Here is a 57,671-nt window from a genome sequence, read left to right on the forward strand (position 1 = left end):
TTTTGGTGTAATTATCGATTACTCGATGATTTTAGATACAACACCAGCACCTACTGTACGACCACCTTCACGGATTGCGAAGCGCAGACCTTCTTCCATAGCGATTGGCGCAATCAGTTCTACTTCGAACTTCAGGTTGTCGCCAGGCATTACCATTTCAACGCCTTCTGGCAGTTGAACGGCACCGGTTACGTCAGTTGTACGGAAGTAGAACTGTGGACGGTAACCTTTGAAGAATGGAGTGTGACGACCGCCTTCATCTTTAGACAGTACGTATACTTCCGCTTCAAACTTGGTGTGTGGAGTGATTGAACCAGGCTTAGCCAGTACTTGTCCACGCTCTACGTCGTCACGCTTAGTACCACGTAACAGAACACCAACGTTCTCACCTGCTCGACCTTCGTCAAGCAGCTTACGGAACATTTCAACACCAGTACAAGTAGTCTTGGTAGTATCTTTGATACCAACGATTTCTACTTCTTCACCTACTTTAACGATACCTTGCTCAACACGACCTGTTACAACAGTACCACGGCCTGAGATTGAGAATACGTCTTCGATTGGCAGAATGAACGGCTTATCGATGTCACGCTCTGGCTCTGGGATGTATGAATCCAGTGCTTCGCCCAGCTCGATAATTTTCTTTTCCCACTCTGCGTCGCCTTCAAGGGCTTTCAGTGCAGAACCCTGGATTACTGGCAGGTCATCACCTGGGAAATCGTACTCTGATAACAGTTCACGAACTTCCATTTCTACCAGCTCAAGCAGCTCTTCATCATCAACCATGTCACATTTGTTCATGAATACGATGATGTAAGGGATACCAACCTGACGACCAAGAAGGATGTGCTCACGAGTCTGAGGCATAGGACCATCAGTCGCAGCAACTACCAGAATACCACCGTCCATCTGTGCAGCACCGGTGATCATGTTTTTAACATAGTCAGCGTGTCCTGGGCAGTCTACGTGTGCGTAGTGACGAGTAGGAGTGTCATACTCTACGTGTGAAGTAGAGATGGTGATACCACGTGCTTTTTCTTCCGGAGCGTTATCGATTTGGTCGAACGCTTGAGCAGAACCACCGTAAGTCTTAGACAATACGGTAGTGATTGCTGCAGTCAGAGTGGTTTTACCGTGGTCAACGTGGCCGATAGTACCCACGTTTACATGGGGTTTCGAACGTTCAAACTTTTCTTTTGCCATTTTTCTAATATCCCAGCAAAGTACAATGTTAGGTGAATTTACGTATTATTACATGAGCTGGGGAGAAATGGTGCTGATAGGCAGATTTGAACTGCCGACCTCACCCTTACCAAGGGTGCGCTCTACCAACTGAGCTATATCAGCACGGGACTTGGAGCGGGCAGCGGGAATCGAACCCGCATCATCAGCTTGGAAGGCTGAGGTAATAGCCATTATACGATGCCCGCATTCCTAATTCTCTTGCCACACTCATAGAAAGTGGTGGAGGGGGCAGGATTCGAACCTGCGAAGGCTGAGCCGGCAGATTTACAGTCTGCTCCCGTTGACCGCTTGGGTACCCCTCCAGAGATTGATGAATGGTGCCGACTGCCGGAATCGAACTGGCGACCTACTGATTACAAGTCAGTTGCTCTACCAACTGAGCTAAGTCGGCTCCTCATCAAGTGGGTGCGAATTCTAGAGTAATGAATCACTCAGTGCAATAGGCTTTTGCGAAAAAATTTCTTTTTTTTGACTGAGTGGTCATTAATTTACCACCCTGTCGTTTAATTGAACAAAATCAACCAAAAGAAGCTTTTTCAGCATAGCGGGCAAGGCCGTCTATCACCAAATTCGCGGCGCTGAGACTATCACCGTCGCAAGCACTTGTCAGCAGTTTTTTGTCGCCACCGGTAAAAATAATGACATTTTCTTTAAATTGATTATTTAATCGACGCTTAGCTGACCAAAAAACGCCCTGCAATGCTGCTAAGCATCCCATTGCCACACATTCTTCGGTGTCACTGGCAGCCATTAATTGTTCCGGCACGGTCTCGTTTTCGAAAACCCGGGTGGTATTCGACAGTAATGCTTTTTTCATTGTATGAAAGCCTGGCGCTATCCAACCGCCTAAATGTTGACCATTTGCGACAAAATCTACCGTTACTGCCGTACCGGCATCAATAACAGCAAAAGGTTTATCGGTTAATTTTGCCGCACCTAAAATGGCCAGCCAGCGATCCACGCCCATTTTTTGTGGATTCTGGTAACTGTTAGTTATACCAAATGCGTCACTTTGTGTTTTGACCGCACAAAATATAATCTGCTGCTCGTTACATAATTGTGCCAGCGCTTCTTCAACCGCTGGCTTACCCACATTAGCGATATATAAATGAGTAAGCGGTGCGGCCTCTATATAGGTAATCAATGCCGACAGGTCGTCAACTGTTGTGACGTTATCGGCATCGTCATTTAATAAACGGTACTTAATTCGGGTGTTACCAATATCCACCAGCAATACGCTGTTAGTTTGCACGTAAACTTACCTCTCCTCCGTGGAACCGGGTTATGCCGTCTGCTGTTTCCAGCAACAGTGCGCCACTGGCGTCGATACCCCGGTTAATGCCACTGATTCGTTTGTCGCCTGTTTTTACTACCACGGTGCGATCGGCAAACCAGTCTAGGTGTTGCCATTCTTCTATATAGGGTTCAAACCCGCGTTGGGTAAAATCAGGCAGTAGTGTCCAGAGTTGTTCGATGATACGGGCCGCAACCTCATTCCGATCGACATCCGGGCCGAGAACCTGGCTTAAATCGGTGTGCGGCTGGCCTACATCGTACTCGTGAGCCGGCACCATAACATTTAACCCGATGCCGATAATACAATCGGCGGGTGCGCCAATCTGGCCTTCCACTTCAATTAATACCCCGGCCAGTTTTTTACCATACAGATACACATCGTTTGGCCACTTAAGGCGTGCCTCTTCCACACCGCAGTCTCTAAGTGCCCGGCATATGGCTACGCCAACTAATAAAGACAGGCCGGCCATGCCCTGATAGCCATCATTAAAACGCCAGTACATGGAAAACGTTAAGCTGCCGCCCACCGGCGCCAGCCACTGGCGACCATGGCGGCCGCGACCAGCGGTTTGGATCTCAGCCAGCACCGTATCGCCATTCGCCCGCACCCGGTCGGTGTTTTTCAGTTCAGTATTGGTCGATTCGATTACCTGCAGCACACTAATGTCCGCATAGGACTTATTGCTGAATGCACCGGTAATGGTTTCAGCATCGAGCAGCTTAAGCGGGCGATTTAATTTATAGCCCTTGCCTTTTACCTTGAATACGTCCAGACCCCAGTCAATCAGCTGGTTGATATGCCCGGCAATAGCTGTGCGGGATAAGTTTAATGTCTGGGCCAGGGTTTCACCGGAGTGAAAGTCGCCGTCCGCCAGCAAGCAAAGCAGCTGTTGCCTTACCTCGCGGGATTTATGTTTCATAGTTCTATACGTCCTTGTTTACCCAGTAGTCTCACCTCGGGCGTCAGAGTGACAGAAAATAACTGTGAGACCTTTTGCTGAATCGCCCGGGCCAACGCAAGCAGTGCATCGCCCGTAGCATGATGTTGATTGACCAGCACCAATGGCTGGCGATGATAACAACAAACGCCGTCTATGCACTGGCCTTTAAACCCGGCGTTATCAATTAGCCAGGCCGCCGGTACTTTTACCTGTTGGTCATTCACCACAAAGCCAGGAATAGTCGGATGCGACTTTTTCAAAGCTTCATACTCAGTGGTAGTGATAGTCGGGTTTTTGAAAAAACTGCCGGCGTTACCCAGCACCGCAGGATCCGGTAGTTTCTGCTGGCGCACCTCTATCACCTTATTGAAAATCTCAACAGGGGTTGGGTTATCCAGCGCTGCAAGCTCTGCGTAGGCCGTTACCGGTGTAATATCGGTGGCCAGCCAGAAATGCACATGGGTGACTACCCAGTGCTTTGCTTCGGCACGTTTGAATCGGCTGTCCCGGTAACCAAACTGGCATTCGTCCCGGGTTAATGTGAATGTCTGGCCGGTGATAACATCTACCACCTCTACCAGACTGATGCGTTCGCCGACTTCCAGGCCGTATGCACCTATATTCTGAATGGGTGCCGCCCCCACAGAACCAGGGATCAACGCAAGATTTTCCAGGCCTCCCCAACCTTGCTCTATGGTATAGGCCACCAGTGTATGCCAGTTTTCACCAGCGCCCACCCGCAGCCTCACCCCACTGGGCTCATGACAAGCTTCAACGCCGGTGATTTTGTTCACCAGCACCTGACCATCATAGTCTTCGGTAAAAATCGTATTACTTCCCTCTCCCATGATGTAACAAGGGGTTTCGCGGGGGTATAAATCGAGAAGTTGCTGCACCGAGCAAAACTCGTGAAGTACGCGGCAACGGCTGGCGATACCAAAAGTATGGCGTTGGGATAAATCAGGCATAGACACAGACAGTAATCTTCGAGGTCGTTAAGTATGCCTTAAAAGACCTGAGTTTGGCTATGTTGACACAGGTAACGGATAGCAAATTGGGCCTTCACGGCCCAATTTAATGTAGTAAGAATCGTTTTTAACAACGCAGGATTGTTAAGCGATTACCGCTTAGTCGAGTACTATAATAACGCCAGCTTCATTAAAAAAACCTTTATCATTAAGCTCAATAATACGCTCGGCATATTCACTGGCCAGCACAATTTCGGTACGCGTATCACCATAGGTACGCAGCGCCTTAACTAACAGCGGCCGATTACCTACAACAGGGTGCTGCACGGCAAAGTCCACATCGCGGGCGAACAAAGACACCAGTTGACCACGCTCCAGCAAGCGCTCATTACTAGCCCCCTGATCCGGGTACACAACTGCGCCGCGTAACTGGCGAATCTTCGGGCTCAGTGACGGGATAAAATTACTGCCTCTGGCATCCACTACCAGCCCGGTGGGTTGCACGTCGGCGGCCGGCGCAGGCTGAGCTTCCTCGCGACGGTTCTCAACCAGTTTTTGCTCGATGACCGACAAACGGCGGTTGAGCTTTTCCATTTCCTGTAGCCATACCGGATGCTCCAGTTCCACATCATCCTGAGCATAGGCTTTACTGATCACTGCACCGCCTAACCAGTCGAGGGTTGAGCGGTAAAAACTTTGCAGGCCGGTTTCCTGATAGACTTCCTGATAAATGGTTTTAGAAGCCTTACCGCCCAGGTTGATCACCATTTCAATTTTGCAGCTACCATCACTGGCAGGGGTGCGGCTAATAATGCGGGCATTACGAATAATCCCCTCCACTTCACTTTTCACCTCATCGTTACTCAACATGTAATTGTCGATAACCGTGGTCGCCGTTACTCTAACCCCCTGGGTTGCCTCCAGCAGATTACGCTGCGCGTCTACCACTGCCGCGCGGCACGCCAGTAATGGCCCGGCTTTACCGCCCACATTGCCCGGCGGCAAACCATAACCTTCGGCAGACACTTGCGCCGTGGTCCAGTTAATTTTACCGCCGGCTGCTGTCCATTCTTCATAATGAGCGTCCGCGGCAATGCTACTACTGCTTACCAGCGCCAGGGCGAATAAAAGCTTTCTCATTATTTAGTCCTTACTTTACCTAAAATTGACGTCTCAGATGGCGCAGGTTGCCACTTGTTGCCTTCTGCTATGACCTCATAACTGGACGCGTTTTGAATATGAAACGGAAAATTATTCTGCAGTGTGCAGTCTGTCATATTGAGCTTGGCATAATCGCTCACCACAATACCGGCCGTATTACTGCCATCAATTACACAGGAGCGTAAGGTCACATTGGATTCACCTTCAATACTCAGGGCGGTAAAACGGCTGCCGGTTATCTCAATGGCTTCCAGCAGTGGCTGACCGGATTTAACAAGAATGCCGATGCCGGCACCGGAAATTTTTAGCCCCGAGATTTGTGTTGGCTTGGTATTGTTCACAATCAGATAAGGCTCCCGACGCGCCTGTTCGCCGCTGGCACGAATGCGGATATCCTGTTTCAGCCCCCAGAAATACGCTTCACCGTTAATTTCGATAGTGGCACCTGGTTCAAACTCCAGCTCGACACCCGGCTCGATATACAACTCACTGTCTTCTTCAAACACCACCTCACCTTTTACCTGATAAGGACTAAAGGTTTCGGTTAGCGACAAAATACCGGTATAACCACCCTGCAGCGGGCCGCTCACAAAGGTTTGTTTACCCACTTCCTTTATATAGGTAGTCAGTGTCAGCGCTTTAGGCTCACTGGCATTGCCGGCCTCATCGATGGCAACCACCTCATAGGTACTCTTACTGAATGCTTCCGAATCAATGTCGAGGTTCACGAAGGAGTCACTGCTCTGCTGTATGACTTTACTACCGCTGTTATCGGTACGCGTTACTTTATAAGCTGCAGCAACTTCGGCATCCTGCCAGGCCAGCTTAAGGGTGGTTTCAGTCTGACTGCCTACCAGATTAGTGACCGGCGGTGGCGCTTCGTTGTCAAAATTCACCAGCCCGGTAATACTCAGCAGGGTATTGGTGCTGCCATCGGTGTCTTGCAGGATACCGGTAACCGGCACCCGCTGTTCGTTCCAATCGGGTTGTACCGGGATCTCACTGATATAAACCCCTGGCTCCACTTCTTTCAGTTCGGTACGTAGCTGATTGCCCAGCTCCACAAATGCCTGTAAACCTGCCTCGCCTTTCACGCCGACTTCGATTACGTCGCCGTAGCGTAACCATTTGCCCGCTTTGTCGTGAATAACTGATTCAATAAGAGGTCCGGCACTGCCTTTATAAAAGCGCGGTTGAGGAAACTCAAAGGCCACTTTGCGACCCAGTTCGTCGGCGGCGGCCAGCAGGTTTTCATCATCCAGATTCATGGCGGCAATGGCGGCATTGAGTAATAAGCCCCAGGCAGTAGTCGACACACCACCGGCACGCTGAGTGACCTCATGCTCGCCCGTCCATACCACGTCGCCCTTAGTGTTATACAGTGACAGTTTGATGCCCAGGCGGATCTCTGAGTAGATCCCGGCAAAAAACCGTTCGAAGTCGACCACTTCACCAACCAGCACCCCTTCAACGCCAAGATAAGACGCCATTTGAGTATGATCCAGCGGACCCGACGGTAGCCGTTTATCCACTTCGCCCGGATGCATTACCGAGAAATTGCGGCCGGAAAGCTGGCTGTTAATAACCTGTCGAAGTAGCGGTCCGGCGACTTTTTCCTCGGTGACATTACTGAAAGGCAAAATGGCAATGCTCGAGGGGATTGCCTGCTGATCACCGCTTACCCCGGTGTTGTTCTCAACTTCGCTGCTGGTTGAACGTTGCGGTGGACCCACCAGCACCGTGTCTTTTGTACTTACCGTACAACCAGCCAACACCAGACACACCGCACCTAACCACAGGCGCACAGACAGCTTATTCATGACTTGGGTTCTCCTTCCACAGGCGGTGGTACCGCAGGGTCGTATAGGGATTCATCAGGCGGGAACAAACCATTATTTTCCGGCCCCTTGCCTGGCACCGGCGCGGGCTCCCCGCCCTGTAATAACCAATGTTGACGTAACTGGCGAGTGAGACCATTTACCTCAAACAATAAATTGTTAAGCAATGCCTGGGTTTCTGGCATTTCTGCCACGGTGGGTTCCATATTCACCGCGATAGCATTAATACTTTCCATTAACTGTGCCGACTGCTCGGCCACCCCGGCAAAGGTAGCCATATTATCGTTAACCGTTTGCGAGCCTTCCTGAAGGGTGGTTTCCATTACCTGCATGGTGCGCTGCATCTGATTAAGCACGTCAGGCAACTGCTGACTGGCATCGGTCATACTGGAAGTCAGCGCGGCGACGTTTTCCAGACTTTTGGTCAGTGAATCCTGATTATCACTCACATTGGTCACTATTTTGTCGAGGTTCACCAGAATATCGGCTACTTTTTGTGACAGCGCCTGGATATCCCATTCCTGCATAAGATCCTGTATTGAGCGTGGCTCTTCGGCTTCCAGTAAGGCTCCGTTTTGCAATTGCCCCGCCGGACCAGGAATAAAAGCAATGGCCGCGCCCGACAACACGTTATCAATGGCCAGAGTAGAATCTATCTTAAGCCGGCTTCCCGCCCGGTACAGTGACTGGTATTCCCGCTGCATCACTAAGTCCAGCGCCACCTGCCCCTGTTCACTGAGGCGGATGTGATCAATCCGGCCCACGCTGACGCCGTTAATTTTCACCGGCGACCCCACGCTCAACCCGAACGACGAAGAAAGGTTAGCGCGAAAACGCAGTTGATCGGCGTGTTGCTCCTGTAAATCCTCAAACAGTAACCAGCCAGCCAGTAGTATTGCCACAATCACAAACAAACCAAGCAGCGTATCCTGCGCACGGGAAGACAGCGACTGTGATGGCGCAAAGCTCATTGTACTTCCTCCAGTTGGTGGTTATGGATTGCCAGTACCCGATCGGCAAAGTCGGTACGATCGCCTGCAGTGACAGTCATCACTACCGCATACTGATGTTCCTGCTGTTCCCTGAGCAACACATTTAGCATATTTTCACGCATTTCGTGTGACATCCCGCTTTGCACTTCATCCAGTAATATCAGTTTAGGTCGAAACACCATTGCCCGTAACAGATTCATCATACGGGTTTGCACATCATTCAGCTGATGCGGTTCCAGCGCCAGTAAGTCGGCCATTGCCAGCGCCTCTGCCAGAGGCTGTATCTGATCGGCAATTTCTTGCTCCGACATCCGCGTATGGTACAACATCGGAAAGGCAATGTTATTGTAGTTAGTGAATATACTCAGTAACCCACCGTCTTCAAAAGCCATACAGGTAGCTTTAAAACGCGCCTGTTCGGTCATATCCCTGAGCGATAAACCTTCGATGATGATGTTGCCGTCATCCGGCTCGCATAACCCGGCAGCCAGCTTTAATAAACTGGAACCACCATCCAGCACGCCAGTTTCCACACACACAATTTCACCGCTGTTAACGCGCAGGTTGAGCTGCCGGAACACCACATTGTTGTTGAACCGCAAATCAACATTATCAATCTGTAAGCAGGTCATAGGTACACCAGGTAGGACAGGCCCACGTTCAGCACAAAAAACGCAAACAGTTGAAAGGTATTTGAATTAGAAATTGCCCGCGACACATCGGTAAAACGGTCTTGCACATTGTAACCAAAAAACAGACTCGCCAGACCAATCAGACAGCCGCCCACCAGCGCCTTGGTCATACTCACCAGCACTTCGGTGAAAGTGAGCTGTTCTAGCAGGGCTCGGATAAATGCCATCAGCGTAATGCCGCCCTCATGATATAACTCGATTACCGCATAGGAGGTAAACACGCATATCAGATTAAAATAGAAAAACATCAGCAGCAACGACAGCGGAAACGCAAAGAATACCGGCAACAGAAAAACCAGCGCCGGGCTCATATTGACCGCAGACAAAGCATCAAACTGCCGATATAACTGCATTTGCCCCACTTCTGCGGTTACCGCCGAGGCAGAGCGGGCAATCAAAATGATACCGGATATTAAAGGGCCGATTTCCCGATTCACCACGATATTAAAAAACTGCGCGTAGTAATCGATAAACTGCATGTTATTGGGAATAACCGAATAGGCCTTGGACATCACGAACACGCCAAGTAATACCGCAATAATGGTGTTAATCGATGCCGCTCTGAGGCCTGAGTTATACAACTGGCGCTTGAACAGCAACCAGAATATACGACGCCGCTGTGGCTTTAGGAGTTGCGGGCAGGTATTTATTGCCAGCCCGAGCAGAACGGTGATCCCTACCAGCACACTGGCATAACGCCGGGTTCTTATTCCCAGGCTACTGAGCATGAACCGTATTCCTTCGCCAGGTTCTGACCTGCTCTGCCCGGGCGGCCTCGCCCAGCTGACTAAGCAGCAGCGCTGCTCGCGACGCATAATCGGCGGCCGCGTCTGGCTGACCCTGCTGGTGCTTTAACTGTGCCAGTAAATAATAGCTGTCTGCCATGTTATGACGGGCATCAAACTGTTCAAATAACACCAGGGCTTTCTGTAAAGCCGGTTCATTAAGCGCCGCTTTTCCAGAGAGATAACACTGCAGGGCTAACCACTCGGTTGTTTGTGTACTGTTGAGGCAGTTATCCACACTCATATCGAAGATGGCCCGGTAAGAAGCGTCGTTGGCTGGCAGTGCTGCCATGGCCCGCGCATAATCATCCCGGTTGCCGGTAATAAAGTACTGCGCCAGATGGGCTCTTGCCTGAGCTAACTCATCACCCTGAATGATTGCCACATCGAGCAGTGCCGCACAATCATCGGTAACGCCCGTTGAGGCAACCCCTCGCTGGCATAGTTTCCACAGTGCCTTCGCCATAAGCGGCAGGTCGTTGTTCTGGTAGGCCTGATTGGCAATATTACGCATGGCGTACACCGAAAAACCGGCATCCCGGGCAAGCTGTTGATACTGTGCAGACAGGCTGGGCGGCGGAGGCGTGCTACCACACCCCCCCAACAATGCAGCGCAGCAAAAGCTAAGTGTTCGGAGTATCGCCGTGTTCATAACTTAGCCTTACCATACGGGTGAGTGTATGGAGATTATCTTCCGTGTTTACGTAGCGGTTAAGCAACGTCATGATTTCATCCTGCGACATTTGTTCCTGCATGAAGTGAATACTGCGGCGCAGGGGTTTTAGCTCGTTAGTCGAAAGCTGAATTTCCAACAAATCAACAAAGTCATCGTAATCGCCTTTTAAGAACAGTTTGCGACTGCGACGCATAAAATTCCAGTCAGAGAATTTACGCAGATATTTCGACATCACCGTACCCAGGGCAAATGCCATCGCCATAGCGATGAGGTCGAAAAGTTTATCAAGGGTGAGTTCTTCTAACTGCTGAGCCTGCTCACTCACCGATGCATCGTAAATAGACCGTATTACTTCTATCCGGCGCGCCGCCAGGGCATTCAGCGGGTTAATTTCCAGTGCCCGGCGAAAGGCAACCTCGGCCTCGGCTATCTGTTTATTCTCATACAGTGCATCACCATATAGCGACAGCAGCATATCGTTGCCCGGGTACTGCACTGTGGCATTCTCCAGATAGCGAATTGCTTCTTCGTATTCGCCGCTTTCAATCAGGATTTGCGCTTCAACAATCGCTACTTTGGGTGACGCATGGGCAACCGGCTGGCAAAACACCACCAGCAGCAGGCATACCAATAACCCTCGATAGCAGGTGGCGCTCATCATCTGGCAATCACTATCATCACTTCCGCGTTACCCAGCGCTTTTTGCAGGGTTTGCTGGGATTTCAGTAACGCAACGGCAGCGTCGCTGATGACTAAATCTGACTTACGCGATTTATAGGTGCCTTCAGCAGGAATGATAAAAGGTTTAACCGCAATGCGCGCGTTACGTACCGCATCATTCACATCAAAGTCGTAAGACACCGGGCGGCTGCTGATACGGCCCTGGGTTAAATCGTCTGCGGTAGGGTAAATAATGTCACCCTTCTGATTTCTGATGCGCGGAATAGTCGCCAGCTCAAAGTTCCCAATCTGGCTGGCATCAATTAATACGCCGGTAAAGTTACTGTTACTTTCGTAGAATTCAATTTGTTGTTCTAACTGAGCGATAACCTGGGGCTGGCTGTGGGCTTTCAGTAACCGGGTAATTTCTTTAACCAGTTCTAATTGATTAGGGTTGTCGATAACCAAATGGCTCTGGGTTGTTTCTGCCGCCGCCGCAGTGGGGAACAGGGTAAGCGAAGGCCATTCAATCTGGTTAGTGCGTGCCAATACCCATTGCACCGGTTTATCGTACCAGTTTGCTGCAGTCATGCCGCCTTTTGCTACTTCGGGCGCAATCATCTGAATAAAACGACCGTCCAGTGACATGGTCATGGTAACCGTTGCAACGTCGTTCTGGTAATGATCGGCGGTCATCGCTGCGCCTTTAATCATGGCTTCCAGGCTGGTTTTCACCGTATCGCTCTGGGCCACCATTTGTTCGACGACCGTTTCAGACGATACCCGCACGCCTTTGATCATCTCCGCCAGGTTCCGGTAGGCATCCAATTGCGCTGCGCGGCGAGCCAGCAATCGTTGTTTTACGAGCGGCACATCATCAGGCGCTACGCCATAGCCGTAGGCTGAAATCACCCCGGAAGACCAGTTAATTAAGCCACCCGGCTTTTGCTCAACGACTTCTTCTGCATTAGCGAGGCCGGTAAGGAACGCACACACCAATGTTATATATCGCATTGTCTTCATTGTTGCTCTCACTTTAAACGGGTTATGCATCAAATTGCTTATATTTGGCCATTCGGGTTACCACCTTTTTCAGGTAGTTTTTGGTTTCCTGGGCTGGCAGGTTTTCCATCAGGAAATCATAAACTGCCTCGGGCGACATCCCATTGATGGTGTCTACCGCAGCGGTAATGCTCTTTCTGCCGGTAAAGGTTCTGGCTACATTGCCCACCCCGGTGTTGTAACTGGCAACCGCACAGTAAAAGCGCGCTTGCGGGTCGGTGATTTTGCGTAGGTAACGATGGGTCAGCAGGTGGAAATAGGCTGAGCCAAGCTTGAGGTTGTTATCCTCATTAAATAAGTAGTCAGCACTTACTATCTTTTTCTCGCCGTGTACAAAAAGGTGGGCGTCGAGGCCGGCGGTTTTAGGCACCAGTTGCATTAAACCAAACGCGGGAACTGGAGATACTGCTCTGGGGTTATAACTCGATTCTGTTTCGATAATGGCCATAATCACTGATACCGGCACATCATATTGCTCTGCATAACCTTTAATATCATCAAAATACTGCTTAACCAGTTTTTCCTGATAACCGTTCACAAACTCAATTTTTAACTGCAGACGGGTTTGCCCGTCTTCTTCCACTACGCTCAGCACCGGCATGGGAGCGGGAACCGGGAAAGGTTTGGCCGGTTCAGCCGGTTTTGTGGTTGCCGCTATCTGAGCTTCCGCTTTGGGTTGTTGCTCTGTAGTTGGTTGCTCGACTGCAACGTGTGTTTTTTCTGCAGGTACTTCAGCGATTTGCGGTATTTCTGCCGGCTCGTCATTTACCTTTTGCTGTGGCCTTGGCTTACCCGCATCGGCTTTGGTCAGTTGTTGCTGTTGCGCCACCTTACTTACCACCGCACTAATATCAACTGACTCGGATTCAATCTGTAACTCCGGCACTGCAGATAAGTCCTGCTGTAAGGCATTGGCCAAACCCTCGAGCTGACCACCAATGGTATCAGGTAGTACACCGGACAGTGATGAATCAGTAGAGGAGGTTATTTCTATCGGCTCTTCGGTAACTTCAGCCACCTCTTTGGTGACTTCCTGAAGCAGTACATCCTGCTCATCCAGCTCGGCGGGTGTGGCAGTGGCAATGGAAGATGACATTTCCATCAGTTCAGCAACCCGTTCCTGCAGATCTTCACCGGGCTCTACCAGGGTTTCGATGATCAACTCACCCGATTCAAAGTCGGCAATTGCCCGGCTGCTCATTGTTTTGTTATAGGTGATCCAGCGATGCCTTTCAGGCAGCGCGCCATCTGGCCATTTAACTTCAATACGTTTGGTCAGGCCTCGGAAGGCGCGGTCGATGGCTTCATCCACAGCCTGATAAATATCGTCGATACGCTTTGTCTGGTTTTCAAACTCAGCATCCATCCGCGCACTGATTTCATCGAAGTCGTCTACCGACTGTGCAGCACTGAACGGACTGAATGCCAGCGACGCGGCCAGCAGGCTAGTACTGAGAATTTGCCGCATTACTGATCGCCTCTAAACTTTCCCGTTCTTTGCAAATATCAGCTTCGTTTGTCAGGCAGATACCCAGTACCACTTCGGCAATCCAGGTACCTTCCTGCTCATATACCTTCTCGTCTACCACAACCGTACCCTGTAACCAGGTTTTTACGCGGGTAGCAATGATATCGCTTTTTACTTCATATTCTTCTACGGTAGAACCGGCACGTAATTCGATACCCTTTACCTGCTCAGATAACTGACGCTGAGCATCAAGCTGGGCGGCACGTTTCGCCAGCATGCGAGCCTGGGCGTTGGTTTTTGCCATCGCCGGATCCACAGTACCAAACCCCTGCGCCGTCACTACGCCGGGTAAATCCTGAGCCTGAGCAACGCCGATAAAACCGGCCAGCAGTAACAGTAAAAACTTTACTTTCATGGTTTAATCCCTTTTTGCTTAAGTACCTCAGCGTAGACGTGATTAACCAGGTCAATCTCTACCCCTTCCCGCACTGAATCCATTAACTGATCAACAACTTCCACTTTAAATGCACCGGAGAGCAAAAACTGACGCACGCTCAGCAGCTCACGCTTACAGGCAATGGGAGCATGAGCGATAGCAGAGTTCACATCGTTGACTTTTAAATATAGCGTGCCTTTGGCTAATACACACTCGCGATACTTGTCGCGCAGGCCTTCCAGCTCTTTCGACTCGCTGACTTTCTTAATCGCAGAATACTCGTTGGCCACTGCCATATTGAGACCGGAAAAAACTGTTACGGCCGAGCACAGCAATAACAGCCTGGATAATTTGATCATGTTAGTTCCCTTCTGCACGCGGTGCAGTGGTGATTTCAGCAGAAGCCGAGACGCTTCCTTCTAATTCGTCTTTATCTACCGCGGATACCCGGTAGCAGTAACTGCGATCGCCCGACACATCAGTATCAACGTAGTTGGCGGCACTGACAGCTGCCAGCTTTCTTACATTGCCACAACTGGAGCCGCGGTATACCTGATAAAAATCAATATCGCTTTCTGGTGCCGGTTGCCACTGCAAGACCACGTTGGGGGCTGACTCCATAGCGCTGAGCCCTTCAATGCGGGCCGGTAGCGGTTTAGTTCTGGCTTCAACCACCGACGAGGCAACGCCGTTGGCATCATAAAGATTATACGCAAGAATTTTGTACCGATAGGTTTGACCATCATCCAGTTTGCTGAAGAAGCTGCCTTCGTCAACATAACGACCGGCAGTTCGGCTACTCAGGGTTTCCAGCAGATCAAATTTACCTTTATCTTCGCGATAGATCTTATAGCCTTTAATGTCAGCATCATTAGCCGGCTGCCAGGTGAGTGTTACCTTTTTCACCTGATTACTCGCCGCCGCAAAGTTCTGAGGTGCTGCCGGTACCGCTTTGGTAGTAGCCGTTACGATATTCGACTTCTGGGTTTCCTTGTCACCATCCACCGCGCTAATCGCATATTCATAGCTTACGCCATCGGCCAGATTCCGGCGGTCATTATCTGAATACTGAGTAATGCTCGGGGTAGTGATGGCAGTCACCAGCTCCCAGCGGGTCACACCCTGTACCCGGCGGTACAGTTTATAACCATCAATATTTTTATGTGCAGTCCAGCTTAAATCCGTACGCCGCAACATGCCCTGAGCAGCCACACTTAGTGTTACTTCATCCGGACTAACAATACTGGCAAACGCAGACGGGTCGCTGCGCAGACCGTCTTTATCCTCGGCCACCACATAATAAGAAGTTTGCGCATAGGGTTTAAGATTGGCATCGGTAAATGCCGACTGATTGGCGGGCACCACTGCAATTTCCTGCCAGCCCTGGTTATTCCAGCGGCGGTATAAGCGGTACTGTTTGATGTCTACCTCGCCCGATGGCGGCCAGCTGACACGAATTGTATTATTGTCTGCCGATAGCGCAGGGCTCTGCGCCTGATCCGGGCGTGGCTTGGTTTGCGCGCTGCGCGTTTCTGATACGAAACCAACGCCTTTGAATTTATTCAGTGCCACCACGAGATAATGATAGGTAGTGCCATCCTTTAAAGGCTGACCGTTATCCACGCCATCAATAAACTGAGTCTTATCGGCGCCGCTCACGTCGGCCAGTTCATCGAGCAGGGTATCCTGTTTCAGCTCTCCTTCGGTACGGAAGATTCGGTAACCCACTACATCGTCGTCTTTTACCGCCTGCCAGTACAAGTGCGCCGACTTAACCCCACCAGACACACTGAACTCTGCCGGTGCTGCCAGTTTTTTCGTTTCCTTGCGGGTAATATTGGATGGCGCCGAGGCAGACAATTGATCGAACAGGCGAACCTGATACTCATAAACCAGGCCATCTTCCAGCCCTTGTTTGTCTGTGTATGTACCGTTGTGACCCGGATTAATTTCGCCAACCGTTTGCCAGTCATTGGTACCGGCACCACGACGCTCGATGCGCACGCTGTATTCAGAGGCGGCCGGCTGCCATTGCAGGGTGACTTCACGGGTTTTAATCTCACTATCCGCATTAAGCAGGATGATCGGTGCACTGGTTACCATCACCGGTGGTGATTTCGCACTTTCCTTACCACTGTTGGTTACCGTAGTTACCGCAAACTCATAGCTCTTATCCGCTTCCATCAGGTTAACAGCAGAAACGGAGTAATTAATCTTACCTGTGTCCTCAATTTTTACCGCAGGCGCCCACACGCCGCCAACTTCACGATAATATACCTGATAGGCCGCGGTTTTTTCCTGATTAGCAATCGAAGGAACAAAGTCGAGTTTTACGCCGTTAACGTAAACCTGATGCTGCAAAATAGACGGGGCTGCCACATCGGCGCTGGCCTGGGCTTTAGCGATAGTGACTTTGCTGACCAGGCCACCATCCATTTCATCACCGGTTTCCAGGATAATATCCAGACGGTAATAAAAGGTGCCACTCTGGGGAATTCGGGTATCGACATACTGGCTTTCAGTGGTGCTCTCGACAAACTCGAAAGGCCCCGACTCTGATTCGCCCCGATACAGGTTGTAATAAAAGACCGCACCAATATCTGCCGTTTCCCAGTTCAGCACAACCTGTTCACCCTGTGCTTTGCTGGTAAATGCCGTCAGGGCGGCACTGGCCTGGGCGATATCCGGCTGCACCGACAGAGCCCGACGGATGCGGCGCTCCAGTGACTCAACAATTTCTGGCGCCCGGGTAACCAACTCACCCTGAGTTTGAAAACTCTCTTGCCAAATGGCCGCTTCCCGGCTGTTGGACACGTCAATCAGCTTAAAGTCCACAATGATAGTGGCGCGTTTAATATCGATGGAACCAGACAAAATAAAGTTAACGCCCAGTCCGTTGCCGTACTGAATAATTTTTTGGGTATCAGCTACCTGGGCACCACCAATACGGTACAGGCCTTCTTCCATCTGGCGTCTGGAAAGTAGCTGATAGGTTTGGGAACGCTCCAGCTCTTTACGCATAGAAAAGAGCAGGTCACCGTCCAGACCAATGGCATCAATACTGGCCGGTGACAGGTTGAATAAAGCGAGGCTGGTTTTTGCAAATGTAGTGGTTGGTAACAACAACATTACCAACACTACTACCCTAAAGATTACTGCTTGCATATCCCTCGCCTGCTAACTAGTTTTTAAATTGATAGGTTTCGATGATTTGCTTCATGTACCCGTCAATTTTGGCGGAGATTGGAGAGTTAACGTTTGATTTAACACGCTCGTCAAACTTAGCATCAACAAACCGCTCCAGTGCTTCCAGCGACTCTTTACGCTTCAGCAGTAACTCTTCACCGGCTTCGAAGTAATCTACTTCGCGGTTACGCAGTGGTTGTAATACTTTACGGGATAAGTCTTCCACCACCTGATCGGCCATCATCTGCAGCATTTCAGTGTCGGTGGCGATTTCCAGAGGGTCGTAAGCGATGTCGGCGTCTTTCACCCCGTCGTTACCCACGTCTTCTTTCACCAGACGCGAACGGATGGTATCCACACTCACGTTTTGCCCGGTTGAAACGTCAACGATACGGTAAGAAATCTCGATAAAACCCACCTTTTTAGCTTTGTTTACGGTGTATTCTTTTTCGGCATAAACCGGCACCATAATTTTTGCCTGAGGCGCTTCTTTCAGATCGTTTTTATCCGGGTTCGGGTTCAGCGCTTTCCAGTTAAGGAAGTCAATGTTGTCCTGGATTTCCTGGCCAACCTGATAACGAACGGTTTCGGCACTTTCAGATTTGGTTTCGTCTACTTTAAACAGTAGTACCGAGCCCATAATTGCCACGTCGATACCATACAGACGGCCCATTTCTTTGGCGGTATCTTCAGATACCACACCGATTTGGCCCAGCTTCATTTCTTCCAGAATGGATTTGAGGTTCTCACGCTCAAGGATGTTGATATCCTTGGTGGCGTTGTTGAACAGGTTTGAAATCAACTTACCGGCAATCAGGCCACCCGCGTCCATGTTGTAAGACGGGCTCTTAAAGTCGAATACCGCGATGGATTTGATGACACGCTCGCGAATTTTATCCTGCACATCACGTGACTTCTCGAACAGGCCTTCCATTAACGGATCAAGCTTGCCGATTAACTCGTACATATACCAGGCAACACCCCAGTACCGATTGTCCATATACTCAATGGCGATATCTTCGGCGCGTGATACCACTGCATTACGCAGAGCGACGGCACGCGGAGGCAGCGCACCACCGGTATTGTCATCGATTTCAATCGCCAGATTGATTGCCCGGGCGATATAACCCTGTTGCAGTAAACGGGTTGCTTCGACAATTTTCTCGTCGACCTGCTTTTCCAGCGCAGTGGCTTTCCATGCAATACAGTCCTGGTCGTTAGGGCTGAACGAAAGCACTTTTTCACAGGCAAACTCAGTCTGACTCCAGTTTTGCGTATCTAACGACTGGGCAGCCAGGTTTTTAAAGAAGGTGGCGTTGTTTTTCTGGTCAGCATCGGCGGCCATTTTCTTGGCGATGGCGTTGTTTGGATCCAGCATGGTGGCTTTGCGAGCTGCCAGCTTGGCATCTTCAAACTCATACTCAACGAAAGCCTTTTTAGCTTGCAGCAGATAGTCCCGGGTACCTTCGGTTTTAATCCGCGAAGCTAAGGGTACTGATGCTTCAAAGTTTGGATACAGCTTTTGTACCTGCTGTAGAGTGAGGTTCGCACGCACCCAGTCCTGACGATCAATCAGAGCCAGCGCTTCAGAATAGCGTTCTTTTACTTCATCAATGAGTTCACTGCGCGAGTTATCAATCTGACTTTCCAGCGGGGCAATGGCCGGCAGGTTCGGCGTGAACTGCTTAGCTTCCGCTACCAGAGACTCAGCTTTCTCAATATCATTAATGCTGACACTGGCTGCATTCAGCAGCCCCTGAGCCTGACTGATAAGTGTCTGTGAGGCTTTCAGGCGTAAGCTGCTAAGCTGAGCCGAATACTGTTGGTTATCCGGCTCCTTGGCAATTGCCTGCTTAAGGTAAGCAATGGCCTCAGCATAATTCCCGGCTGCAGCGAGCTGCTGAGATACATCAAACTCTTTTTTTCCCTTGCCCGTTGATTGACAGCCTGCCAGGGCTGACAATACCAGAGCGGCCAATACGTACCGTCTCATTGGTTGATCCTCAAACTTTGGTTGCGGTGATTTTGTTACCTGTGACGCCAACGATCTGTATTTTATGTCGTTGCGCTATGTTACTGGCCAGCAGTTCTTCATATAACTGTTCTGTCCAGCCTTTATAGCTAATGACAAGGTGTGCCACACCATTGGCGATATTAGAAATTTCGATTTGCTGAATGGCCGGCATGGCCTCCTGAATAACCGCTTTCATCTGATTTGCGACATCCAGTGACTCAACGCCTTCAATATCAAGAAACACATTTCTGGCTTTTACCTGCTCCTGATGCCAGAAGCGGATCAGTTGCTTGCGCAACTGAGGCCATTCCTTGCGAATGATATCGGCTGATAGCTTTGCAAAAATACTGTTCGATTTAACGCCCGGCTTGCTCGCGCTCTTGCTGCCTGCAGCCAGCACCTGATTATCACCTACCCGCGTGACCTGCATGCCAAGGGTCAGCTCGTTGGCATTAATCTTCATGCCCTGAAATTCTTCCGGCTTTATTTGGGAATCCACGGTCAGATTAACGGCAAAGCCGGCATAAATGGGTTCGTCTTCGTCAAACACCTGAAAACCATCCCGTAACAAACGTTCGGTCATTTCGTTGCGGGCATGCTGAGCAATAATAGGGTTGGTGGAGTTTTCGTCCAGCACTACGGTAACACGAGGCATTTTGGTCCAGCCCATGGAAGCCTGGATCTGGGCGACTCTGTCGACCAGTAAATCAACCCGCACATCCGCCTGAATAACCACTTCGTAGATGTCTTCGCTATCACCCACGCCGTCATACATAATTTTATATTCGTCGATTTGCCCGGCCGTGCTGGAAAATATCTGATCTTTGCCGAGCAGGTAATTGTTCACGTCGGTACGGGAGCGCACAAAAGTGCCAACCACTTGTTCTACCGCAGCCCGTTTTGCATTTTCCAGGGCCACTTTACGGGCTTCAACAATGTTGTTGTCTGCCACCGCGCTGATGCCTTTGGCTTCAACCAGCTTTGCAGACGCTGATGAACTCACAACGCTCAGAAAAGCAACAAAAAATGCGGCAACCACGAAAGAATATTGTTTGATGCTTCCACTGCACACTGCCATAGTGTCTCCAAATACCCACTATTACTACCAATAGTAGTTCAATATAATCCAATACCCCGTAATTTGCACTATTACCTGGGGTGCTTTACCCGAATATCGTAAAAAGAAGTCAGCTTATCGAATTTTGGTGAACTTAATTTGGCTATTCTATGGGTTTTATTTGGTCATTTATAGGACAACAGTTGACAAATAAGCCCCACAAATCCGATGTGTTGCTAAATAGCGACTTTTTACAGCCGTAAATAAAAAAAAGCTTTATAAAGTCGGCATTGGCGTATAGCTTTAATAGTATGCACAGGCCTAATCCAGCGCGATTAAGGTGTCTGGCTACTTTTATCCTTCCCTCCCGGCTTTATTTTTGAAGGAAAGCGCAATGCAAAGTGACTCAACCGGAATCTGGTATTTTGAATGTGACGTCTCTGATATTGAAGCGCACCTGCTGAACCTGCAAAGTCGTTCTGTTATCTACCCAGATGAATGCGAATACCTGATTAAAAACCTGCATAAACTGCATGCTACGTCTGAGCAGAATACCCATGGTGTGGTCCCTTTGTGCCACCGCTGTGTCACGCTCATTGCTAAAGATGACAAAGTGGAAATTGTTATAAACCGGGAACAGGAAAAAATTGACCACGTCACCCAATTGCCATTACGTGTTTCTCTTTTGCGTCAGTTGGGTATCTGGTACGAACAGGATCCAGAGGCGATAACCGGTATCTGTCTGGTCGAGCTCGACGATTTCAGTGATATTAACGACACCATTGGCCATGCAGCCGGCGACCTGATTCTGTTTGAAATCGCCCGTCGCCTGGAGCGTTACCATGGCTCCCGGTTTAAGCTGGTCAGGCTGCATGGTGACGAATTTGCCCTGGCGGTCACCCAACTAGACGATGCCGAGGATATCTGGCAGGTCTCAAAATGGATTTGCGAACAGTTCGAGCCGCCGTTTATGACCCAGAAAGGCGCCGTCTTCCTGACCCCGTCAATTGGCCTGTCGCTGAATATCAATACCGGTGAAGAACCCGTTACCCTGCTGGAGAGTGCGTACATTGCCCTCAACCATGCTAAAGACGATCCGCTAACCAAAGAGAAATTGTACAATCCTCAGCAAGAACATACCCTTACCCGCCAGGTATTGCTCGAAGCGCAACTCAATCAGGCGCTTACCGAAGAAAACAGTTTACTGGTGTGGTACCAGCCTAAACAGGATTTGCATAACCGGCAGATTAACGGTCTGGAGGCACTGATACGCTGGAACCATATTACCGAAGGACTGATTTCCCCCGGCGAGTTTATCCCTCTTGCAGAACGCACCGGTTTAATCTGCAGCATCACCGACTTTGTTGTGCGTCAGGTCGCCAAAGATATCCCGAAACTGCGCATGCACGGATTTACCGGCAAAGTGTCTATCAATATCTCAGCCAACGACTTTATGCGAGCTAACCTGGTCGATAGTCTGCTGGCGCTGCTCAAGCCTTATAACATTGATACCAGTGATATCGAGTTAGAAATCACCGAGGGCGCTTTTATCAGCGACTTTGATCACTGTATCTTACTCCTCACCGCCCTGCGTGACGCCGGGTTTGCCTTATCCATCGACGACTTTGGCACAGGCTACAGTTCTCTGAGCTACCTGACCCGGTTACCGGTGGATACCATAAAAATTGATATGAGCTTCGTCAGGGAACTGGCTCGCTGTGAGCAGGCCCGGCAAATTTACAAGGGGATGATTGATATCTGTAAAGCTATGCATTTCGACGTGCTCGCCGAAGGCGTGGATGATGATGCCCAGCGTGAGGCGCTGGCAGCTATCGGCTGCGATCGCATCCAGGGTTATCTGCTGAGTAAACCCTTACCGGTTGATAAACTGGTGGATTTTCTGAATAAATAATCCGCGCGCTCAGAAAAAGGGAAGCGTCTCGATAAACGGAATGCTCATCAGTTAGTCAACTTACCCCGCCAGCACAGTCATATTAGGATTCAGGCCACGAAGCACTGGCCATACAAGTCGTTAAATTTACAAAAAACACACATATTAAAAATAAATAAGCAACACCACGTAAAGCTTCCATACCAGAAATGTCTCTATTCTGGTCCCGGGTGGAAGGCGCAGGCTACTCTGATGCAGTAATGCACGTATAATAGGCGCTTAATTTTTCGTCAACCTATAAAACTAACAGACGAATTAACTTCATTCAGAACGACAGAAATCCAGTTTATTATTATGAAAAATGCATCACACAGTGTTTTTGAAGATGTTTTTGCTCTGCTATGCGCCGGTTTGTTTGTGGCGTTTGGTATTTTCCTGTTTCAGTCTCAGGAGCTCATGGTGGGTGGCGCTGCGGGTCTGGCCCTGCTGGCGACTTATGTAACACCGCTTGAGTTTGGCTTGTTATTCTTCCTGATCAATTTACCGTTTTATTATCTGGCGTGGCGACATATCAGCAAGCGCTTTATGATCAATACGTTTATTTCAGTTACTACCGTGTCGCTGTTTTCGGAGTGGGTCCCCCATTTTGTTGATATTTCACGGGTCGATCCTTTTTTCGCGGCAGTTTTCGGCGGCATATTAATTGGCGTGGGCATGCTAATCATGTTTCGTCACAGCTCCAGCCTTGGCGGACTTGGGATCCTGGCTTATTATCTGCAAAGCCGGTTTGATATTCGCGCCGGCTCATTCCAGCTGGTTGCCGATACTTGCATTCTGAGTTTGTCGTTTGTGTTTATCGACGCGCACCTGGTGCTAATCTCCATTCTGGCGGCGTTTTGTCTGAACATGGTGATTTCACTGAATCACCGACCGGAGCGTTACACGCTGCCCGCCGTAAAAAAGTCTCAGGCAGATGATGAAGTGGAGCATCTGCACCCGCAAAACGGCTAAAAGCTTGTATCCACTGAAGTAAGCTGTTGCTGAGCCAGATAAACTGCGCCCCATTCCGGCCCTCGCTGAGCAGGTTTGATGCGCTCAGCAACAGACTCTGCCAGATAAGGCCGCCATGCGGTAGCCAGACCACCGCTGAACACCAGATTCATGCTGCTGTTTACGAGTGCCCGTTTAGCCAGCTCATTTAAATATTCAGCGCCTTCTCTAATAATCGCCGCTGCCGCTGCATCGTCTTCAGCCAGTTCAAACAACCGGGGCGCAAAGCGGGCAAATTCACCAGGCAAAGCGCTATTAAGTCGTTCAACTAATCCGGACGGGGTTGAACAATTATAGAAGCGGCTCACTTCCTGCCATAACAGACTGTCATGGCCAAGCTTGTCGGCCACCAGCAACGCTTGTCTGGCTGCCATCTGGCCGAGCCAGGCACCGCTGGCCTGATCGCCAAGCTGAAATCCATAGCCGCCGTACTGGGTTACTTTGCCATTTTGCAGCACCGCAGCACAGGAGCCGGTACCGGTAATAATCACCACACCATCCTCGCCACCATGGGCACCGAGTAAAGCAGTATGCAAATCGGAAGAGAAAACCAGTTCAGCAAAAGGATGTTGCCACTGTTCCAGCAGCGCAGTGGAGGATTCCAGGTAGGCACCGGCCAGGCCCGCACTGACTACCAGCTCACTGCTGATCTCACTAAACTTCAGCCCGGCATCCGCCACGGCATCCTTTACCGCAGTCAGTATCGACGACAACGCCAGTTGCCCATGTCTGGCAATATTGGCAGGCCCGCCAACTCCCTGTCCTAACGACTCACCGAGTTCGTTAAACAGCTCAGCCCGGCACTTAGTGCCGCCGCCGTCTACGCCTACCCAGTATTCGCCGTATTTCAGGTTTTGTGTCATTTCCATCACCCCAGTAAAACATCCAACAACATCATTACCACAAAGCCAATAAGCAGGCTGAACGTGGCTATGTTCTGATTACCATTCTGGTGGGTCTCCGGAATGATTTCATCAGAAATGATAAACAACATGGCGCCGGCAGCAAATGCCAGCGCCCATGGCATAAACGCTTCAGCGCCGGATACAGCAACAGCGCCTACAAGCCCGCCAAGAGGCTCAACCAGGCCACTGCCAATACCTATCAGTGACGCTCTGGCCGGAGTAAATCCCACCGATAATAAGGCTACTGATACCGCGAGGCCCTCGGGGATATTTTGCAGGCCAATGCCCAGTGCCAGCGACAGGCCATTTGCCATTTCACCACCAGCAAAGCCAACGCCAACGGCAAGCCCCTCTGGAAAATTGTGCAGGGTGATGGCCAGCACAAACAGCCAAATCCTGGCTAATTTGGTTTTCGACGCCCCTTCACGCCCGGTAACAAAATGCTCATGGGGCACTGTCTGGTGAATAAAAAACAGTAAAAACGCGCCGGTCAGCAGGCCCGTTGCTGCCACCATACCGCCTGCCATCTCGCCACCGTACAAGGTACTGCCATATTCCAGCGACGGCAGTAACAACGAAAAGAAGGTGGCGGCCAGCATAATTCCGGCGGCCAGGCTCAGCAGGGCATCTTCCAGCCGGCGTGACAACTGCCTGATTAAAAAGACCCCGAGGCTGCCAGCAGCGGTTCCCAGACTGGCACAACCACTGGCGATCACACCCGCCCAAACTATTTGTGAACTATCCAATTACCCATTTCCCATTTTAACCAGTTACTCTTGGTACTCTGGCCGAGACACGGGTGATCAATTCATAACTAATGGTGCCGGCCCAGTCGGCCACCTCATCCACCGGTAATTGCGCGCCCCACAATTCCACTTCGTCACCCAAAGCCACTTCCCCGATATGGGTAACATCAATGGTAATCATATCCATGGACACCCTGCCTACCAATTGCCCGCGCTGACCACGCACAACAACCGGCGTGCCATTCGGGCAATGGCGTGGGTACCCGTCAGCATAGCCGATTCCCACCGTAGCGATGACACTGTCTTGTGGCGCAGTCCAGGTCTGGCTGTAGCCCACGGCCTCGCCTTGTTTTACTTTATGCAGTGCAATGATTTGCGCTTTCAGCGTCATAGCCGGAGTTAGGCCGTATTCCGCGGCAGCATGACCTGTCACCGGGCTGGCACCGTACAGGCCAATTCCCAACCGACACCAGTCGGCCTGACTCGCAGGATTACATAAGGTCGCCGCAGAATTCGCCATACAACCCGGCAGAGCCAGTGACCCGGTCAGCGCTAAAAATTGTTGCAGTTGGGCGGCATTATTCGGGTTGTCCGGATCATCAGCACAGGCAAAATGAGAAACCAGTACCGGCTGCTGTTGTTTAAGCCAGTCGTAACTGCTCAGTACCTTAGCAATATCGTCGGCGTTAAAGCCTAACCGGTGCATACCGGTATCGACCTTGAGCCAGACTTCGGGCCGTTGTGACTGTTCAAGTTCGTCCAGCCAGGCTAACTGTTGCTGGTTATGTACCAACAGGATGAGATTACCGGCTTTGGCGGCGCGGCAATCATCCGCATCATGAGGCCCTTCTAGCACCAACAAAGGCTGGCTAATTCCCGCCTCTCTGAGTGCCGCCGCTTCATCGCAAATAGCAATGGCGAAACATTCACACTGCTCAGCAAGCGCTTTAGCTACCGTTACCGCACCGTGCCCATACGCGTCTGCTTTAATCACCGCAATAGCCGTACAACCCCGTCCAGGACTCATCTGGCGAAAATTATTGCGAATAGCATCCGGGTTAATGATGGCGCGTGTTGATCTGCTCAAACGACTGACTCTCAGGTTGCGGATTTCATTGGGTATATCCTGTACGATACACCTTGCTCATAAATTAATAAATTCTTAATTTGAAAATGGCGCAGAATAATATATTCTAAATTCACACCAACTCTGACAAACTGGTGTCGATATCGATGGTTATTGGTTACACAGCTCCATGATAACCCAGCTTTCAAACGGTGAGAACGAGAATAAATGCTAGCCAATTACACCCTGCCAGACTTATTGCTGTTTGCCTTTTACGGGCTGCTGCTGTTGGTATCTGGCTGGTACTTTAATCGCCGTGCGCAAAACACCAGTGACTACTTTTTAGGTGGTCAGGCAATGCCGGTGTGGATGGTTGCCATGTCGGTACTGGCAACATCTCAGTCTGCCGCCACGTTTTTAGGCGGCCCGGATCAGGGGTATCGCGGTAACCTGACCTATCTGGCAACCAACCTCGGCGCTTTTATTGCCGCTTTTTTTGTAGCCAGAGTGCTCATCCCACGCTTTTACCAGCTAAAAGTGTTTACCGTTTACGAATTACTGGAAACCCGCTTTGGTGCCGGCGCCAAACAACAGGCCGGACTGATGTACCTGTTTGGTCGCATCTTTGCCAGTGGGGCAAGACTCTACATGGCCGCACTCGCTGTCGCAATGATCCTGTATGGCAACATTGCTGCCAGTAGCGTAATCACCGCCACACTGCTGATCAGTGTTATCGGGCTGATATACAGTATATACGGCGGAATCCGTACGGTTATCTACAGTGATGTTATGCAGGCTTTTACCTACATCGGCGCCGCCGTGGCGGTGATAATAGCACTGCTGATTGCTATCCCTGCGGATGTACCGGCAATCCTCGACGTGTTACAAAACCCCGGTGCCGGTGAGCCATCCAAACTCACCCTGTTCGACAGTCGCATCGATTTTTCGCCTTCCGGCGTGTTTACCCTGACTTCTGTATTTACCGGCTTTGTATTACTGAATATCGCCGCCTTTGGTCTGGATCAGGATATGACTCAGCGGGTGCTTACCTGCCGCAACGCGCAGGAGGGGGCCAAAGCGATGCTGTGGTCGGTGGTTATGGTAATCCCGGTAATGTTACTGTTTATCGTGATTGGCCTGTTGCTGTATATCTACTATCAGCAACCGGATTTAATGGCCAGCAACGCTGGTGCGCCGGTGCCGCAGTTTGCCGGCGAGCCGGTAACAATATTTATGTATTATGTACTCACCGACTTACCCGCTGGTTTAAAAGGGCTGGTAACCATAGGTATCCTCGCTGCCGCGCTATCCACACTGAACTCCGGGTTAAATTCCATGTCGAGTGTACTCATTCAGGACTTATACCGCCCCTGGCAACGCAAACGGGGTCAGCAGCGCAGTGAACATCATTTTGTCAACGCCGGCCGGGTTGCGATGGCGGTAGTAGCATTGGCGTTAGCGTCCATGGCGTGTTTATGCTATTACTGGCAACAGTATTCAGATACGCCATTATTACAGTTTGCACTGGGCGTGATGGTTTTTTCCTACAGTGGCTTACTTGGCGTATACTTTATTACACTATTTACTCAGCGAGGCAGCCCTGCCTCTGTCACTGCAGCATTATTGTGTGGTTTTATTATCCCCTTGCTGCTACAACCTTATGTGATGAGCTGGTATTTACCTGAAGCCTGGCAACTGAGTCTGGGTTTCACCTGGCAACTGGTGATTGGAACACTGGTTGCCACGCTGGTATGTGCTGCAGGCCGCCAGCCTGAATACATGCCTGATATGAAGGCGGAAGCAAAATGAATGGAATAACACGTTTAACCGGGACGATGGCTAACCTTAAGGCCGGCAGTTAACTATGCACATGACAAATAAACAGTCAGCAACATTGCTTGAACAACTGAACAGAATTATTTCTGAGGGCCGTAACCCTCATACGATGGATATTGATGTACTGCCGACCATCGAGATTCTGGAAAAAATCAATCAGGAAGATGCCGGGGTGGCCGATGCTGTGCGTAAAACCATCCCACACATTGCCAAAGCCGTAGACGCCATTGTGCCAAGCTTACAGGCCGGCGGTCGATTGATTTACATGGGCGCCGGAACCAGCGGCCGTTTGGGTATTCTGGATGCAGTAGAGTGCCGGCCCACCTTCAGCGTACCGGAATCCATGGTCATCGGAATCATCGCCGGCGGTGATCAGGCCATTAAGAATGCCGTGGAAGGCGCCGAAGACGACACCGTGATGGGTGTGGCAGATTTAAAAGCCATTGACTTCTGTGCTAATGATGTACTCGTTGGTTTGTCGGCCAGCGGCCGCACACCTTACGTGATTGAAGCAATGAAGTACGCAAACTCCCTTAACGCCGCCACCATTTCTGTTACCTGTAATCCTGAGTCACCCATGATGCACGTAGCCGCCATTGGCATTTGTGCCGTGGTAGGTGCTGAGTGCATTACCGGCTCAACCCGCATGAAATCAGGCACGGCACAAAAGCTTATTCTTAATATGCTCAGTACGGCCAGCATGATCCGGTTAGGTAAGACCTACGAAAACCTGATGGTAGACGTAAACGCCACCAACCAGAAGTTAAAAGCCCGCGCCACGCGCATTGTTATGCAGGCTACCGACTGTAGCGAAGAACAAGCCGATACAGCATTACAGGCCGCCAATAACCGAGCAAAACTGGCTATTCTGATGATCCTCACGGGCCAGAGCGCCACTGAAGCAGAAGCACAACTGGCCGACAACGGTGGCTTTTTACGCCGTGCCGTGCAATCTCACTCCTAATCATGACGCGATTTCTGGCCATTATTCTGCTGTTGCTGACCTCGGCAACAACACAAAGTGCAACATTACAGGTTGGCGCTGAGCAGCCAGAGCGTTACTTACCGCTGCTGGCAGGCAAAAAGGTAGGACTGGTAGTTAACCAGACCAGCCGGGTAGAACAAACCCATCTGGTGGATTTCTTGGTGAGCCGCAGTGTCGCAGTGCAGGCGGTATTCGCGCCCGAACATGGTTTTCGAGGCAAATTAGGTGCTGGCGAGAAAGTCACCGATGGCATAGATCCGAAAACGGGCCTGCCGATCCGCTCGCTGTATGGCAAATATAAAAAGCCAGACCAGGCAATGCTCAGCGACATCGACCTGCTGGTGTTTGATATTCAGGATGTCGGCGCGCGCTTTTACACCTACATCAGTACCCTGCACTATGTTCTTGAAGCTGCAGCCGAACAAGGCATTGAGGTTATTGTGCTGGACCGCCCCAATCCCAACGGGCGCTATGTAGACGGGCCCCTGCGCGAAGCCGAATTTACCTCCTTTGTCAGCCTGGATCCGCTGCCGCTGCTACATGGGCTGACTGTGGGCGAGCTGGCAGCAATGATAAAAGGCGAAGCCTGGATAAATCAGGCAGAAGAGCTGAGCCTCACGGTTATCCCGGTTGCCGGGTATAGCAAAACGGTTGACTATGAATTACCGGTAGCCCCCAGCCCGAATTTGCCCAACAGCACGGCCATCCGCCTCTATCCGTCGCTTTGCTTATTCGAAGCCACCGTTGTTAGCGTTGGCAGAGGCACCGCCTGGCCGTTTCAGGTTATTGGTCATAACGAAGTAACTCTTGGCGACTTTACTTTTACTCCGCAATCCATGCCGGAAAGTGCGCCGAACCCGAAGCTTAAGGGCGAATTATTATTTGGCCGTGATTTACGCGACAGCGTCATTGAGGGCTTTAACATTGAATTGCTTTACGCGGTGTATCAGCAGTTTGAGGAACGTGAGCAGACCTTCATCGACCGTCCTGACTTTTTCGACCTGTTAAGTGGTACAGACAAGCTGCGCAAACAGCTGAGCGAAGGGCTCGACCCTACCGCCATTCGTGCAACCTGGCAACCAGGATTGAATGCCTTTAAAGCGCAGCGCCAGCCGTACTTACTTTACCCGCAATAATTAGCCGGGCGTCAGCTACCCTGAGTCCCCGAACCACCACGTCGGAACTGGGAAACAATCTCGTTGGTTTTCTCCAGCAGTTTGCGGCCAGGCCGTGATGCCTGGGTCAGTGCAATAAACAGCATGTCGATAATCAGTTCCTGAGCGGTTCTGGCCAGGATTGAGGACAGCCGTGCCGACGCTTCCTCGGCCACTGAGTAAAGCTGCACATCTGCCGGCTCAGATACCGGCGTAGTACCATACTTGGTAATGGAGATAACCTTAGCGTGATTGTCCTTAGCCTGATTGACCACGTTTACAATCTCCCGGGTAGCACCGGATTCAGAAATCGCCACCACCACATCACTTTCGTTAAAAGTAGCAGCCAGCGCCAATTGAACGTGTCCGTCGGCCTCGGCAATTGCCATCATGCCCAGTTTTTGCAATTTGAATGAAAAGTCTTTGCTCACCAGCGCTGAGCCGCCTACCCCGCATATCAGAATGCGTTTGGCGTTTTTAATGATCTCTACCGCCTTCTCAAACTCAACCAGTTCGTTGAGGTTACGGGTTTCATTAAGCACACTGATCTTACTGCTTAGCAGCTTGTCAGCCATTTGCTCAAAACCGTCATTGAGGGTGATTTTGCCATGCAACTGGGTGTTGGGGGTTTCGCGGTTAAGCGCATCAATCACTGCCAGTTTAAACGCAGGGTAGCCTTTGTAACCCAGTTTTTGCGCGAACTTCACCACACTGGACTGACTCACGCCCACCACGTTGGCCAGTTCCTGGGAAGACAGGTCCCGCACCGCGTTGGGTGAATCCAGCGTAAAGGTCGCCAATTTTGATTCACTGCTCGACAATGAATGCTTTATTGCTTTGATTTTAACAAAAGCTGACATGCGCGTGTTCCCGGTTGTCGGCGTCGGTTACTAAGCAAAGAAACCAACAACAAAAATAACGAAAGAATTTTTTATTCAAATATAAACCAGTTGATAAGAATATCAAAATCTCTTTAAATAGAGTTTTCGGCGCGCTACGCGTTTAACTGTTTGTAAGGTTACCGTAATTTATGAAAGCTGCCCATCCCCACGCGCCTGCACAGGCTATTGCCAGCCTCTGGGATTCTCATCATTTTAGCGCACTGGATAAATCTCATCTGCGCCACGCGGATATTCAACCGGTGCTCGATGAGATTGCGGACTATCCGTCGATCACCCGGGAGACTATTGGCTACAGCTGCACCGGCAAATGCATTGAGCGACTAAGTATGGGCAGTGGTCCGCTAATTATCCTGGCCTGGACCCAAATGCACGGCGACGAGCCGACGGCTACTGCTGCGGTGCTCGACTGGCTGAAACTGCTACATCTTAATTCCACCAGCAACTCACTGGCATTGGGCAGTGACTGGACGTCGCTGATCACTCTGCACATTATCCCGATGCTGAATCCGGATGGCGCAGAGCGTGATACCCGGGTCAATGAGCAAGGCATAGACATCAATCGTGATGCCAAACAACTGCAAACGCCGGAAGGCAGATTGTTGTGGCAACAAGTGCAAACGCTTAAACCGGATGTGGCCTTTAACCTGCACGACCAGAACCCTTACTATTCGGCGGGCCCGACGGCTTACCCGGCAACCATTGCTTTTCTTGCGCCGGCTTTTCATCCGGACAAACATGTTGATGCGCCGCGTCTGCGGGCTAAACAACTGATTGCCTGTATGGCAGATACCCTTAGCCACTGGCTGCCCTGCCATATTGGTCGCTATGACGATACCTATTCGCTGCGCTCATTTGGTGACAACATTGCCGGTACCGGGGCCAGTACGATTCTGATTGAATCCGGTGCACACCCCAACGATCCCCACCGTCAGGTGGCCAGAAAGATGAACGTCATTGGCTTGCACAGTGCGTTGGAGGCTTTATTAGGTAATCTGTATCAGCAAAAATCGCTGGCCGACTATTACCGCATTCCCGATAATGTTGAAGATGGCCTGGTCGATATTAAATTTTCCCGTGTTGCGCAGCGCTGCGCCGGCCATGATTACGTGGCAGATATCAGTGTGAATAGAGATAAGCAGGGCCGCGCTACCGTAAAACATATCGGCGACCTGTCGGGTCAGGCTGGTTTTACCAATATCAGCGCCTACCAGACCACCATACTGCCGGTTAAGGCCTATCAACTCGATAGTGCTATGGTGCTAACAGAGAATGATTACCTGGCACTGCTTAAACAGGGCTTCAGTGTTTTTGCCGGTGATAGTTCGCTGCTTGATAATCTCAGTGGCTTGCCGGTGTTATGCTTGCCTGAACCGCCCGCCTATTCCTCCTTATATCCCGGTGCAGACGCTTTCTGGATAATGCAGGATAGCGAGGGCAAACAACGGGCTGTGTTAAACGGCAAAATGATTAATCTCTAAAAAGTCTGCCGTGTCAGCTCGGCAACCAGCGCCTGATTAAAGCGCTGCATAAACGCCTTATCTACCCGGTTGCGGCTAAATAGAAAGTGCACCCGGGTTTCATGTATCACCTGTTTGGACACCTTGAAGTCGTCAATACCCAGCTGCTGTGCAGCAGCCTCAAGTACCTTCTGATCGCCAACCACCGCATCCACGCGCCCCATTTTCAACAGCTGCATGCGCCGCATTGTCCCTTCCGCGTGGATCAGGTAGCGATCGTGAGCATCTAGCGCCTTACGCTGGAAGTCTTCGCCAAACCAGCCACTTTTATTGACTGCGACCAGATAATTTTGTTGCAGCAAGGAGCTGACATTGACGTCACTGAAATAAGGATTACGGGAAAACCTGAAGCCAAATACGATGGTTTCCTTACGATAGGGCATTGAGTAGAAGTTCTGAGCTTCGCGGGCCTTCGTATAGGCAGCGCCAAGGATCACGTCAACTTCGCCCTGTTTAAGCTCCAGCGCCAGACGCTTTTCCGGTAGCCGCTGCGCATTCAGCTCATAGCCGAGCCGCTTAAGCGTGCGGTGCAGTAAGCGTAAATCTTCGCCATCGGGCTCGCCCTGTTGGTTGATATACAGGTAAGGCTTCCAGTCAACCGCAACGGCCAGATCGAATGGCTCTTCACTGCGGGCCTCAAAGCCCACTGCATACAGACAGACCGCCAGAATGAAGATAAACAAGTCGCGCAAAGTCTTTCCCTGTGTTTGCGTTAACGGTGTGAGATGATTATTGCACCGGATCTACCCGGATGTGGACTTACCAGCGTTTAAATCCGCCAGAAAAAACCATTATTATACATAAGCTTAATTGGGTAATAGCAGATTATCAGAAAAACTGATGCTAACAATAGCGAAGCCATTTCCGCAGGCAGAGGGAGCGCTTGCATAAATCGCCAGGCATGACCTTTCAGAGAAACACCGTCAACTTTAATAATAAGCAGTACCCGGGCGAGAATACCAGATAACATGAAAAAGGCGATGCTATTGGTGCCGGCAACTAATAGCGGATGCCCTTTGGGTAAAGGGCCAGCTTTACGTTCGTACAGGATACAGAGCCAAAAAAGGATGGTTAGTATGCCACTGGTTACCAGCACAAAAGTGGGCGACCAAAGCGCTTTGTTTATAGGGTTGATGACCGCCAGGCCATAACCGGCACAGATGCCGGCCAGAGCCAGTATCATCAGTTTATTCGGGCAGCCGTGTTGTACCAGGACGTAACGCCCCACCCAGACACCGGTCAGGCAGGTCACTACCGCAGGCAGGGTTGACAGGATCCCCTCTGGGTCAAAAGCAAATGGGGTCGCATCAGAATAATAAACATGATTGGCCCCGAGCAGTTGATGATCAAGATAAGCGGCAAGGCTGTTACCAAATTCCCAGCGGCCCTGATAAATCCCACCGCTGGCGTCAGCATAAGGGATCCACTCCATGGCGCCCCAGTATCCTGCCAGCAATACAATCGCCAGCACACCAACCCAGCGCCAGGATACCGCCAGGATGAGCAACACGGTGAGCCAGTAAACCACACCGAGCCGGGGTAATACGCCGGCAAAACGCAGCGCCAGAAAGCGTTGTTCAAACCAGCTATATCCGGGACTCCCGGTATTATACCAACACAAATACAACCCCCAGCCCAGCAGAATTAGAGTGATAGCCCGGCTGGTAGTGTTTCTGACTACAGCCATCGTACTGTTCAGGCGGGTTAGCTCCCGGGGTAAATGGATTGCAATGGTAACGCCCATCACAAAGATAAAGCCCGGGAAGATAACATCGGTTGGGGTCAGGCCATGCCATTCAGCATGTTTTAGCGGCGCATAAATAGCCTGCCACGAGCCCGGATTATTAACCAGCACCATGGCGATGATAGCCAGCCCCCGCAAGGCATCCAGAGCACTAATACGCGCCGTCATGTGCCCTACTCGTCGATGGTGACAGGCGACTTACCCGGCATCGGCGAACGCCCGAGTAAGCCTTCTGCCAGCGCGGTAAAAACTGCACCATGAGCGCGAACTGTACCTTTCTCTTCTGCACCTGTTACGGTGACGTTATAACCGAAGGTAGCCACGGCGGCGCCAGCAAGGTGACGATAATCCGAAATAATATAGGGCGCTCTGAGCGCAATGAATACCGCATTAACCGATTGTTCACCGGCGCTGACCAACAGTCGTCTTACCCAGGCTTCCTGAGTGTTTTTATCCGGCCGGTTCCGCCAGGTGCTCAGGTCTGCCATGCCGCCCATTTCAGCGAGGCTGTGTTGGGGCGTAATATCGCCCACAATCACAGCATCGGTATCATTCATGTCGGGCAAGGCTTTTGCAGGATCAATACCGGTTAATGCATCGCAGGTGAGTTGCAAACCTGGCTGAAGCTTTAATAAAGCTGTTGTCATCGCCATGCAACGTGCCTCGTCGGGCATGACTATATAAAAGCGACTCCCTCTGAGTGGCAACACACCACGATTATAGACCTGGGTTAGTGCGGCCCTGGCCAGGTCCATTTCGGTGCGCTGGTTTTCTTCCCCAGGCAGCGTATCAACAGCGCTTTTAATCCGTTCCGCCAGCGGCTTGCTAGTAAACTCATCAAGCTCAAACTGCTGTTTGGCCTGCAAAATACGTTTAACCGACAACTGGGTTTGCTGGCGGTCAATGTCTCCGCTGCTCATAGCCTGCACCCACTGCTTGTAGAGCTCCCAAAAACGACTGAGACTTTGTGGATTACGCACCGCATAAGGCATCAATGCAATATCCGCCCCGGCATTAAAGGTTTTTATCACCGCGTTCTTATGGTCCACATAGTGTGCAATACCAGCCATATCCAGCGCATCGGTCACAATAATGCCTTGGTAGCCCATTTTATTTCGAAGTATACCGGTGAGAATTTTGTGCGAGAGGGTGGCTGGTACCAGGGTATCCTCACCGTCGAGTGCCTTAAAACGGGTGTCATCAAGCAATGGGTACTGAATGTGTGCAGTCATTATCATTGCCGGAGCCTGCCCCTGCTCAATGGCATAGCGAAACGGCAGTAAATCAACCGCTTCCACGGTGGCCAGATCGTGATCAACCCGAGGCAGACCGGTATGACTGTCGGTATGAGTATCGCCATGACCGGGAAAATGCTTCAGGGCGCTGAGAATATTTTCACTCTGTAACGCGGCCACGGCCGCAGCGCCAAGCTCTGCCACCATTTGAGGGTCTTCACCGTAAGACCGGACATTAATAACCGGATTATCAGCATTGACATTAACATCCACAGTGGGGGCGAAATTTACGTTAAACCCAAGCTGACCAATGCTTTTAGCAATCCCTTTATTCACCCGTTCTGCAAAGGTGGTGTTATACAGCGGGTAGGTTGCACCAATCGCCATATTGCCAACATAACGGGTTGCCACTTTATCCGGCAACCGCGCAACCCGGCCCCCTTCCTGATCGATGGCAATAAACAGTGGCGGTAAACCTTCCTCTTTAGCCAACTGCTGAATGGCATAGTTTAGCTCGATAATCTGCTGGCTGTTGTCGAGGTTTTCAGCGAACAGGATCACCCCGCCAATCTGGCCCTGACGAATAATTTCGGCAAACTCAGGAAGCAAGGTGGTAACCGGCGTTTTACAACTTTCCGCTGGCGTACCATCGGCGCAGTAGTAGCGCATATCCAGCATCAGCTTCTGGCCCAGCATAAACTCACTGTCCTGCCCGCCGGAGCAGCCTACGGTTAACATTACAAGTAAACTCACCAGTACGGCTTTAGTACGCATCACTATCAGGGCCCTTTCCAAATGCATCAACGTCGATAACCAAGCTTACCCCAGCGACCACAAAAAATAAATTATTCCACCCTGACATTTTTAATCTTTGTTTATCAAAGCCATTAAGGCTTACCACTATCAACCAGAGTCGCAAACAAAAACACACGAAGATGCCTGTATAAAAGCGCTTAACCAACAATTAACAGTTGCCAAAAAGCGCTCAACTCCACACCACACAATAGGAATATTTTATTATGCACAAGCCTTTCGAGTATGGTAGTTTGAGTAATGTAAGCGTCTGTGCCTCAGGCAAACGCCCGGCCAACAAATGAACCAAAGAGTAGAGGAATTGCTGTGACCAGCCGAAGTTTTCGCGGTGTTTTGTTATGGACACTATGTGCACTGCTTTTAATTAGCTGTAGCAGTCGACGGGTAATTGAAATGCCGTCGGCCAATTATGGCGAGCGGGTCAAATCACTGGTGTTGCACTTTACGGCAATTGACTATGCCCGCTCAGTCACAGCGCTGGTTGATGAAGGCGGTTTAAGCTCCCACTACCTTATACCTGAATCCAATGATCCGAGCGATCCCGGCGGCAAGCCCAGAATAATCCGGTTAGTGGACGAAAATATGCGTGCCTGGCATGCCGGCAGAAGTTACTGGCAGGGGCGTACCGGCTTAAATGACCACTCCATTGGGATCGAGATAGTTAATGTGCCGGAATGTGAGCGCGACGGCGATATGGCTCCCTCTCTGGCCGAACATGGCTCAAACCGCTTATGTTTTTTCCCGGATTACGACCCTGCTCAAATCGAAGTCGTTATTGAGCTGGTAAAAGACATCATTGCCAGACACCCGGATATCGAGCCCACTGCGGTAGTCGGTCATTCGGATATCGCTTTCGACCGCAAGAACGATCCCGGCCCGCGCTTTCCATGGTTTGAGTTATATCAGGCTGGCGTTGGCGCCTGGTACGACAATGAAACACTGGCCGACTACTGGAAAACCTTTAACGAACAGCCAGCCAGTATTGGTTTGCTGCAAAGTGCACTGCGCGCTTATGGTTATGGTGTAATCGAAACCGGTATCGCCGATACCAGTACTCTAAATGCTATTTCTGCGTTTCAGATGCACTTTCTGCCCTGGCATGTCAGTGGCGAGCCTGACAGCCGTACCACGGCCGCCGTGTTTGCCTTACTCGATAAGTATTTTCCCGAGCAAAAAGACGCGCTGCTGAGCCGTTATGAAAAAGAGCGTGAGCTGGCTATTGCCACCGCCGAAAGTGAGTTACCAAGCGTTCGACGCGGTCAGGTAGACGCGGTGTTGCCAGACCTCAAGCCATCCAAGCGCGCCTATGTTAAAGACCGCTTTGCGTTTAAGAGCTATGCCGGTCGCGGCGAGCTGATTATTGAGAGCGACCTGCCAGCTTCGGCGACGGTGTCGGTTAACGGCGAAGTATTATCGCTGGATGACGAATTTGCCGCCGACAATACCTATCGTTATTCTCTGGCCCGCCGCACCCGAACCGGCGTCAATACCCTGGCCGTGAGCAATATAGCACCCGCCGAAGCGCAGTTGCATATACAGGTACCCTACCCTGAATTAAAAGACAACACTCAGGCCTACCAGAACCGCTTTACCGCAGTAGACGAGCTGATCAATCAGGAAGTAGCTGAAGGCTTTCCGGGGGCGGTGTTACTGATAGTCAAAGACGGCGAAATTATTAAACGTACTGCCTATGGTTACCAGAAGCGCTACGACGAAAACGGGCTACCGCTGGCCAGCCCGCAGCCAATGCGTACCGACACCATTTTTGACCTGGCCTCTAACACCAAGATGTTTGCCACCACGCTGGCACTGATGCATCTGGTGGAAACCGGTCAGCTCGATGTGACGCAGCCCATTAAACATTACCTGCCGGAATATCTGGGCGCAGGACGTGAGGCAAGACGGGTCAGCGATCTGCTGTCACATCAATCCGGCTACTCGCCAAGTATTGCTTTTTACGACCCGGAAAACCCGCTGGGCAAACGCTTTTATTCCCAGTCCCGCCAACGTACCAGCGAGCTGCTGATCACCCAGGCGCCCTTTGAAGTCAGTAACGGGCTTAACGCCTCTTACAGTGATATTAATTTTATGCTACTTGGTCTGATTGTGGAGCGTATTACTGGCATGCCCCTGGACCGATATTGCGAAGAGTGGCTGTATCAGCCACTGGGGCTCAAAAACACGCTGTTCAACCCGCTGCAGAAAGGCCACCACAAAAGTGAGTTTGCCGCCACGGAGCTACGCGGGAATACCCGCGATGGCCGGATAACGTTCCCGAATATCCGTGAATATACCCTGCAGGGAGAAGTTCACGACGAAAAAGCTTTTTATGCCATGCAGGGTGTGTCTGGTCATGCCGGGCTGTTCTCCACCGCCGATGAACTGGCCGTAATGGCACAAATGCTGTTAAACGGCGGTGGCTACGGCGAAACACATGTGTTCGACAGCAATGTAATAAATGCCTTCACCAAACCGGATAATCGCTTCTGGCACTATGGGCTCGGCTGGCGCCGGGCGGCCAATGGTACCAACCGCTGGCACTTCGGCCCTTATGCCAGCGATCTGGCATTTGGCCACACCGGTTGGACAGGCACGGCTACAGTTATCGACCCAGCGCTCGATTTGGCCGTCATCCTCTTGACCAACGCGCGCCATTCGCCCATTGTGGAAGAAGACGAAGAAAAGCTGCAATTTACCGGTAAGCAATTTGAAACCGGCCGCTACGGCAGCATCGTTTCACTGGTCTACGAAGCAATTCTGAACAAACAGGCCAATTAAAATAACGACATAAAAACAACAAGGGTTCATTCGTATGGATTGGGTTTCCATCATTCCACCTGTCATCGCCATTGTGATCGTTTTCTGGAAGAAAGAGGTCATTATGGCATTGCTGATGGCGGTTCTCAGTGCTGAGGCACTGATACTCCTCACCGCTGGTACAGACAGCCTGTTGCTGGCACCGATAACTTCCGTCGAACGGGTGGTAGACGTAGCCACCAGCGCCGGGAATACCCGCATTTTATTATTCAGCGTTTTGGTAGGCGCACTGCTGGCGTATATTCGTGACTCAGGCGGCGTTACCGCAACGGTAGACTGGCTGACTAAACGCGGGGTCGCTAAGAGTCGTCGCCAGGTAGGCGGGCTCACCATGCTCACCGGTATCGTTGTTTTCATTGAATCTAACCTCAGTGTGCTCACCGCCGGTATTTTTGCCCGCGGCTTATTTGATAAGTTTGGTATGAGCCGCGCGCGCCTTGCGTATCTTATCGACAGCACCAGTGCACCAATTTGTATTCTTATTTTGCTCAATGGCTGGGGCGCGTTTGTCCTTGGCATGCTCGATACTTATGAACTGCCCGCCTCATCGGCCAGTATCTTGTGGGGCTCGGTATTCTTTAACTTCTACGCCATCATCGCTCTGCTCATCGCCGCCTACACCGTGTTTGCCGACAAAGTACACGGCCCCATGGCCAAAGCGGAGCAACAGTTAGAGAGCAATCAGCAGCAGCTTTCTGCCGCAGCCGCCACCAAACCCGGCTATATGGTTATCCCTATTTTAACCATGGTAGTGAGCATGGTTGGCTTTATGCTGTGGACCGGCAATGGCGTACTCTCTCAGGGCAGCGGTAGTAAGTCAGTACTGTATGCCACCATTCTGGCCACTGCTGTGGCCTACCTGATGCTGGTATTTTCCAAACGCTTTAGCCATCACGAAGCGGTAAATGTCGGCTTTAAAGGCATGGGCGAATTGTTGCCTTTAGTTACCATCGTATTACTCTCGTTAACTCTTGGTAGCAGTTTAAAGGTGCTGGGTACCGGTCTGTTTGTTGCGGGTATAGTTGGTGAGTACTTACCATTATTTCTGATTGTTCCCATGCTGTTCTTAGCCGGCGGCATTATGTCGTTTACCACTGGTACTTCCTGGGGCACCTTTGCCATTCTTATCCCCATTGGCGTGCCGCTGATCCAGCAGCTTGGCCTGCCTCCGTCGCTGGTTATCGGTGCCATTCTGGGCGGCGGCGTGTTTGGCGATCACTGCTCGCCGATCTCTGATACCACCGCGGTTTCGTCGATTGCCTCAGGCTGCGACCTGCTTGAGCACGTGCGCACGCAAATGCCCTATGCCTTAACCGGCGGTGCATTAACCTTAATCCTTTATGTCATAACCAGTTTAATCATGGTGGGTTAGTTTCATGCGATATCTGTTAATAAGTGCCTTAATCATTTCTCTCACCGCTTGTTCGTCCTCCGAACAGGTCACCACTACACCGGCCAGTACAGCCGAGTATGCGGTGGCTATGCCCGATAAATTCGCGGCCCGGGTCGCACTCGATGTCATGCAAGACGGCGGTAATGCGGTAGACGCGGCCATCGCGGCGCAATTTGTTCTGGCAGTAACCTACCCCGAAGCTGGCAATATTGGCGGCGGCGGGTTTATGACCATTTACATGGATAGCAGTGCCGATTTCCTTGATTACCGGGAAATGGCACCTGCTGACGCTTCCCGTGACATGTATCTCGATGACAACGGCGATGTACACCCTACCGACTCATTGTTTGGGGCTAAGGCCTCAGGTATACCCGGCACCGTTGCCGGTATGTGGGCTGCTCATCAAAAATACGGTAAGTTACCCTGGCAACGCCTGGTTCAGCCAGCCATAACCTATGCCAGTGAGGGCTTTGAAGTCCCGGAGAAACTGGCAGGCCGGGTGAGTCGCTACATTAAGCGTATTGAAAAACGCGGCCTTAAAACCAACTTTGCCAACTACTTTGGCGAAGCCGCCACAGCAGGCGTGTTATTTAAACAACCCGAGCTGGCAGCCACCTTAAGCCGCATCCGGGATAACGGCCCGGCCGGTTTTTATGAAGGCGAAACAGCCGATCATATTGTTAGCTACATGCAGGCTAATGGTGGCTTAATCAGCCATGAAGACTTAACCCGTTATCACGCTCAGTGGCGCACACCGATTAATTTTGACTGGCGCGGCTATCAGGTTGTCACTGCCCCGCCGCCAAGTTCTGGCGGTATCGCGGTGGCCCAATGGCTCGGCATGGTCGACAACGTGACCAGAACAAATATATTACCTGCGCATAACTCAGCGCCTTATCTGCATCTGGTGAGTGAAGCCGGAAAACGAGTATTTGCCGACCGCGCAGAATACCTTGGCGACCCGGACTTTTTCGCCGTGCCTCAACCGCAGTTAATCGCGCCGGACTATATCGCCAAGCGAGCGCGGGAAATTAACCTGACCGCCATTTCAGCTACCCCACAAATCAAACCCGGACTCCACGAAAGTGAGGATACCACCCATTTCTCTATTGTTGATCAATGGGGCAATGCGGTAGCCAATACCACAACCATAAACCTGAGCTTTGGTGCCGGGGTGGTGGCTGCAGGCGCGGGCTTTTTGTTAAATGACGAAATGGATGACTTCAGCGCCAAACCCGGTGTGCCAAATTTTTTCGGCGCAATTGGCGGAGAAGCTAACGCTATTGAGCCATATAAGCGGATGCTTTCATCCATGACCCCCACTATTGTACTCGAGGACGGACAGGTTAAGCTGGTGACCGGCTCACCCGGTGGCACCACGATTATTTCCTCAGTGACGCTGTCGATTCTCAACACCCTGCTATACGATTTAAGTGCAGAAGAAGCCGTAAACCTGCCTCGTTTCCATCACCAGTTATGGCCAGAGGATCAAATCCGCGTACATGAAGGGTTTGACCCGGCTACACTGAATACGCTGCAAGACATGGGCTACAACATAAAAGAAAGTAACTTTGGGGATCTGCACCTGATCATGCAACAAAACGGCAAACTATCAGCCGCTTCCGAAGCTCGCGGACGGGGTAAAGCGGTAGTGCAGTCAGTAAAATAAATAATCCACCTTCTAAAGAAGGTGGCTTTGCGTTAATCCCCTAAAACGGGGCTCAAATCGAAGAAAGAACAACAATTGTGCCCTTCTTCAGTGTTGTCATTGTCACTGGCAGACATAACAAACTGGAAGAATTATCATGGATGAGGATTCAGTCAATGCGGTACAGGGATGTGCCGTCATTGACGGTCTAGTTTGTTCTGCCAGGGACGATGACGCTTTTCACTGATAAGGGCTGCGGGGAGTCCAGAGTGGTTCACGGTCACCGGGTCGCACAACACCCTCTGGTCGCTGTCGGCGACTCCGACAACAATCTATATACAACTTTCTTTGCTGACTTATATACGGGCCAAGCCCTACCTAGAATGATAACCACCTATTGAAGCAGGTGGTTTAGGGCTTGAAATAAAAATCGAAAATAGGCTGGGGTCTGCGGCTTCAGGCTATTCAGAAGTTATGGCCGGGAAGCTGGAAGGCCAGTATCCGGAGTAAATAACCGCTAAAACAAGCAGGATGATTAAGCCGGTAGCCGCGCAGGTAAAACCGGTGTGCGCTTTTTCCTGACGAAAAATGGCTCGCTCGCGTTCAACTCTTCTGGGGTACTGACCAAGGGTGAGGATTTTACAAACCGGCCAGCCAACGATGTAGCACAACCGCCAGAACAGCAGCTCTGCAATAAGAAACCCAACTCCCCTGAAAAAACCTTTGCCAGCCTGTGCGACTACATCTTCAATCACGATAAATCCTGTCGGTTATTATTGTTGTTATAGGTTCAGCACATCGCCTGTTACGCTGACTACTGCTGAGTTAATTTATCTGTCCTTACCTGAGAAGCTAAGCAACTCAATGGCGTGGCTGACTCACCGGTGCCACGGCTACATTATTTAAATTATTACAAATCGCCATAATTAACAATCAGTTCGCATTAAAGGGCAAGCTCTCACCAAGTAAGCTTAATCTGTCGCAAACAATTGGTTAATATCGGCAAATGCCTTGAACTCCAACGCGTTGCCGGCCGGATCCATAAAGAACATGGTGGCCTGCTCACCGGCCTGGCCCTTAAAACGCACGTAGGGCTTAATAACAAACTCCATATTAGCGGCGGTGAGTTTATCGGCCAGGGCCTGCCAGTCTTCCATGGTTAGCACGACACCAAAATGTGGTACTGGCACACTGTGACCATCCACGGCATTATATTCCGGCGCGGACGGCATGGCCTTAACCAGGTGCGTTACCAACTGATGGCCGGCTAAATCCCAGTCTATCCACTGCGTATCACTGCGCCCCTGTTTGCAGCCGAGTAACTCGCCGTAAAATTCGCGGGCTTTCTCCAGGTTGTCTACCGGAATGGCTAAATGAAAAGGTTGAGGCATGACGATACGGCTCCTTCGTCGTTGATGAATGTTAAACTAGAGTAATTTTTTAAGTAAAAAGCGCTTACGGGCACTTGAGGGCGCATAGCGAATAGCCACATCAAACCAGAAACTGCGTTTCATCACGCTTTTGAGATGACTGAAAGTATCAAAGCCAAACTTGCCATGGTAGCGGCCTATTCCGCTATTCCCTACTCCGCCGAAGGGCAGTTGCGGGTTTGCCATAAACATCATGGTATCATTGATACACACACTTCCGGCACTGACCTCATCAACAAATTGCTGCTGAATACTCTGTGATTCGCTGAATAAGTACGCCGCCAGCGGCTTGTGCCGGCGCTTAATAAAATCGATAGCTTCGCTGACGCTGCTGACTTCAATAACCGGTAAGACCGGCCCGAAAATTTCTTCCTGCATGACCGGCGTGTCGATATCCGGATTTAAAATCACCGTGGGTGCCAGCTTCATTTGCGCTTCATCGAGCTGGCCACCAATCACTATCTCATGCCCTTCGGTGTATTGCTTTAATCGCGCTAAATGACGCTCATTAACAATGCGCCCATAATCCTTGCTCTGCAATGGCTGATTGCCAAACTGGCGGATGATTTCCTTACCAAGCTTGTCGATGAGCGCGTCGGCACAGCTGCGCTCAACCAAAACATAATCAGGCGCAATACAGGTTTGACCGGCGTTGGTCCATTTCCCCCATACGATTCGTCGCGCAGTGGTGGCGATATCGGTATTGGCGTCTACCACACACGGGCTTTTGCCCCCCAGCTCAAGAGTAACCGGCGTCAGGTTTTGAGCCGCAGCGGTCATAACTATTTTACCCACGGCTTCACCGCCGGTATAAAAGATATGATCAAAGGGCAACGAGAGTAATTCACTGGCAACGTCCTTATCGCCTTCGACTACCGCCACCGCATCGCCATCCAGATACTTAGGGATCAGGCTTGCCATCAGTGCAGAGCTGGCCGGCGCCAGTTCAGAGGGTTTAAGAAGCGCACAGTTTCCGGCGGCCAGTGCTGCAACATAGGGGGCGAGCGTGAGCTGTACCGGGTAATTCCACGCACCAATAATCAACACAGTACCAAGTGGCTCCGGTTGCAGGGAACTGCGGGCCGGTTGTGCCACCAACGGTGTGCTGACCTTGCGGGCTTTCATCCACTGGCGCAGGTGTTTTTTAGTGTGCTGTATATCACTCAGCAGAAAACCAATTTCGGTGGTAAAGGCTTCTGCCTCACTTTTACCCAGATCGGTGTTAAGGGCCTCAACAAACGCCGCTTCGTTTTCGCTGAGCATGCGCTGCAAGGCTTCCAGTTGCGCTTTTCGCCAGGCATAGGTTTTGGTTTTGCCCAGCACATAGGACTGCTGTAAACGCTCAAAAACTGACACGATGGCGCCCGGTGTTCTACTCACGAAACAACTCCTGCAGGTACGATGTGTTCATACTAGCACTATTTCACAGCAATAAAAAAACCCCGCGAAGGCGGGGTTTTTAATCTTTAACCGTTTTTATGCGTCGTAAGGATGGCGCATCACGATGGTTTCATTGCGGTCCGGACCAGTAGAGATAATATCCACCGGTACACCGGTAATCACTTCCAGACGAGCGATGTAGTCTTTAGCAGCCTGAGGCAGCGAGTCATAATCGGTAACACCAAAGGTGTTGTCGCTCCAGCCAGGCATTTCTTCATAAACCGGCGTCACCAGATCATAGCCATCAGCAGCCATGGGTGGAACGTCTTTTACGTTACCGTCTTTATCTTTATAACCCACACAAATTTGCAGGGTTTCCAGACCATCCAGTACGTCCAGCTTAGTCAGACAGAAACCAGTGATAGAGTTGATTTGTACCGCGCGCTTCATGGCTACCGCGTCAAACCAACCAGTGCGTCGCTTACGACCGGTAGTGGCACCAAACTCGTGACCTTTAACACCTAAGTGTTCGCCTACATCGTCATCCAGCTCGGTAGGGAAAGGACCAGAGCCAACACGAGTGGTATAAGCCTTAACAATACCCAGTACATAATCCAGGTTCAGCGGGCCAAAACCAGCACCGGTTGCTACGCCACCAACAGTGGTGTTAGAAGAGGTAACGTACGGGTAAGTACCGTGGTCGATATCCAGCAGTGTGCCCTGCGCGCCTTCGAACATGATAGGCAGGCCGGCTTTCTGGGCTTTATCCAGTTCGTCGGTCACATCAACGACCATCGCACGCAGGATATCGGCAACAGCCATGGCATCGGCCAGGGTCTTATCGAAATCAACCGGCTCTTCGCCGTAATACTGCGTTAAGGTAAAGTTATGGATATCCAGCACTTCTTTTAACTTGGCAGCGAAATCTTCGGCATTGAACAGATCGCCAACCCGTAAACCACGGCGGGATACTTTATCTTCATAAGCCGGCCCAATGCCGCGACCAGTAGTGCCGATAGCCTTAGCACCGCGAGCTTTTTCACGCGCAACATCAAGTGCTACATGGTAAGGCAGAATAAGCGGACAAGCTTCACTGATTTTCAGGCGTTCACGCACTGGTACACCGCGCTCTTCCAGCATGGAGACTTCAGTCATTAATGCTTCCGGGCTCAGTACCACGCCGTTACCAATAATACAGGTAACGTTTTCGCGCAGAATGCCGGATGGGATTAGATGCAGAACGGTTTTTTCACCGTCGATTACCAGTGTGTGACCTGCATTGTGTCCGCCCTGATAGCGAACAACATACTTTGCACGGTCAGTAAGCAGATCTACTACTTTACCTTTTCCCTCGTCACCCCACTGGGTGCCAAGGACCACAATATTTTTAGCCATGAGTCGAGTATGTTAAAAAATTAGGCGTGGATTCTATCAAAATTAAGGCCACTGGATCATCTGTTTTATGCACAAATATTCAGCTGACCAGTGAATATTTGGCCTGTTTAGCGCTAATTCACTATAAAGTATAAACAAACTGAGCCAATCACCACCAGGGTGCCGCCAATCTGACGCAACTGGCCGGGCTCAGATTCAGCCACCTGCCGCAGATATTGCCGCCAGCGGTTTGGTATGAGCAAAGGCCCGATACCCTCAACGATCATTACCATAGCCAGTGCCGCCCAGAACCAATTTGGCATACTTGTCTCAAAAATGCGTGTGATTGTCCCGCACTATAGCAAATAATTCACCGCATGCGACGCCGGGGGGCTATAATTAAGTACGACTAATCACCAAGCAAAGAACATGCTATTCCCCAACCTCGGTCAGTACAGCCTGACTGTTTCAAATAACATACTGGAGATCTATGCCACCGGAGCGTGGGATGTGGGTATGGCAAATATGCTAAATGATGAGATGGCGCCCATCGCCAGGCAATTTGAACAGCACAACTGGGCAGCCATTGTAGATTGCCGGCGCTGGGTGATGAGTACCCCCGAGTGCCAGGGTATTGTGCGGGAAGGTATTTTCGACAATATCCGCAATGGCTTAAAAAGAGCAGCCTATGTGGTGGATACCAACCACATAAAGCACGCCCAGTTGGAGCGCACTCACCCGCAGATGAAATCAGACGATCCGATCTTAAAAGCCTACAAGCGTGAGTACTTTACTAACTATTTGGACGCCATAAAATGGCTCAGAGAAGAGGGATATCAGCCCTGATCCATCTTTATATCAGTACATCAGGCTGTATACTTTACGACGGTAACCAGACTTCAGCGAGTCGCCATCCGGCAGAGCATTGATGATATCGAGGATAAGCTTTTTCGCTTCGCCAAAGCCGAAGTCTTTAAGCAATACGCCATACAGCAATTCCAGCGCTTCTTCAAAACGCTGCACCTGATAAAGCGCCACGGCTAAATCCACCTTCACCTGCAAATCATCCGGGTTGGCTTCAACCTGTTCCTGTAACGCACGGATCTCCGGCGTATCGGCGGCCTGTTCAGCCAACTCCACTTTGCCCTGCAGGGTATGATAACGCTGATCCTGATCCACAAGCTTTATTTCTGCCAGTAATTCCTTGGCAGCCGGCACTGCGCCGGTCTCAATCAGGCAGTCAATATACAGGTATTTGCTATCGATGTTGTCCGGGTTAATCTCATAGGCTTGCTTCGCCATAGGGAAGGCGCCGCTGTAATCACCGCCAGCAATAAGTTCTGCGGCTTTAGCGAGGAATTCATCCTCCGGGCTGGGCAGGTATTTACCTAACATGGCACGAATTTCAATTTCCGGCTGCATCCCGGCAAAGCCATCTACCGGTTGCGCATCTTTAACTACCATTACGGTAGGCAGATTACGAATGCCAAACTGTGCGGCTACCTGCTGCTCACGCTCACAGTCAACACGGGCCAGTAACAGGGTGTCCGGATAATCACCGGCAATTTTTTCCAGAATCGGCGATAACTCTTTGCAAGGCTCATAGCCTTCGGCCCAAAAGTCGATTAAGACGATTTTCTCTTTAGACACTTCCAGAATGATCTGCTGAAAGTTCTCTACCGTTAAATCCACGATGTTGTTCGACATCAATTGCTGCATGCTTATTTCGCCTGTTTGCTTTCGTTCTATTGTGCTTATGAATATGGGCGCGCTGGCCTTAATTACAAGTCCTTAAAATACAAATGCTACACTATCTCTGACAAATTACTAAGGCGATAAGATGACAACAACAAAACGCTTTACTTCATTTCGGGAGTTTTACCCGTACTACCTGAGTGAACATCAGAATGTAACCTGTCGGCGACTGCATTTTATCGGTTCAACACTGGTACTCACCCTGCTGATATTGAGTTTATTTACCGGGCAGTTAATGCTGCTATGGTTACTTCCGGTAGCCGGTTATGGCTTTGCCTGGCTTGGCCACTTTAAATTTGAGCACAACAAACCTGCGACCTTTCGTTATCCCTTTTACAGCTTAATGGGAGACTGGGTCATGTATAAAGATATCCTGCTGGGCAGGATAAAATTCTGACGACAGTAAGCAAGGAAAAACAATAATGAATAACACCATAAAAGCGCTGGCAGCCAGCGTTATGCTGGGCTTATCAGCTAGCGCGGCGGCTGATAACAGCGCGCCCACCACCTTCGATTACAAAGACGTGTTTGCCCTGGAATACGCAGCGTCACCAGTGTTTACGCCCGATAGTAAACACATCATTTACGAGCGTCGCAGTAACGATATTATGAACGATCGTATGCACATCAGTTTATGGCAGGTAGAAGTAAAAAGTGGTCAGCATCGCCCGCTGATTGCTGAGCATGCCAATGTGCGCGGCCCCGCACTTTCTCCCGACGGCAGCAAGCTGGCCTATCTGTCTGACCGCTCCGGTTCACAACAACTTTATGTACGCTACCTCGACAGCGGTGAAGACGCCCTGTTAACCAACACGAGCCATGCACCGGGCAATGTCGTCTGGTCGCCAGACGGAAAATCGCTGGCATTTACCCAGTTTACCCCGCAAGCAGATAAACCCTTGTTTACCGATATGCCAGGCAAACCGGCCAGGGCCAAATGGGCAGAAACCGGTAAGTTTATTGATGACCTCAACTACCGCTCCGATGGCGCGGGCTATGTACCTGGTGGCTTTAATCAGATTTACCTGTTGCCGGTAGAAGGCGGTACCCCCCGCCAGCTAACGTTTACCGACTACCCGCTCAATGGCGATCTGAGCTTTTCAAACGATGGCAAAAAATTGTACTTTTCTGCCAACCCCAGCGACAACTACGCCATGGAAGTGATGAGCAGTGATATTTACACTCTGGACATTGCTTCGGGAACGTTTAACCAGATCACCAGCCTCGAAGGTCCGGAGAGTGGCCCGCAACTGAGTCCGGATGGTAAGTACCTGGCGTTTAAACACACCACTGACCGTAAGTTAAGCTTCCAGAGCAGTGACTTATGGGTGATGCGTATGAAAGACGGCAAGCTGACTAACCTTACCGAATCCTTTGACCGCACTACCGGACAGTTTGCCTGGGGCGACGACAGTGATGAGTTATACGTCAGTTATCAGGATGCCGGACAAACCAAAGTGGCCGTAGTCGAACTCGACGGCGATATGGATAAGCTCAACATCGTTTTGAGTGGTCAGTCGCTTGGGCGCCCTTATACCTCAGGCGAGTTCGCGGTGGCCGATAATGGCACGCTGGCTTTTGTCAGCTCCGATGGCTCAACGCCGGCGGATTTGTTTGTGCGCGAAAGCCGCGGCAAGGTAACCCGGTTAACCGCACTCAATGAAGATGTGCTCGGTCACCTGAATATGCCGGCGATTAAAGCCATGACAGTAACGTCTACAGTTGATGAACGCCCTATTGAAGCCTGGATGATTACCCCGCCAGACTTTGATCCTAACAAACAATACCCACTTATTCTGGAGATACATGGTGGCCCGCACACGGCCTACGGCCCCAACTTCAGTGCCGAAATTCAGTTAATGGCAGCCAAAGGTTATGTGGTGGTGTGGTCAAACCCGCGCGGCAGTACTTCTTACGGTGAAGATTTTGCCAACTTAATCCATCACAACTATCCGTCAGAAGATTATAACGATTTGATGGATGTAGTAGATGGGGTCATCGCCAAAGGCTTTATTGATACCGACAACCTGTTTATCACCGGTGGCTCTGGTGGTGGTGTATTAACCGCGTGGTCGATTGGTAAGACCGACCGTTTTGCCGCCGCCGTGGTTGCCAAACCGGTAATTAACTGGATGAGCTTTGCCTTAACGGCCGACGCTTACCCCTACTTTACCCAGTACTGGATGCCGGGTATGCCCTGGGAAATCCCGGACCATTTATGGGCTCACTCGCCGTTATCACTGGTAGGTAACGTTACCACGCCAACCATGCTGCTGACCGGTGAGTCTGATTACCGCACGCCAATCAGTGAGTCTGAACAGTTCTATCAGGCCCTGAAGCTGCGTGGTGTAGAGTCGGCCATGTTGCGCCTGCCGGGAGCATCCCACGGCATTGCCTCAAAACCGTCACGGCTGATCCAGAAAGTCGGCAATATCCTTGCCTGGTTCGAGCGCTATCGTACCGGGCCAAAAACAAAGACCGAGTAGATGCATGAAAAAAGGGCTACCGAGGTAGCCCTTTTTGCTAGTTAGCCGGGGTTATCTGCAGTAACTTGCCGTTACTTTCATCGGTTAACAGATAAATTAAACCGTTGGGGCCCACTTCTACGTCGCGGATCCGTTCGTTACGGTCGCGCAGGTACTCGGTTTGTGACTCCACTTCGCCAGCCTCATTAAAGCTAATGCGGCGCAGGTGGCGAAACTTCAGTGCTCCCACCAGCAAATCGCCCTGCCAGTCTTTAAACACTTCGGAAGCATAGAACGTCATGCCGCTTGGGGCGATGGACGGATCCCAGTACAGAACGGGCTGTTCCATACCTTCCTGCTTGGTTTTATCGGAAATAATACTGCCGTTGTAATCAATACCATAGGTAATTACCGGCCAGCCATAATTGTTACCGGCTTTAATCAGGTTTACCTCATCTCCGCCTTTCGGGCCGTGTTCCATGGCCCAGACTTCCCCGGTTTGCGGGTGCACGGTTAAGCCCTGGACATTACGATGCCCGTAACTAAATACCTCTGGTGCATCGCCCTCTACAAAGGGGTTGTCTTCGGGCACATCACCATTACGCTCAATGCGTACAATCTTGCCAAAGTGATTGTCGGTGTTCTGTGCTTCTTTCATGTATTTATAGCGGTCACCCAGCGTGACGAACAGATGCTGATCATTATCAAAAGCCAGTCGACAGCCAAAGTGGAAACCATTATTCACCACCGAATCGGCCACAAAAATATCTTTCACGTTGGTCAGACTGGTGCCATTCAGAGTGGCACTGGCTACGCTGGAACTACTGCCACCATCGGTCGGCCGCGAATAACAAAAATACACCGTCTGGTTATCGGCAAAGTCCGGATCGGCGGTGATATCCAGCAGACCGCCCTGATTCTCCGCAGCTACTTCAGGAACGCCGCTTAACGGCTTACTCAGCCCGGTGGCAAAATTAAACTTGCGAATTTGACCGCTTCGTTCAGTAATCAGCATCTCACCAGAGGGCAGAAATGTCATTCCCCATGGGTGGTCGAGGCCAGTGGCCAGTTCGTTTACATTCACTGTTTCTGTCGCCTGGCTGCTAAACGCAACAGCACCGGCCAGAGCCAGTGCTGTTAACGTTGCAACCTTATATTGAGGTCGCTTCATAATCGTCTCTTGTTGTTTTAAATTCTGTTATTGCACCATCGCGCGTAACATCCATGCCGTTTTTTCGTGCACGCGCATACGGTCTGAGATGAGGGCTACGGAAGACTCGTCGTCGGCCTGTTGGGCAAGTTTCAGCGCTTCACGGCAAGTTTTCACTACCTGTTCATGAGCATGGGTAAGCAATTGCACCATTTCACTGGCTTCCGGTACGCCTTCAACTTCTTCAATTGCACTGAGTTCGGCAAATGCTTTGTAAGTACCAGGCGCGGCAATCCCCAGAGTACGGATCCGCTCGGCAATATCGTCTACTGCGACAGCAAGCTCGGTGTAATGCTCTTCAAACATGAGGTGCAATTCGCGGAATTGCGGGCCCGTTACATTCCAGTGGAAATTGTGCGTTTGCAGATACAGGGTGTAAGAATCTGCCAGTAATTTCTTTAAGCCGTGGGCAACCGCTTCGCGGTCTGCTTCTGCAATACCGATGTCAATCTTGCTCATTATAAACTCCTTGGTTCATTCCAATTATAGTATTCATAGCAATAATGCACTGATTTGGATTACATTCTTTTTACAGCGACCCGTTGTCAGTGGTGGTGATGTCCACCCTGTTTTCCCTGTTCACCCACGGTAACCTCTACCGTTTTGCTTTGCTGGTCAGCGAAATGCAGCGTCAGGTTAAACTTATTGCCTTTTGTCAGGGGATTAACCAGCCCCATAAGCATTACATGGTAGCCGCCGGGCTTAAATTCAACCATATTGTCAGGCGCAACATCGATGCCATCGGTTACTTGTCGCATCCTCATCATGTCACCCTTCATCACCGTAGTATGGATCTGTGCTTCGCTGGCAATGTCTGACGGCACACTCACACCGGTTAAGGTAAAGGCTGTGTCGCCATGATTCATCAGAGTAAGGTAGACGGCAGCGGTGGTAGCCATGGCAAAGGTCGCCCGGGCATTAGCGTTGTGCACCATAACACCGTGCTCCATTTTAGCCCCGGCAGGTAAAGCCAGTTGCAAGCCCAGCGCCAGTACAAGACATTGCCAGTAACGGTTAATCATTGTTGTCACTCCTGTTACTTTACAACAAAAAAAGACCCCACTAACGAGTGAGGTCCTGAAGGTTATTTTAGCTTACTGAAGTCAGCCGGCTCGCTTCATCGGCCAGGCAAGGGAAATGCGCCAGCGAAAGGTACTCACTGAGCTTTTGCAGTTTGCTGCCTAACTCAGCGTAACCCGACGCCGTCACATTGATGTGACCCATTTTGCGCTTTTGACGCACAGACTTGCCATACCAGTGGAAATGCACACCCGGCACGCTTAACAATGCCATCTGATGGTCGTCGCAACCAATAATATTAATCATTGCGCTAACCGCGGCTTCGCCTCCGGTGTTACAGGCCAGCCCCAAAGGTAAATCAAGCACTGCCCGTAAATGATTTTCAAACTGACTGGTAGGTGAACCCGCCTGACTCCAGTGCCCTGAATTATGTACCCGCGGGGCCAGTTCATTAACCAGCAGCTCATCGCCACACTGGAATAACTCAACCGCCAGTACACCAACATAGTCCATACCGTTAACCAGCTTGGTAAAGATATCTCTGGCCTGCTCGTTTAATGCAGCAGTGCTCGCACTCGCCGGTGCCACCGAAACATGAAGTTGTCCTTCGTGATGCAGGTTTTCTGCCAGAGGGTAAACAACCACTTCACCGCCAGGACTACGAGCACCAATTAACGATACCTCGCGGTCGAAATTCAGCATTTTCTCTACCACCAGCGGCACGGCTTTCAGATCCAGCTCAGCCAGCTGAGACTTAAGCGCCGGTAACTCACTGGCCGCTTTTAAGCGCCACTGTCCATAGCCATCGTAGCCGTCACGGCTGGCTTTGATAATCAGGCGTTCACCGAGGTTCTCAACACAGCTGTCCAGCTGCGCCAGGTCGTCGACGATCTGATAAGGACAATTCGGGATAGCCAGGCTGCTTAGTAGTTGCTTTTCACGTACCCGGTCGGCTCCCACCAGAATAGCGTCGATCCCAGGATGCAGTTTACCTGATGCTTCAGCCTGTTCTAATAAGGCCTCAGGGACATGTTCAAACTCAACAGTCAGCGCGTCTGCCAGTTCAATGGCCTGCTCAAGGGTATAATTGAGCGGCGCTTTACTGACCGGGTGAACTACAGCGTTATTATTCACATCCACCGCCATGACATTGATGCCCAGCGGCGCGCCATCAAGATACATCATCTGTGCCAGCTGTCCGGCACCGTATACCAGCACCTGCATTGTTACAGCTCCAGTTTACCGTTTGCTAAAACCGTGTCAGTTTGTTGTTGGCGAAAGGCAATAATTGCTTCACGGACCGCGGGGTCCTGTAAGGCAACCACCTGAGCAGCCAGCAAGCCGGCATTTGCCGCACCCGCTTCGCCAATTGCCAGGGTGCCAACGGCAACGCCTTTGGGCATCTGCACGATAGACAGTAGTGAATCCAGGCCATTTAATGCTTTAGACTTCACCGGGCAACCGAATACCGGTAAGTGAGTGTGAGCGGCAATCATGCCTGGTAGATGGGCGGCCCCGCCTGCACCGGCAATAATGGCGCAAAACCCATTTTGCTCTGCCTGCTCGGCAAATTCGACTAACAGATTAGGAGTACGGTGTGCCGAGACAACCTGTGCCTCAAATTCAACACCGAATTGTTTGAGCATTACTGCCGCGTTTTGCATTGTTGGCCAATCCGATGTCGACCCCATCACAATTGCGATTTTCGCCATTTTGCCGTCCTCACAGACTTTGCGTTTACTAATCCGCTTAACTCGTGGTTGAGCAGTGCTTGAAAAGCGGCCGATATTAGCTCATTTTGCCCCGTTTGCCCATAGTAAGCATCTATTTGTGGTCAATTACAAACCGCCTGTAAACGGATATTTCCCTAGTTTCAACGCAGCCCGGCAAATATAGATAGAGATAAATGAGTTTTTAGTATATTTTTAGACAAACGCTATCATGGGATGCTTTATGAATACATTGACGTTCAGACTACTTGAAGTTTTTCAGCAGGTTGTTGATTGCGGTTCGGTAACCGCTGCCTCTAATGCCCTGCAACTGTCACAGCCTACCGTGTCACTTCAACTTAAAAAACTAAACAGTATTATTGGTCTGCCTCTGATTGAACACTTTCAGGGCAGCGTGCAACTCACAGAAGCCGGCGCCGCAGTATACCGCTGCGCTCAGGAAATTTTATCTTCACAGGATAAACTGAAAAGCCAGATCAGCGCCTTGCAGGGAGTGGAAGTTGGCTCCCTTAAACTGGCTGTAGTAACCACTGCCAAATACATCATTCCGCCAATGCTCAGCCCGTTTTGCAAACAGCATCCTAATATCGATGTACGCTTTACCGTTGGTAACCGCGAGCAGATTGCCGAGCGTTTAATGCAAAATCGAGATGACCTGTATATTTTCACCTATCCCCCCGAAGATGACGATTTAGTCTGCGAACCGTTTCTGGCCAATCCGCTGGTTGTAATTGCCCCGCCGGATTACGATGGCCCGGATAACTGCAGTTTAGCCGACCTGCAAAACGCCAAGTTTCTGCTCAGAGAGAAAGGCAGTGGTACCCGCCGCACGCTGGATGAGTACTGCGATAAACGCGATGTGCTGTTGCGCAACAATATGGTAATTGAAAGTAACGAGGCGATTCGGTTGGCTGTCTCTGCCGGCCTGGGTCTGGCGGTGCTGTCGCAGCATACGCTTGATCAGTCTGCCATCGACAGCGTTAAAGTCCTTAATGTCACCGACTTCCCGATCCAAAGTACCTGGCAGGTGGTAACCAACCGCCGCCGTCCGATCAGTCTGTCGGCCCAGGCGTTTCGTCAGTCGCTGCTTGAGAACCAACGTACTTAAGCAGCATTGCAAATAAGCTGGTGCGCCGCACCGGCTTACTTAAATAATCATTCATACCAGCACTCAGGCAAGCTTTGCGGTCATCATCAAAAGCATTGGCGGTAAGAGCTATAATGGGAATGGCGGATTTGTCGCCAGGCAAATCGCGGATCGCCCGGGTTGCAGAAAAACCATCCATCACCGGCATCTGACAATCCATTAAGACCAAATCAAAATCGACTTTAGGGATGACTTCCAGTGCCGCAGCGCCGTCTTTGGCGCGAAGACATTTAACGCCTGCATCCTTGAGCATATCGAGGATAATTTCAGCATTAATGTCATTATCTTCCACCACCAGGATTTTTAAGCCTGCCGGGAGCGTTAGCACAGCTTGTTCCGGCGCCTGCTCTGCCTGGGCAGACGTGGGTAGTGGTAACTTAACAATAAACTCACTGCCCTGTTGTTGCTCACTGTTAAGCTCAATAGTACCGCCCATTAAATCAATCAGTTTGCTGGTAATTGACAAGCCAAGCCCGGTGCCACTGAACTGTCTGGAGCTTGACCCATCGGCCTGAACAAACTGCTCGAAGATAGTCTGCTGCTCCGCTTTTTTAATACCAATACCGGAGTCTTTAACGGCAATTACGAGCGTGCCATACTGGTACACGACCTTAATTACAACACCGCCGATAGCGGTAAATTTCACCGCGTTACTCAACAGATTATTTAAGATTTGGCTTATTTTGCCGGCATCGCCGAGCAAAAATGACGGTATGCTATTGTCCCAAACGACTTCGAGGCTCAAATGCTTCCGACTGGCAGCCTGACGATGAATTTCGGCACAAGCCTGAATAATCTGTTGTGGTGAAAAGGGGTGGCGGGTCACTTTCATTTTACCCGCTTCAATCTTCGACCAGTCCAGAATACTGTCGAGGATCAGCAGCAGGTTGTTGGCCGACTGCACTATAACCTGAATTCGCCGCCTGACATCTTCCGGTAATGGTTGTTCCAGCAGATTTTCACAGCTCCCCAGAATACCGTTCATTGGTGTGCGGATCTCATGGGACATATTGGCCAAAAAATGTGACTTCGACACATTCGCCGCCTCGGCCTGGTCCAGCGCCTGAATTAACGAAGCGGTTTTCTCCTCGACTCGCTCGGTGAGGGTGAGGTTGAGCTTTTCCAGTTCTTCGTTGAGGGTCCGCTGACGCTGGCGCGAGGTGGAAAGTTCATCAAAAGCACTCACCAGGCGCTCTCCCAACTCGCTAAACTCTATCGCTAATCCGGATAGTTCTTGCAGTTGCAGGCGATTTTGACTAAATGACGGCATTGGCACCGGCGATTCCGGAGAATAACCGGCGAAGGTTTTCATTAGTTCGCGCAGCGGCCGGGCGAAAACCTGTGCCACCCGTCCACCCACAATGATCCCTACCAGCCCCAGCGCAAGAAGTAGAAACAGTGCCCAGCGCACATAGTCAGTGCTCATTGACATATAGCTACTGTTTTCAAACAACATGGTTACCGTCCAGCCCGAGATAGGATCCCGCGATTGAGCAATAAACCAATCCCGTGACAGCGCTGACTGCCGGGAAAAACAACTGTCCTGGTTACAGCCCGGCAATTCCGGACGTTGCAGGGCTTCAAGGCTGAGCTCCGGCGATGCGTAAACCACTTTCCCGGCCTCATCCCGGTAAATCGTCCAGAACCCCGGCAAATTTCGACTGTCATATTCAATAAAGCTGCTGAGATTGAGCGAGCCTTCAAGGATACCTGTAAGTTGGCCTTCCCTGTCGTAGAGTGGACTGGCAATGGCCACTATGGGGTCGTTACCAAACCCCCGCCCCTGAAACGCCTGCGACACAAAAGTCGACTCGGTCTGCATGGCCTGAATGAAATACTCGCGCTCAGTCACTACCGCCTGATTTAGTCGCTTTGCCCGCTTAAGCAGGTTTACCGGGTAAGAATGGGTAACAACACCTTTTTCATCAGCAATCAAAAAGGTGAGAAACTCGGGAAACTCCTGAGCCAGGTTAGACAGCGT

General features: G+C 50.7%; 50 protein-coding genes and 4 tRNA genes (1 of these 54 running past the window's edge). 13 read left to right on the forward strand and 41 right to left on the reverse strand.

All coding sequences use genetic code 11. The features are described 5' to 3' along the window. Positions 1-18: 18 nt before the first annotated feature. The 22 genes from tuf to D9T21_RS21590 form a co-directional block, all read right to left on the reverse strand. A complete protein-coding gene (gene tuf, locus D9T21_RS21485) occupies positions 19-1,203 on the reverse strand; it encodes an elongation factor Tu (RefSeq protein ID WP_123323999.1) in 1,185 nt (394 codons plus the stop codon). 68 nt (positions 1,204-1,271) lie between these two features. After that, positions 1,272-1,347, reverse strand: a tRNA-Thr gene (locus D9T21_RS21490). 8 nt (positions 1,348-1,355) lie between these two features. Then, positions 1,356-1,430: transfer RNA gene (locus D9T21_RS21495), tRNA-Gly, on the reverse strand. Between the two features lie 32 nt (positions 1,431-1,462). Further along, positions 1,463-1,547, reverse strand: a tRNA-Tyr gene (locus D9T21_RS21500). A gap of 13 nt (positions 1,548-1,560) precedes the next feature. Then, positions 1,561-1,636, reverse strand: a tRNA-Thr gene (locus tag D9T21_RS21505). Positions 1,637-1,762: 126 nt separating this feature from the next. Beyond that, positions 1,763-2,497, reverse strand: a complete 735-nt coding sequence (locus D9T21_RS21510; RefSeq protein ID WP_123327220.1) for a type III pantothenate kinase — start codon at positions 2,495-2,497, stop codon at positions 1,763-1,765. After that, positions 2,487-3,461 (reverse strand): bifunctional biotin--[acetyl-CoA-carboxylase] ligase/biotin operon repressor BirA, encoded by a 975-nt coding sequence (gene birA / locus D9T21_RS21515; protein ID WP_123327221.1) that lies wholly within the window; start codon positions 3,459-3,461, stop codon positions 2,487-2,489. Before birA ends, D9T21_RS21510 begins: the two co-directional genes overlap by 11 nt. Next, on the reverse strand, positions 3,458-4,450 hold the full coding sequence (murB, locus tag D9T21_RS21520) for a UDP-N-acetylmuramate dehydrogenase (protein WP_123327222.1): 993 nt from the start codon (positions 4,448-4,450) through the stop codon (positions 3,458-3,460). The genes birA and murB overlap by 4 nt, the downstream gene beginning before the upstream one ends. A 159-nt stretch (positions 4,451-4,609) precedes the next feature. Beyond that, positions 4,610-5,590, reverse strand: a complete 981-nt coding sequence (locus D9T21_RS21525) for a hypothetical protein (RefSeq protein WP_123327223.1) — start codon at positions 5,588-5,590, stop codon at positions 4,610-4,612. After that, entirely contained in the window at positions 5,590-7,431 is a 1,842-nt protein-coding gene (locus D9T21_RS21530; protein ID WP_123327224.1) for a right-handed parallel beta-helix repeat-containing protein, read from the reverse strand. Before D9T21_RS21530 ends, D9T21_RS21525 begins: the two co-directional genes overlap by 1 nt. Then, positions 7,428-8,420: an MlaD family protein gene (locus D9T21_RS21535; protein WP_123327225.1), complete on the reverse strand. Its 993-nt coding sequence runs from the start codon at positions 8,418-8,420 to the stop codon at positions 7,428-7,430. The genes D9T21_RS21530 and D9T21_RS21535 overlap by 4 nt, the downstream gene beginning before the upstream one ends. Next, the gene (locus tag D9T21_RS21540; RefSeq protein WP_123327226.1) at positions 8,417-9,073 is read right to left on the reverse strand and encodes an ATP-binding cassette domain-containing protein; all 657 of its coding nucleotides are present in this window, start codon (positions 9,071-9,073) and stop codon (positions 8,417-8,419) included. Before D9T21_RS21540 ends, D9T21_RS21535 begins: the two co-directional genes overlap by 4 nt. Further along, complete coding sequence (locus D9T21_RS21545) at positions 9,070-9,861, reverse strand: MlaE family ABC transporter permease (protein WP_164464806.1); 792 nt, start codon at positions 9,859-9,861, stop codon at positions 9,070-9,072. Before D9T21_RS21545 ends, D9T21_RS21540 begins: the two co-directional genes overlap by 4 nt. Further along, a complete protein-coding gene (locus D9T21_RS21550; protein WP_164464807.1) occupies positions 9,851-10,570 on the reverse strand; it encodes a hypothetical protein in 720 nt (239 codons plus the stop codon). Before D9T21_RS21550 ends, D9T21_RS21545 begins: the two co-directional genes overlap by 11 nt. Next, positions 10,542-11,255 carry a tetratricopeptide repeat protein gene (locus D9T21_RS21555; protein WP_123327229.1) on the reverse strand — a complete coding sequence of 238 codons (714 nt, stop codon included), beginning with the start codon at positions 11,253-11,255 and terminating at the stop codon, positions 10,542-10,544. Before D9T21_RS21555 ends, D9T21_RS21550 begins: the two co-directional genes overlap by 29 nt. Continuing rightward, positions 11,252-12,268 carry an LPP20 family lipoprotein gene (locus tag D9T21_RS21560; protein WP_164464808.1) on the reverse strand — a complete coding sequence of 339 codons (1,017 nt, stop codon included), beginning with the start codon at positions 12,266-12,268 and terminating at the stop codon, positions 11,252-11,254. The genes D9T21_RS21555 and D9T21_RS21560 overlap by 4 nt, the downstream gene beginning before the upstream one ends. A 31-nt stretch (positions 12,269-12,299) precedes the next feature. Further along, the gene (locus D9T21_RS21565) at positions 12,300-13,784 is read right to left on the reverse strand and encodes a transglycosylase SLT domain-containing protein (protein ID WP_123327231.1); all 1,485 of its coding nucleotides are present in this window, start codon (positions 13,782-13,784) and stop codon (positions 12,300-12,302) included. Beyond that, complete coding sequence (locus D9T21_RS21570; protein ID WP_123327232.1) at positions 13,762-14,199, reverse strand: hypothetical protein; 438 nt, start codon at positions 14,197-14,199, stop codon at positions 13,762-13,764. The genes D9T21_RS21565 and D9T21_RS21570 overlap by 23 nt, the downstream gene beginning before the upstream one ends. Further along, positions 14,196-14,579, reverse strand: a complete 384-nt coding sequence (locus D9T21_RS21575) for a hypothetical protein (protein WP_123327233.1) — start codon at positions 14,577-14,579, stop codon at positions 14,196-14,198. Before D9T21_RS21575 ends, D9T21_RS21570 begins: the two co-directional genes overlap by 4 nt. Position 14,580: 1 nt before the next feature. Next, a complete protein-coding gene (locus tag D9T21_RS21580) occupies positions 14,581-17,385 on the reverse strand; it encodes a fibronectin type III domain-containing protein (RefSeq protein WP_123327234.1) in 2,805 nt (934 codons plus the stop codon). Between the two features lie 16 nt (positions 17,386-17,401). After that, positions 17,402-19,399 carry a CsgG/HfaB family protein gene (locus D9T21_RS21585; protein WP_123327235.1) on the reverse strand — a complete coding sequence of 666 codons (1,998 nt, stop codon included), beginning with the start codon at positions 19,397-19,399 and terminating at the stop codon, positions 17,402-17,404. Positions 19,400-19,409: 10 nt separating this feature from the next. Next, positions 19,410-20,498 (reverse strand): hypothetical protein, encoded by a 1,089-nt coding sequence (locus D9T21_RS21590; protein WP_123327236.1) that lies wholly within the window; start codon positions 20,496-20,498, stop codon positions 19,410-19,412. Between the two features lie 373 nt (positions 20,499-20,871). On the opposite strand from D9T21_RS21590, the gene D9T21_RS21595 reads away from it, so the two are divergent. Both D9T21_RS21595 and D9T21_RS21600 read left to right on the forward strand, forming a co-directional pair. Then, on the forward strand, positions 20,872-22,389 hold the full coding sequence (locus D9T21_RS21595; RefSeq protein ID WP_123327237.1) for a putative bifunctional diguanylate cyclase/phosphodiesterase: 1,518 nt from the start codon (positions 20,872-20,874) through the stop codon (positions 22,387-22,389). 333 nt (positions 22,390-22,722) lie between these two features. Then, a complete protein-coding gene (locus tag D9T21_RS21600) occupies positions 22,723-23,379 on the forward strand; it encodes a YitT family protein (RefSeq protein WP_123327238.1) in 657 nt (218 codons plus the stop codon). Here D9T21_RS21600 and D9T21_RS21605 read toward each other — a convergent pair. From D9T21_RS21605 to alr, 3 genes are read right to left on the reverse strand one after another with little or no spacing between them, the layout of a single operon-like run. After that, complete coding sequence (locus tag D9T21_RS21605; RefSeq protein ID WP_164464809.1) at positions 23,376-24,281, reverse strand: glucosamine kinase nucleotide-binding domain-containing protein; 906 nt, start codon at positions 24,279-24,281, stop codon at positions 23,376-23,378. The genes D9T21_RS21600 and D9T21_RS21605 overlap by 4 nt on opposite strands. 5 nt (positions 24,282-24,286) lie before the next feature. After that, on the reverse strand, positions 24,287-25,069 hold the full coding sequence (locus D9T21_RS21610) for a ZIP family metal transporter (RefSeq protein ID WP_123327240.1): 783 nt from the start codon (positions 25,067-25,069) through the stop codon (positions 24,287-24,289). A 16-nt stretch (positions 25,070-25,085) separates the two neighbouring features. After that, positions 25,086-26,156 (reverse strand): alanine racemase, encoded by a 1,071-nt coding sequence (gene alr, locus D9T21_RS21615; RefSeq protein WP_123327241.1) that lies wholly within the window; start codon positions 26,154-26,156, stop codon positions 25,086-25,088. A 207-nt stretch (positions 26,157-26,363) separates the two neighbouring features. Here alr and D9T21_RS21620 point away from each other — a divergent pair, with 207 nt between their 5' ends. From D9T21_RS21620 to D9T21_RS21630, 3 genes are all read left to right on the forward strand, one after another. After that, positions 26,364-27,944: a sodium:solute symporter gene (locus tag D9T21_RS21620; RefSeq protein WP_123327242.1), complete on the forward strand. Its 1,581-nt coding sequence runs from the start codon at positions 26,364-26,366 to the stop codon at positions 27,942-27,944. Between the two features lie 61 nt (positions 27,945-28,005). After that, on the forward strand, positions 28,006-28,935 hold the full coding sequence (murQ, locus tag D9T21_RS21625; RefSeq protein ID WP_123327347.1) for an N-acetylmuramic acid 6-phosphate etherase: 930 nt from the start codon (positions 28,006-28,008) through the stop codon (positions 28,933-28,935). Between the two features lie 2 nt (positions 28,936-28,937). Continuing rightward, positions 28,938-30,092 (forward strand): exo-beta-N-acetylmuramidase NamZ family protein, encoded by a 1,155-nt coding sequence (locus D9T21_RS21630; protein ID WP_123327243.1) that lies wholly within the window; start codon positions 28,938-28,940, stop codon positions 30,090-30,092. 11 nt (positions 30,093-30,103) lie between these two features. Here the strand turns inward: D9T21_RS21630 and D9T21_RS21635 are convergent, their stop codons facing one another. After that, positions 30,104-30,970, reverse strand: coding sequence for a MurR/RpiR family transcriptional regulator (locus D9T21_RS21635; RefSeq protein ID WP_105936140.1), 867 nt, complete (start codon positions 30,968-30,970; stop codon positions 30,104-30,106). A 170-nt stretch (positions 30,971-31,140) separates the two neighbouring features. Here D9T21_RS21635 and D9T21_RS21640 point away from each other — a divergent pair, with 170 nt between their 5' ends. Next, complete coding sequence (locus tag D9T21_RS21640) at positions 31,141-32,490, forward strand: M14 family zinc carboxypeptidase (protein ID WP_123327244.1); 1,350 nt, start codon at positions 31,141-31,143, stop codon at positions 32,488-32,490. Here D9T21_RS21640 and D9T21_RS21645 read toward each other — a convergent pair. From D9T21_RS21645 to D9T21_RS21655, 3 genes are all read right to left on the reverse strand, one after another. Further along, a complete protein-coding gene (locus tag D9T21_RS21645; RefSeq protein WP_164464810.1) occupies positions 32,487-33,221 on the reverse strand; it encodes a substrate-binding periplasmic protein in 735 nt (244 codons plus the stop codon). The two genes, D9T21_RS21640 and D9T21_RS21645, sit on opposite strands and share 4 nt — an antisense overlap. A 77-nt stretch (positions 33,222-33,298) precedes the next feature. Then, positions 33,299-34,441, reverse strand: coding sequence for an acyltransferase family protein (locus D9T21_RS21650; protein ID WP_123327246.1), 1,143 nt, complete (start codon positions 34,439-34,441; stop codon positions 33,299-33,301). 5 nt (positions 34,442-34,446) lie between these two features. Continuing rightward, positions 34,447-36,282, reverse strand: a complete 1,836-nt coding sequence (locus D9T21_RS21655) for a glycoside hydrolase family 3 protein (RefSeq protein ID WP_241155793.1) — start codon at positions 36,280-36,282, stop codon at positions 34,447-34,449. A gap of 432 nt (positions 36,283-36,714) precedes the next feature. Between D9T21_RS21655 and pbp4b the strand changes: the two genes are divergently transcribed. From pbp4b to ggt, 3 genes are read left to right on the forward strand one after another with little or no spacing between them, the layout of a single operon-like run. Beyond that, positions 36,715-39,099, forward strand: coding sequence for a penicillin binding protein PBP4B (pbp4b, locus tag D9T21_RS21660; protein ID WP_123327248.1), 2,385 nt, complete (start codon positions 36,715-36,717; stop codon positions 39,097-39,099). Between the two features lie 34 nt (positions 39,100-39,133). Further along, the gene (locus D9T21_RS21665; protein ID WP_123327249.1) at positions 39,134-40,510 is read left to right on the forward strand and encodes a Na+/H+ antiporter NhaC family protein; all 1,377 of its coding nucleotides are present in this window, start codon (positions 39,134-39,136) and stop codon (positions 40,508-40,510) included. Between the two features lie 4 nt (positions 40,511-40,514). Further along, a complete protein-coding gene (gene ggt / locus D9T21_RS21670) occupies positions 40,515-42,200 on the forward strand; it encodes a gamma-glutamyltransferase (protein WP_105936147.1) in 1,686 nt (561 codons plus the stop codon). 440 nt (positions 42,201-42,640) lie between these two features. Here ggt and D9T21_RS21675 read toward each other — a convergent pair whose 3' ends face one another. From D9T21_RS21675 to D9T21_RS21695, 5 genes are all read right to left on the reverse strand, one after another. Then, positions 42,641-42,934, reverse strand: coding sequence for a hypothetical protein (locus D9T21_RS21675; RefSeq protein ID WP_123327250.1), 294 nt, complete (start codon positions 42,932-42,934; stop codon positions 42,641-42,643). A gap of 216 nt (positions 42,935-43,150) precedes the next feature. Next, positions 43,151-43,570 (reverse strand): VOC family protein, encoded by a 420-nt coding sequence (locus tag D9T21_RS21680; protein ID WP_123327251.1) that lies wholly within the window; start codon positions 43,568-43,570, stop codon positions 43,151-43,153. A 36-nt stretch (positions 43,571-43,606) separates the two neighbouring features. Beyond that, entirely contained in the window at positions 43,607-44,989 is a 1,383-nt protein-coding gene (locus D9T21_RS21685; RefSeq protein ID WP_123327252.1) for an aldehyde dehydrogenase family protein, read from the reverse strand. A gap of 96 nt (positions 44,990-45,085) precedes the next feature. Further along, on the reverse strand, positions 45,086-46,384 hold the full coding sequence (locus tag D9T21_RS21690) for an adenylosuccinate synthase (protein WP_123327253.1): 1,299 nt from the start codon (positions 46,382-46,384) through the stop codon (positions 45,086-45,088). Positions 46,385-46,497: 113 nt separating this feature from the next. Beyond that, a complete protein-coding gene (locus D9T21_RS21695) occupies positions 46,498-46,686 on the reverse strand; it encodes a DUF2065 domain-containing protein (RefSeq protein WP_123327254.1) in 189 nt (62 codons plus the stop codon). Between the two features lie 106 nt (positions 46,687-46,792). Between D9T21_RS21695 and D9T21_RS21700 the strand changes: the two genes are divergently transcribed. Further along, the gene (locus D9T21_RS21700; protein ID WP_123327255.1) at positions 46,793-47,209 is read left to right on the forward strand and encodes a hypothetical protein; all 417 of its coding nucleotides are present in this window, start codon (positions 46,793-46,795) and stop codon (positions 47,207-47,209) included. Positions 47,210-47,221: 12 nt separating this feature from the next. Here D9T21_RS21700 and D9T21_RS21705 read toward each other — a convergent pair whose 3' ends face one another. Further along, on the reverse strand, positions 47,222-48,082 hold the full coding sequence (locus D9T21_RS21705) for a thioredoxin family protein (RefSeq protein WP_123327256.1): 861 nt from the start codon (positions 48,080-48,082) through the stop codon (positions 47,222-47,224). A gap of 121 nt (positions 48,083-48,203) precedes the next feature. On the opposite strand from D9T21_RS21705, the gene D9T21_RS21710 reads away from it, so the two are divergent. Next, positions 48,204-48,515 carry an Mpo1-like protein gene (locus tag D9T21_RS21710; RefSeq protein WP_123327257.1) on the forward strand — a complete coding sequence of 104 codons (312 nt, stop codon included), beginning with the start codon at positions 48,204-48,206 and terminating at the stop codon, positions 48,513-48,515. Between the two features lie 25 nt (positions 48,516-48,540). Then, positions 48,541-50,604: a S9 family peptidase gene (locus D9T21_RS21715; protein ID WP_123327258.1), complete on the forward strand. Its 2,064-nt coding sequence runs from the start codon at positions 48,541-48,543 to the stop codon at positions 50,602-50,604. Positions 50,605-50,641: 37 nt separating this feature from the next. On the opposite strand, the gene D9T21_RS21720 is transcribed toward D9T21_RS21715, so the two are convergent. The 5 genes from D9T21_RS21720 to purE form a co-directional block, all read right to left on the reverse strand. Continuing rightward, positions 50,642-51,754, reverse strand: coding sequence for a PQQ-dependent sugar dehydrogenase (locus tag D9T21_RS21720; RefSeq protein ID WP_123327259.1), 1,113 nt, complete (start codon positions 51,752-51,754; stop codon positions 50,642-50,644). Between the two features lie 27 nt (positions 51,755-51,781). Next, positions 51,782-52,252, reverse strand: coding sequence for a Dps family protein (locus D9T21_RS21725; protein ID WP_123327260.1), 471 nt, complete (start codon positions 52,250-52,252; stop codon positions 51,782-51,784). Positions 52,253-52,338: 86 nt separating this feature from the next. Further along, a complete protein-coding gene (locus tag D9T21_RS21730) occupies positions 52,339-52,815 on the reverse strand; it encodes a copper chaperone PCu(A)C (RefSeq protein WP_123327261.1) in 477 nt (158 codons plus the stop codon). Positions 52,816-52,882: 67 nt separating this feature from the next. Then, positions 52,883-54,037 carry a 5-(carboxyamino)imidazole ribonucleotide synthase gene (locus D9T21_RS21735; protein WP_123327262.1) on the reverse strand — a complete coding sequence of 385 codons (1,155 nt, stop codon included), beginning with the start codon at positions 54,035-54,037 and terminating at the stop codon, positions 52,883-52,885. Positions 54,038-54,039: 2 nt separating this feature from the next. Then, positions 54,040-54,525 carry a 5-(carboxyamino)imidazole ribonucleotide mutase gene (purE, locus tag D9T21_RS21740; protein WP_123327263.1) on the reverse strand — a complete coding sequence of 162 codons (486 nt, stop codon included), beginning with the start codon at positions 54,523-54,525 and terminating at the stop codon, positions 54,040-54,042. A gap of 241 nt (positions 54,526-54,766) precedes the next feature. On the opposite strand from purE, the gene D9T21_RS21745 reads away from it, so the two are divergent. Next, positions 54,767-55,651: a LysR family transcriptional regulator gene (locus D9T21_RS21745; protein ID WP_164464812.1), complete on the forward strand. Its 885-nt coding sequence runs from the start codon at positions 54,767-54,769 to the stop codon at positions 55,649-55,651. Here D9T21_RS21745 and D9T21_RS21750 read toward each other — a convergent pair. Then, on the reverse strand, positions 55,596-57,671 hold the 3' portion of the coding sequence (locus D9T21_RS21750; protein WP_123327265.1) for an ATP-binding protein. It continues 741 nt past the right edge of the window; the window shows 2,076 of its 2,817 coding nt (coding positions 742-2,817); the start codon falls outside the window, past its right edge — the gene reads right to left on this strand; the stop codon is at positions 55,596-55,598. The two genes, D9T21_RS21745 and D9T21_RS21750, sit on opposite strands and share 56 nt — an antisense overlap.

Origin of the sequence: Marisediminitalea oceani (genome assembly GCF_003731635.1) — a bacterium.
Lineage (GTDB): Bacteria > Pseudomonadota > Gammaproteobacteria > Enterobacterales > Alteromonadaceae > Alteromonas > Alteromonas oceani.

What these genes read in the sequence shown, in the direction of transcription:
- D9T21_RS21705 (WP_123327256.1), bottom strand. Translation starts at nt 48,082, where the DNA reads ATGCAGCAATTGATGTCGAACAACATCGTGGATTTAACGGTAGAGAAC.
- ggt (WP_105936147.1), top strand. Translation starts at nt 40,515, where the DNA reads ATGCGATATCTGTTAATAAGTGCCTTAATCATTTCTCTCACCGCTTGT.
- birA (WP_123327221.1), bottom strand. Translation starts at nt 3,461, where the DNA reads ATGAAACATAAATCCCGCGAGGTAAGGCAACAGCTGCTTTGCTTGCTG.
- D9T21_RS21590 (WP_123327236.1), bottom strand. Translation starts at nt 20,498, where the DNA reads ATGGCAGTGTGCAGTGGAAGCATCAAACAATATTCTTTCGTGGTTGCC.
- D9T21_RS21595 (WP_123327237.1), top strand. Translation starts at nt 20,872, where the DNA reads ATGCAAAGTGACTCAACCGGAATCTGGTATTTTGAATGTGACGTCTCT.
- D9T21_RS21525 (WP_123327223.1), bottom strand. Translation starts at nt 5,590, where the DNA reads ATGAGAAAGCTTTTATTCGCCCTGGCGCTGGTAAGCAGTAGTAGCATT.
- D9T21_RS21715 (WP_123327258.1), top strand. Translation starts at nt 48,541, where the DNA reads ATGAATAACACCATAAAAGCGCTGGCAGCCAGCGTTATGCTGGGCTTA.
- pbp4b (WP_123327248.1), top strand. Translation starts at nt 36,715, where the DNA reads ATGCCGTCGGCCAATTATGGCGAGCGGGTCAAATCACTGGTGTTGCAC.
- D9T21_RS21585 (WP_123327235.1), bottom strand. Translation starts at nt 19,399, where the DNA reads ATGAGACGGTACGTATTGGCCGCTCTGGTATTGTCAGCCCTGGCAGGC.
- D9T21_RS21690 (WP_123327253.1), bottom strand. Translation starts at nt 46,384, where the DNA reads ATGGCTAAAAATATTGTGGTCCTTGGCACCCAGTGGGGTGACGAGGGA.
- D9T21_RS21725 (WP_123327260.1), bottom strand. Translation starts at nt 52,252, where the DNA reads ATGAGCAAGATTGACATCGGTATTGCAGAAGCAGACCGCGAAGCGGTT.
- D9T21_RS21630 (WP_123327243.1), top strand. Translation starts at nt 28,938, where the DNA reads ATGACGCGATTTCTGGCCATTATTCTGCTGTTGCTGACCTCGGCAACA.
- D9T21_RS21635 (WP_105936140.1), bottom strand. Translation starts at nt 30,970, where the DNA reads ATGTCAGCTTTTGTTAAAATCAAAGCAATAAAGCATTCATTGTCGAGC.
- D9T21_RS21730 (WP_123327261.1), bottom strand. Translation starts at nt 52,815, where the DNA reads ATGATTAACCGTTACTGGCAATGTCTTGTACTGGCGCTGGGCTTGCAA.
- D9T21_RS21575 (WP_123327233.1), bottom strand. Translation starts at nt 14,579, where the DNA reads ATGATCAAATTATCCAGGCTGTTATTGCTGTGCTCGGCCGTAACAGTT.
- D9T21_RS21650 (WP_123327246.1), bottom strand. Translation starts at nt 34,441, where the DNA reads ATGACGGCGCGTATTAGTGCTCTGGATGCCTTGCGGGGGCTGGCTATC.
- D9T21_RS21700 (WP_123327255.1), top strand. Translation starts at nt 46,793, where the DNA reads ATGCTATTCCCCAACCTCGGTCAGTACAGCCTGACTGTTTCAAATAAC.
- D9T21_RS21665 (WP_123327249.1), top strand. Translation starts at nt 39,134, where the DNA reads ATGGATTGGGTTTCCATCATTCCACCTGTCATCGCCATTGTGATCGTT.
- D9T21_RS21565 (WP_123327231.1), bottom strand. Translation starts at nt 13,784, where the DNA reads ATGCGGCAAATTCTCAGTACTAGCCTGCTGGCCGCGTCGCTGGCATTC.
- tuf (WP_123323999.1), bottom strand. Translation starts at nt 1,203, where the DNA reads ATGGCAAAAGAAAAGTTTGAACGTTCGAAACCCCATGTAAACGTGGGT.
- purE (WP_123327263.1), bottom strand. Translation starts at nt 54,525, where the DNA reads ATGGCGAAAATCGCAATTGTGATGGGGTCGACATCGGATTGGCCAACA.
- D9T21_RS21640 (WP_123327244.1), top strand. Translation starts at nt 31,141, where the DNA reads ATGAAAGCTGCCCATCCCCACGCGCCTGCACAGGCTATTGCCAGCCTC.
- D9T21_RS21655 (WP_241155793.1), bottom strand. Translation starts at nt 36,282, where the DNA reads ATGCGTACTAAAGCCGTACTGGTGAGTTTACTTGTAATGTTAACCGTA.
- D9T21_RS21600 (WP_123327238.1), top strand. Translation starts at nt 22,723, where the DNA reads ATGAAAAATGCATCACACAGTGTTTTTGAAGATGTTTTTGCTCTGCTA.
- D9T21_RS21735 (WP_123327262.1), bottom strand. Translation starts at nt 54,037, where the DNA reads ATGCAGGTGCTGGTATACGGTGCCGGACAGCTGGCACAGATGATGTAT.
- D9T21_RS21680 (WP_123327251.1), bottom strand. Translation starts at nt 43,570, where the DNA reads ATGCCTCAACCTTTTCATTTAGCCATTCCGGTAGACAACCTGGAGAAA.
- D9T21_RS21540 (WP_123327226.1), bottom strand. Translation starts at nt 9,073, where the DNA reads ATGACCTGCTTACAGATTGATAATGTTGATTTGCGGTTCAACAACAAT.
- D9T21_RS21710 (WP_123327257.1), top strand. Translation starts at nt 48,204, where the DNA reads ATGACAACAACAAAACGCTTTACTTCATTTCGGGAGTTTTACCCGTAC.
- D9T21_RS21745 (WP_164464812.1), top strand. Translation starts at nt 54,767, where the DNA reads ATGAATACATTGACGTTCAGACTACTTGAAGTTTTTCAGCAGGTTGTT.
- D9T21_RS21530 (WP_123327224.1), bottom strand. Translation starts at nt 7,431, where the DNA reads ATGAATAAGCTGTCTGTGCGCCTGTGGTTAGGTGCGGTGTGTCTGGTG.
- D9T21_RS21545 (WP_164464806.1), bottom strand. Translation starts at nt 9,861, where the DNA reads ATGCTCAGTAGCCTGGGAATAAGAACCCGGCGTTATGCCAGTGTGCTG.
- D9T21_RS21550 (WP_164464807.1), bottom strand. Translation starts at nt 10,570, where the DNA reads ATGAACACGGCGATACTCCGAACACTTAGCTTTTGCTGCGCTGCATTG.
- D9T21_RS21620 (WP_123327242.1), top strand. Translation starts at nt 26,364, where the DNA reads ATGCTAGCCAATTACACCCTGCCAGACTTATTGCTGTTTGCCTTTTAC.
- D9T21_RS21570 (WP_123327232.1), bottom strand. Translation starts at nt 14,199, where the DNA reads ATGAAAGTAAAGTTTTTACTGTTACTGCTGGCCGGTTTTATCGGCGTT.
- D9T21_RS21560 (WP_164464808.1), bottom strand. Translation starts at nt 12,268, where the DNA reads ATGCGATATATAACATTGGTGTGTGCGTTCCTTACCGGCCTCGCTAAT.
- D9T21_RS21555 (WP_123327229.1), bottom strand. Translation starts at nt 11,255, where the DNA reads ATGATGAGCGCCACCTGCTATCGAGGGTTATTGGTATGCCTGCTGCTG.
- murB (WP_123327222.1), bottom strand. Translation starts at nt 4,450, where the DNA reads ATGCCTGATTTATCCCAACGCCATACTTTTGGTATCGCCAGCCGTTGC.
- D9T21_RS21580 (WP_123327234.1), bottom strand. Translation starts at nt 17,385, where the DNA reads ATGCAAGCAGTAATCTTTAGGGTAGTAGTGTTGGTAATGTTGTTGTTA.
- D9T21_RS21695 (WP_123327254.1), bottom strand. Translation starts at nt 46,686, where the DNA reads ATGCCAAATTGGTTCTGGGCGGCACTGGCTATGGTAATGATCGTTGAG.
- D9T21_RS21535 (WP_123327225.1), bottom strand. Translation starts at nt 8,420, where the DNA reads ATGAGCTTTGCGCCATCACAGTCGCTGTCTTCCCGTGCGCAGGATACG.
- D9T21_RS21720 (WP_123327259.1), bottom strand. Translation starts at nt 51,754, where the DNA reads ATGAAGCGACCTCAATATAAGGTTGCAACGTTAACAGCACTGGCTCTG.
- D9T21_RS21605 (WP_164464809.1), bottom strand. Translation starts at nt 24,281, where the DNA reads ATGACACAAAACCTGAAATACGGCGAATACTGGGTAGGCGTAGACGGC.
- murQ (WP_123327347.1), top strand. Translation starts at nt 28,006, where the DNA reads ATGACAAATAAACAGTCAGCAACATTGCTTGAACAACTGAACAGAATT.